The organism is Sorangium sp. So ce119 (genome assembly GCF_051524405.1).
Taxonomy (GTDB): Bacteria; Myxococcota_A; Polyangia; order Polyangiales; family Polyangiaceae; genus Sorangium; species Sorangium cellulosum_G.
This window is the reverse complement of sequence record NZ_CP150311.1, coordinates 115,344-173,014: the sequence shown is the minus strand read 5'-3', so window position 1 is coordinate 173,014 and position 57,671 is coordinate 115,344. Positions and strand designations below refer to the sequence as shown.

Genomic DNA, 57,671 nt, shown 5'->3' with positions numbered 1-57,671 from the left:
CAGCTCATTGGAGACATCGCGGAGGAAAGCGCCGAGCGCAGGGACGCGCTCGGCCCGCCAGAGGACCAGATCGACGATGGCTGATGACATGACACAATCGTCCTTTCAGGAGCAGGCAAGAGGTCGAGGGCGCAGGCCCTCGAGATCGTTCAGGCGAGGGAAGACCGCGCCGAGGAGCGGGCCGCGAGATCGCGCCCGCCCCCCGGCGCGGGTGTCCGCGACCTACTTTGCGACCGTGGCGAAGCGCCGGATCGTCAGCACCGGCGTGGCGAAGATCACGATCATGACGAGCACCGGAATGTTGAGCACGGGGGCGCCCATGTCGGCGGGGACGATGGTCTCTTCCAGGTCCTCGAGAAGAAAATCGCTGTTTTTCACGTTCGTATCTCCTTGATTGCGATGGTTCATTCGGCGGCTCCCAGGCCGCCACCGGCGCGCCCGGCTGACCGAGCCTCATCGCAACGGACGTGCCGCCCCTCCGTCCGAAGGGGCTCTTCGAGGAAAGCGGGCCACGCGCCGCGCGGAGCGGGCGTCCCGCAGGCGATCTCGCGCGCCGGGCCGGCGTGCGCGTGGCAAGCCTTGCCGTCATGGCAACGATTGCCAGCGATCATGCGGTAAGGATTGCCGTCGCGCGTCGAATGGCTGCGCCGGGGCGCTCCGAGGCGGCGTTACCGTGCTCTGTCGGGAAGAGGGCACTCGCGCCGCGCCGGAGCGCGACAGACGAGAGCTCCGCGGCGCGCTGCCCGCGGTGCCGCAGCGCGGGATCCTGGCGCGAGCCGGGCGATGACCGCCCTGGAGCGCTCCGGCGTCGACCTGGACCGCTCCGCGGCGGGTCTCAGGCGGAGTATTCGACCCAGAGCGACCGCGTCTGCCGCGAGGGCAGGTGGATGAGGCGCTCTCCGGTGTTGAGGGCGTCGCCGGGGCAGGTCCAGGGCTCGAGGCAGACGAAGTCCTTGCCTTGCAGGGTCCACACGACCCAGTGCGTGAACTCGGGCGAGCCGCGGACCGCGATGCGGAGCCCGGCCTCGCCCTCGATCGCGAGCGCGCTCTCGGTGGAGCCGTGATCGATCAGGTGGAGGTCGACCTCGGGCCGGGTGAGGTCGAAGCCGGAGAAGGGCACCTCCTGCTTCGTCGTGTTGTCGAACGCGCGCGTCGCCCGCGTCGCGATCGTGGCCCGGGCCTTGTCGGCCTGGGAGACGGCGAAGTAGGGGTGAAACCCGGCCCCGAACGGCATCGGCGGCGCGCCGTCGCCGGTCTCGTTGGTGATGCAGAGATCGATGCGGAGCGCCCTGCCGCGCAGCGTGTAGGTGAACTCGGCGCGGAAATCCCAGGGGTACTGCGCGCGCGTCGCCTCGCTCGAGCGGAGGACGAGGCGCGCGTAGGCGCCGCCCGACGCGAGCGTGCCGCTGTCGTCGAGCGACCACGGCAGGGTGCGGGCGAAGCCGTGCTGGCGCATCCGGCCCGCCGCGCCGGCGGTGGACCAGGCGTCGCCGGCGAGCTTGCCGGGCGAGGGGAAGAGCACCGGGTTGCCGCCGCGCACGTTGGCGGCGCGATCGTCGAACGTGGCGCGATCCAGGTAGAGCAGCTCGCGGCCGCCGACGGTCAGCCCGGTCAGGATACCGCCGCGGGCCGGGGCCAGCACCGCGCGGCTCGCGGCGTCGCTGTCGGCGAGCTCGACGGTGGGGATCGCGCCTTCGATTTGCTTCACGCTGAACATGACGCCTCCGGTCCTTTCATTTCCTCTGCAGCCACTCGAGCAACGCGACGAGCGCCGCGAGCGCCGCGATCGGCAGCGCGATCCACCCGAGCACGGTCGCCCAGCCCCGGCGCAGCGAGCGACCGCCGCGGTCCTCGCACGCGAGGCAGATCGCCCACACCCGCGCGCCGCCCTCGGTGAGCACGCAGCAGTCGCCGCACACGGGCGAACGGCAGCGCGCGCACGGCCCCGCCGCCTCGGCGCCGCAGCGCGCGCAGCGCGCGACGGGCCCGCCGCCGCCGTCGTGGAAGATCAGGCCGCCGGACACGGGGCTGCGCTCTCGGGCGGCGGCGGCGCCGCGGCGGGGGGGTGGACGGGCACGGGCGTCTGCTCCGCGCCGATTCTGCAGGCTCCTCGGGCCCGAGACAACCAGGAGCGCCGGGGGCCCGACAGGCCGGCGGTAGTATCGACGTCGACCCCGCCACCTGGTCCGAAGCAAATGCGTGGCCATGCCATGGCCCAGCCCTGGACCCGCGGGCGCTGAGCGCTCGGGCAGTACGTGCGAGGCGGCGCTGTGAGCTCGTCTCTGCCGGGAGTGCAACGATCGGGGCTTTCGCTATCCTTGAACCATGATCGTCGGTGAGGAGCTCGAGCAGCTCCGGCTGCTCCTCTGGAACAGGGAGGATCACGCAATCACGGAGGAGGAAGCCCTCGCGTTGTACGAGGCGAACCGACAGTGGGTCGACCGCGCCTCGATGAACGACCACGAGCGGCGGTTCTTCGATTATCTCGTCACCCGTTACGGCCGAGGCGTGTTTCATGGCTGAGCGACACGAGCATCGGCGGATCATCGACGTGCTCGCGTCCCTCGACGCAGGCCTTCTACGACAGGCCGAGTGCTGGTTTGCTGGTGGAACGGCGATATCGCTCCGCTGCGACGAGTTCCGGCTCTCGCGCGACGTGGACTTTCTCTGCGCCTCGCGTGAGGGATACAGGATGATGCGGCACCGCGTCTACGAGGCCGGTGTTCGCGGGCTCTTCACCTCCGATGTCACGGTTCGACGCGAGCTGCGCGCAGATCGCTACGGCATCCGCGTCGTGCTCGACGTGGCCGGCGCGCCGCTCAAGCTCGAGATCGTCAGCGAGGGCAGGATCGACCTCGCCGGAGTCGACGACCCAGCCTTGCCCGTCGCGCGGCTCACGGACGAGGATCTCGTCGCCGAGAAGCTCCTCGCCAACGAGGACCGTTTCCTCGACGACGCGGCGCTGGGACGTGACGTGATCGACCTCGTCTTGCTCGAGCACAGGCTCGGCGAGCTGCCGCAGGCGGCCTGGGACAAGGCGCGCGAGGCCTACGGGCCCTCGGTCGAGGACGCGTGGAACCGCGCGCTGCGGAGGTTACGCGACCGGCCCGAATGGCGCGCGCGAGCGCTCGAGGCGCTGAGCGTGACACCTGAGGCGAGGGCCGTGGTCGAGGCGAGGGTCGAGCGATGCAGTGACGAGCGATGAGCGGCCGAGATGACCCGCTCGGCTGGCATCCAGGACAGACAACGTCTACCTGAACCGAAGCCTGTCGGGCGCCTCGCCGCCTGGAGCGCCGATGGGCCGCGTCATCTCACGCGAGCCCCGCCTCGATCATGCCCAGCAGCATCTGCGCCTCGTGGCGCCGGGCCTCGGGCAGTCGGCCCTCGCGGTCGCACGCGGCGAGCAGCGCCTCGGCCGCCCGCCGCCCTTGCCGCGCCTGCGGCGCCAGCTCCTCGAGAGCGCCCGCCAGCTCCACGAGCAGCCGCAGCGAGGAGGCGTCGTCGCGCGCGCCGCGCAGGAACGGGACCCGCGGCTCCGGGCGCGCGCAGGTCTCGCGCACGAAGCGCTCGATCCAGCGCGACGTCGCCTCCATCTTCGCGAAATCGAGCTTCTCCGGCGTGTCCTCGGGCGTGTGGTAGACGCGCGATCTCCCGCACGTCAGGAACAGGAAAGGCACCTCGCGCTCCCAGAAGGCGAAGTAGTCGGAGAGCGGCGGGATCACCTCCGCGTCCGCCCGCCGCACGATCACGCCGGGCTCGGCGCGCGCGATCGCGTCGACGTGCGCCGCCGTCCCCGCGCTCCGCTCGGCCCCGAGCGCGATGAGCGACCGGCGCACCTCGTCGGGCGTGCCCTCCGGACCGAGCGCGTGGCCGACGAGGTCCATGCACACCATCATGTCGATGCGATCGAGCGGGACAGGCGAGCTCTTCGCGAAGTGCACCGAGCCCATCGTGCCCGCGAGGAAGTGAGGCGGCTCCTCGCCGTCGAACGCCGCGACGATCACGCCGCGGCCGGCCGGGCGCGCGGCCGCGAGCGCGCGGGCGACGTCGACGAGGATCGCGACCGCCGCGGCGTTGTCGTCCGCGCCCCAGAAGACCTGCTGTCCGAGGCTCCCGAGGTGATCGAAATGCGCGCCGACGAGGGTGTACCGGTCGGTATCCCCCTCCAGGGTGGCGAGGACGTTCGCGCCGGCGAGGCCCGGCACCGGCTGCTCGTACGGATCGAGCCCGGCGGCGCGCAGCGCCTCGACAACGACCGCCCGCGCGGCCGCGCCCTCCTTCGTCCCCGGGCGGCGCCCCGCGCACCGCGGCGAGCAGAGCTCCCCCACCACCGCTTGCATGTCCGGCATCGCGCCGAGCGTACCACGGCGATCCGCGCGACTGCGGCGATCGCGGGGATCGCGCGGCAGCGGCGCGCGCGCGGGATCGCGACCGAGGGGAGGTGAGGGAGCGCCCGCGCGCTCGCTCAGCGCAGGCCGGGGAGGCCCAGGCCGGGCAGCGAGTTCCCGATCGCCGCCATGAGCTGCTCGTGCGTGATCGTCCCCGCGAGGCGGAACGGCAGGTCCACGTTGAGCGTCTCGCCGCCGATCGCGACCGTGCCGTTCACCTGGTAGGGGACGCCGCGGCGCTGCGCCCCCAGCGCGGCGATGCTGGTGAGATCCTGCCACTTCACCGACAGCGGCACCTGGATCGGCGTCCACTGCTTCGCGGACAGCTTGAGCGGCGCGGGCACGGTCACCGTGCCGACGTCGTACTTGCCGTCGAGCACCACGTTCGCCTTCATCGAGCGCGTCGTGAGGTCGATGCCGTTCGGGTTGTACGCCTGGATCTGGACCCGGAGGTCGATGCCCTGGGCGGTGATGGCGGTCACCACGGCGGCCTCGGGCTTGAGCGTCGGCGGTTCGGGGCGCGAGCACGCGACAAGGGTGACGGCGGCGGCGAGGAGCAGCGATCGCACGGGACGACATGTGGCGCGGAATTCCATGGAGCTCAACGGAAATCGGGCGCAGCGCCGCGCGCGCGGCAGCCCGAGCAGCGCGCCCTTCCGCCGCCCGTCCCGCCGCCTTCCGCCCGCGCCTGGATCTCCTCGATCTGCTATGCCCGGCTCATGGGCATCCTCCCGCTCGCCGAGCGCCTCGCCAAGAGGGCGCTGAACAGATCCGGGGTGCAGAGCCGCTGGGTCGAGACGTCGGTCTGCAAGCTCCACCTCTACGATGCCGCGGGCACCGGCCCGCTCCCGACCGTGGTGCTGCTCCACGGCATCGGCTCCTCGGCGCTCCCGTACGCGCCGGTGCTGCAGCGCCTCCGGCGGCGCGCCCGCCGCGTCATCGCCGCCGAGGCGCCGGGGCACGGGTGGAGCGCGACGCCGGCGTCGGCGTTCACGCCGGAGTGCCTGAGCACCGCCATGAACGAGCTGCTCGACCGCGAGCTCGACGAGCCCGCCATCGTCGTCGGCAACTCGCTCGGCGGCGCGGTCGCCGTGAACTACGCGCTGAGCTCACCGGACCGCGTGCGCGCCCTGGCGCTCGCGTCGCCGGCCGGCGCCTGCATGGAGCAGGCCGAGCTCGCCGCGCTGCTCGGCACGTTCAAGCTGCGGTCGCGGGCCGACGCGCGCGCGTTCTTCGCGCGCCTCTACCACCGCGTCCCCTGGTTCACCCCCCTGGTGGCCGGCGACGTCATGCGGATGTTCGCGCGCGAGACCATCGTCTCCTTCACGAGCTCGACCCGGTGCGACCACGCCTTCACCCCCGAGCAGCTCGGCTCGCTCTCGATGCCGATCCTGCTCATCTGGGGCCGCTCGGACCGCCTGATGCCGAGCGCCAACCTCGAGTACTACCGGCGCCACCTCCCGCCGCACGCGGAGATCGAGGAGCCCGAGGGCGTCGGCCACTGCCCGCACGTCGACGACCCGCGCCGCTTCGCCGCGCGGATCGCCGCGTTCGCCGAGGGCGTGCTCGCGCGGGGGGCGGGCGCGGCGGCGCCGGCGGCCGCCGGCGCGCCGGCCGCGTCAGGCGTCGCCGGGGAGCGCGCCGTGCCGCTGGAGCAGGGCACGGGTCAGGCTGCGACGTAGCGGGATGATCCGCGATCAATCCCGCGTGATCGCGGCCGCCGACGGCGTCACCGCTGCCGGCATGCCCGCGGCCGGCGCCGCCTCGATCCCGCCCTCCGAGAAGTCGAGGTCGATCCCGACGATCCTCATCAGCCGCAGCGCGTTCGCGCTCGTGACCACGCCGGGCTTCAGCGTGTAGTCGAACGTCATCTTGTCATCGACCACGAGCTCCTCGAAGTGCATGTTGCGCACCCGGCCCGAGGTCTCCTGCTCCAGCACGGCGAGCCCCATGTCGTGGGACGACACAGCGCCGATCGCCCCCTGCTCCACGAGGTGGCGCACGACCGCCCTCGCCCCGATCTGGCGCTCCCGCGCGTTCGTGCCGTGGAGGATCTCGTCGAGCAGGAACAGCACCCGCTCGCCCGCGTTCACCCCGTCGACCACGCGCTTCAGGCGGGTCAGCTCGGCGTAGAAGTGCGAGACGCCGTGCTCGAGCGAGTCCTTGATCCGCATGCTCGTCCGGACGCGGACCGGCGACAGCGCCAGCGACGACGCGCAGACCGGCGCGCCCGCGAGGGCGAGCGCGGCGTTCACGCCGATCGCGCGGAGGAGCGTGCTCTTGCCCGACATGTTCGAGCCCGTCACGAGCAGCGCCGCGCCCGCGCCCTCCAGCGAGACGTCGTTCGTCACCCGGCGGTCGCGGGGCAGGAGCGGGTGCCCGAGGCGCGTCGCCGTGAAGCGGGGCTCGCCGTCCCGCACCTCGGGGTACGCGTAGTCGGGGTTCTCGTGCGCGAACGTCGCGAGGCTCGCGAGCGCCTCGACCTGCCCGAGCGTCCGCATCCACGCCTTCACGTGCCGGCCCGCGCGCAGCTTCCACCGCTCCAGGGCGAGCGCGCACCACACGTCCCAGAGCAGGAAGATGTCGGCGATCAGGTGGATGAGCCCGCTGTGGCGCAGGTCCGCGTAGCCCACCCGGGTCTCGAGCGCCGTCATCTCCCGCGAGGCGAGCACGCCCGAGGGCCCCGCGAGCGTCGCCTTGAGCTCGTTCAGCAGCGCCGACGAGAACGCCTGCTGCTCGACGCGCGCGAGCAGCGGCCGGTACCGCGCGAACGGCGCCTCGCGCGACGACGCCGCGGCGATGATCGGCGCGATCGCCGGCCGCAGCATCGTCAGCACGAGGAACTGGGCGCCGAGCGGCAGGAGCCAGGCGTGGCGCAGCAGGCCGAGCTCGGCCGCAGGGAGGAGCCGCGGCGCCGCGAGCAGCGCGAGCGTCAGCGGCACGAGCACCTTCGCCGCCGTCACGAGCGCGCCCACCGGGATGCCGCCGGCGCGGGCCCCGTCGCCGATCAGCCCCGAGGGCGCCTCGGCCCACGCGATGAGCGGGGCGGCCTCGCGCCCGCGCGCCCCCGCCTGCATGCCCACCACGGCGAGGTCCTCGCGGAACGCGCCGAGGCCGGCGAGCTCGCGCACCGCCTCCTGCCGCGCCGCCACCTCGGGCGCCGGGGCGGGCTCTGTGAGCCAGGCAGCGAGCGTGGCCTCCCCCTCGCCGGTCTGGGCCACGTCGAGGAGCTGGAACAGCGACGCCTGCCCGAACACGTCGAGATCGCCCGCGTAGTCGTGGTCCGGCGCGGCGAAGCGGTCGCCCCGCTCCGGGAAATCGGCGAAATCGCCGGCCACGCGCCGCTTGCCGCGCACATAGAGCCCGATGCGCTGCTCGACCTCCGTCATCCGGGTGACGAGGCGCGCGTGCGCCACGAGCAGCCCGAGGAACACCGCGGTCACCGCCCCGGCGACGTACGTGACCCACGGCGGCACGCCCCCGAAGAGCGCGTACCCCCCGGACACGGCCGCGGCCACGAACGAGACCCCGCGCAGGAGCGAGAACGTCCTCGACCGGCGCTCGAGCGCGCCGGCCTCGGCGCGCAGGACCGACAGGCGGTCGTCGTAGGCGGACAGGACGCGTTGCGCGACGGAGGTGGGGGGCGGCTCCACGGGGCGCTGTCCATAGGCCACCCCCGGCCGTGCTTCCAGCGGGAGGGGCGGCTCCTCACACGATGGTCACGAAAGCCTGGAGGCGTCCTGCCCGGCTGCTCGTACAATGGCGCCATGGACCAGAACCTGCTGGAGCGCCTCAAGGCGTACACCGTCGTCGTCGCGGACACCGGCGACATCAACTCGATCGAGAAGTTTCGCCCGCAAGACGCGACGACCAACCCGTCGCTCATCACCGCGGCGGCCCAGATGTCCGAGTACACCGACATCGTGGGCGGCGCGCTCGCGTGGGCCCAGAAAGAGGCGGCCCGCGGGGGCGAGCCGGGCGACGCGGTGAGCCTCGCCTTCGACCGGCTCGCCGTCGACTTCGGCCTGCGCATCCTCAAGATCATCCCCGGCCGCGTCTCGACCGAGGTCGACGCGCGCCTCTCCTACGACACCCAGGCGACCATCGAGAAGGGCCGCCGCATCATCCGCCTCTACGAGGAGGCCGGCGTCTCGCGCGAGCGCGTGCTCATCAAGATCGCCTCGACCTGGGAGGGCATCCGCGCGGCGGAGGTCCTCGAGAAGGAGGGCATCCACTGCAACCTGACGCTGCTCTTCGGGCTGCACCAGGCGATCGCGTGCGCCGAGGCGGGCGTGACGCTCATCTCGCCGTTCGTCGGGCGCATCCTCGACTGGTACCTCAAGGACACGGGCCGCACGAGCTACGCGCCGGCCGAGGACCCGGGCGTCGTCTCGGTCACGAAGATCTACAACTACTACAAGAAGCACGGCTACAAGACCGAGGTCATGGGCGCGAGCTTCCGCAACATCGACGAGATCAAGGAGCTCGCCGGCTGCGACCTCCTGACGATCTCGCCGAAGCTGCTCGCCGAGCTCTCCGCCGCGCGCGGCGAGCTGCCGAGGAAGCTCGACCCCGCGGCCGCGCGCGCCATGAACATCGAGAAGATCACGATGGATGAGGCGACGTTCCGCGCGATGCACACCGCCGACCGGATGGCGAACGACAAGCTCAGCGAGGGCATCGACGGCTTCGCCAAGGCGCTCGCCGCGCTCGAGGTCCTGCTCCGCGAGCGCCTCCAGAAGACGGCCGCGTCCTGAGGTCGGGCGAGGCGCGCGCGGGCGCGGGGCCCGCCCAGGCCCGGCGGAGACGGGCCCGACGCCCCGTCCCGCGCGCCGCGCCCGCGCCTCGCCGCAGACGCGCCGCGGTGGAGACGCGAGACGCTGGAGATGGAAGAAGGCGGAGGGCTCGCTTGCGTGCGGCCCTTGCCGTCTTCTAGGATTCCTGAACCTGGATTGCTCTCGGGGCCGCATCGGGCCGCGCGCGACGGCGAGCGCGGCCCGATGAGGTTCTCTATCCCGGTCGCCGGTGGAGCTGTCCCCGGCGCAGGTCATCGAGGAGGCGGCGCTTGAGGCTCACGTCACAGGAGTACTGGGAGAACCACTGGAAGGGCTACGTCGACGCCGACGACCTGGGCGGCGGCTGCGAGATCTACGACGACGTCGCGCCCTTCCTGCCGCGCGGCGAGGGTTTGTCGTTCCTCGAGATCGGGTGCGCGCCGGGCCGCATCCTCGCCGACTTCTGCGGGCGCCACGGGTACACGGCGTACGGCCTCGATTACGCCTGCGACCCGTCGATCGTCGAGCACGAGCTCACGAAGCGCGGCATCCGCGTCGGCAGGATCGAGAAGGGGGACTTCTTCTCCTGGAAACCCGCGGAAAAATTCGATATTGTTGCTTCCTTCGGGTTCATCGAGCACTTCGAGGACGCGGCATCGGTGATGGATCGGCACTTCGAGCTGGTGAAGCCGGGAGGCACCGTGGTCGTGGGGATGCCGAACTTCGCCGGCGGGCAGAAGGCGCTCCACTGGCTGTTCGACCGCAAGAACCTGAACGGTCACAACACCCGCATCATGAACCTGCCGTTCCTCGAGGCCGCCGCCCGCCGCCACGGCGCCGAGATCGTCCAGGCGCGCTACACGGGCGGCCACTTCGATTTCTGGCTGGACGACGAGGCGCCGCTCCTGGCGCGGCGTGTCGCCCGGAAGCTCGTCGCGGCCACCAAGGTGCTCGCGCGCCGCGTCGTCCCCGGCGAGACGAACCCCTGGTTTTCCCCCTTCCTCTTCGCCATCTACAGGGCACCGGCGCCGGCCGTGAGCGCGTCGGACGCCTGACCTCCCCGATGACCGAGCCCACCGAACCCGTCGTTTCCCCGCCGGCTGTCCTGGACGCGGAGGCCGACCGTCGCTTCCGCGAATGCGCGCAGCGCCACGGCTGGGATCCGGATGACGCGTGGGTGGGGGGGTACGTCGACTGGGAGTGGCGGCACAGCCGCCACGCGTTCGACGACCTCTTCACGTCGGTCCGCGGCAAGAAGGTGCTCGAGTTCGGCTGCCACCTGGGCGGGACGGCGGTCGTCCTCGCCGCCCTGGGCGCGGACGTGACCGCGATCGACGTCGACCCCCAGTACGTCGAGCTGACCCAGCTGAACGCCGAGCGCCACGGATGCGCGGACAAGGTGCGCGTCCTGCACGTCCCCGACACGACCGCGATGCCGTTCACGGACGGAGAGTTCGAGCTCGTCTCGTGCAACAGCGTGCTCGAGTACGTCCCGCCCGGGACCCTCGGCGCCGTCCAGCGCGAGATCGACCGGGTGCTCCAGCAGTGGGGGTTCATCGTCATCCTGGGCACGAGCAACCGCCTCTGGCCGGTCGAGCAGCACAGCGGCCGCGTGCTCATGAACTACGTGCCTCGCCCGCTGCGCCCGCTCTTCCCGGGCAGGTCGATCTACAGCGTGTTTCCCTGGCAGCTCCGGCGGGGGTTCGGCGATTATGCGGACATATCGCAGCAGGATCGGGGCCGGCTCATCGTGGACCTCAAGGCCAAGATGGGCATGTCCCGCCCGAAGCTGATGGCCTTCTCCGGGGCGAACCGGGTGCTCGGCCCGCTCGGGATGCACGTGGGCTACGTGGCGCCGACGATCACGATGGTTCTTCAGAAGCGCGGTGAGGGAGGTACAGGCGATGGCTGACGGGAGGACGCGGGTATACATTACCGTGGACGTGGAGTGCGCCGAAGAGCGCATCACGGGCGACAACGTCTCTCCCGCGATGGGCTACGACCTCCGCATCTGGGGCCGCTTCGTCAACCAGCGCGACCCCCTCGGCATCGAGCTCATCATGCGCGAGCTCGAGGCGTACGGGCAGCGCGGGACGTTCTTCGTCGAGGCGATCGGCTCGTACAGCTTCGGGATGGAAGGGCTCACGAACGTGTGCCAGGCGCTCCACGGCCGCGGCCACGACGTGCAGCTCCACGTCCACCCGGTGCAGCGGCGCGCGGACTGGCACTCCCGGGGCGAGCCCCGCGTCTCGGACGACATCGCCGACTACCCGGTCGAGGAGCAGACGCGGCTGCTCCTCGAGGGGCGCGACCTGCTCGTGCGCGCGGGCGTCCCGGCGGGCGAGCTGCTCGGCTACCGCGCCGGCAACTTCGGCGCGAACAACGACACCTGGCGCGCGATGAAGCTCGCGGGGCTCGTGCTGAGCAGCAACTACAACCCCTGCTACTTCACCAAGAACTGCAAGATGCAGTATCCCGGCGCGCGGCTCGGCCTGTTCGAGACGCCCGAGCGCGGGGTGTACGAGCTGCCGGTCACGAACTTCATCGAGCCGACGAAGCGCTTCAGGCACCTCCAGATCACGGCGGTGACGCTCGACGAGATCAAGCATTGTCTCCTGCGCTATCGCGCGCTCGGGGTGAAGGAGGTCACGCTGGTGACCCACTCCTTCGAGTTCTACTTCCTCGACTCGGCGGCGGAGCGCCGCGGCTACCCGAACCGGCTCAACGTGGAGCGGCTCCGCGGGCTTTGCCGCTTCCTCAAGGAGAACTCGCGGGATTTCGAGGTCGACACCGTGGGCGCGCTCGCGCGCCGGCTCGCCGACGCGGCGCCCGAGGCGGACGAGGGCGCGCCGCCCTCCCTGCAGTTCCCCCAGTCGAACGCCATCCACCACGCCCGCCGCGTCGTCGAGCAGGCGTACAAGCGCGTCGCCCAGCGGTTCAACTTCGGCTGACGCGGCCGCGCGGCGGCCGCGCGGCGGCGCGGTGGCCAGTCCGGCGCCGGTCCGGCGTTGGTGCGCCCTGGATCGCCCCGCCGGTGCTAAGTAGCGCGCATGCGGCTCATCGGACAGATCCACGTTTCGCTCAAGGGCAGCATCATCCAGCGCAACCCCACCGTCTGGGAGCGGCTGAAGCGCGGCTTCGGCGCCACGGTGGACCTCGACACCGATCGCATGCGCGTCGAGCTCGAGGCCACGGCCGTGGTCGACCAGGTGCGGCGGGCGCTCGGCCAGCTCCGGGTCGGCAACGCCCTCTCGCTGGTCATCGACGATACCGTCATCTTCCAGGACACCGACGGCAAGCCGGACGATCTCCCCGATCTCGTGCTCGCGCTCTCCGAGCACTCCGCCGTGTTCGGGCGCGGCTTTCAGGAGCTCCGGTTCGCCGCCGAGCACGAAGAGGCGGGGCTGCACCTCGTCATCGAGACGCGGGCGCGCACCGAGCACGCGGACGAGGAGCCGACGGGGATCATCTCCGTCGGCGGCCGCGTGAGGGACCTCGAGCCGCGAGCCGGCGAGTCGGCGGACGATTACCGCCGCCGCGTCGAGCCGCTCGCGAAGGATCCGGCGCTGTTCGAGACGGCGCGGATGCAGTTCGAGTCGTTCGTCGGGCGGCTCGAGGGCGCCCTCAAGGCGGCGATGCCGGAGGCGAGCGTGGTGCAGCACCACGCCGACGCGCGCGTCGTGCACGCGCCTCAGGGCGACGGCGCGGCCGCGCCGCAGCCTTCAAGTCCCACGCATCCGGCCTATGACCCGTTCCTTGTCTATTATCCACCGAGCCCGCTCGGGATGATGCTGGACGTGATGCTCATCTCGTCGTTCATGCACATGATGATGCCGCCTCACGTGGTCTTCGTGAGCCCCGCGGGCATGCCGCTCGGCACGGCGCAGGAGGCCGCGGCGGATCCTGGCCTCTTGAACGACAGCGATCGCGGCGGCGACGCCGATGACGCGGGCGGCGCGGACGACGGGGGAGACGACGGCGATCCGTGGGGCGATGACGGCGGCGGCGTCGATGACGGCGGCGGGTTCGACGGCGATCTCGGCGACTTCGGCGACTGAGCGGCGCGGCGCTCCGGGATCGAGGCGCCGCGGGCGCCGGCGAGCGTGCTCATCCTTGATGGACGACGAATGGCAATCATGGTACGGCCTATTACGGCCGTGGCCCGCGCTTGCGTGGAGTTCCTCTCGCTGGCGTGCTGAAGGTCGCGCGCGCCGAAACCGGAGCAGGAGAGCGCATGAACAAGAGCGAGGCGGCGCTGGGCAAGCAGCCGCAGGTGGCGGGCGGGGGAGATCCGGAGATCGCCCGTGAGGTCCGCGCCATCATTGCAGAGCGATGCGGAATGAGCGTCGATGCCGTGACTCCCGACCTGTCGCTCGAGAGCGGCCTCGGCGTGGATTCGCTGGCGCTCATCGAGGTCAACGTCGCGCTGGAGGAGCGATTCCAGATCGTGGCGCCCGATTTCGCGGCGCCCGATCAAGCGCATATCAGCACGGTGGGCGACGTGATCGCCTTCGTGGAGGCGCAGCTCGCGGCGCGGGGCGGCCGGGGAGGGGCGCCGTGATCGCCCCGCGCACGCGCGCCGAGCGCGAGGCCGCCGCCCGGACGCCCGAGGAGCAGCGGGAGCACGAGCGGCGGGAGGTGGCCGCCCATTACCAGAACGACCCGGAGATATTCTCCCTGGTCCTCGACAGCCGCCTGGCCTACGCGACGGGCATCTTCCTCGATCCCGGCGAGAGCCTCGAGGCGGCGCAGGCGCGCAAATACGACTGGGTCCGTCGCGAGCTCGACATCCAGCCCGGCGAGCGCGTCCTCGACGTGGGGTGCGGCTGGGGCTCGAACCTCATCTATCTCGCCGAGCACACCGGCGGCAGCTTCCGCGGCGTCACGCTGAGCGACAAGCAGCGGCAGGAGGCGCTCCGCCGCGCCGACAGGGCGGGCGTCGCCGGGCGGGTCCGCATCGATCTCGCGCACATCGAGGACGTCGACCTCGAGCCCGAGTCGCTCGACGCCGTGCTCTTCGTGGGCAGCATCGTCCACATGCACAACCGCGAGCGGATCCACCAGAAGATCGCCGCCGCGCTGCGCCCGGGCGGCCGCCTGCTCATCTCGGACTGCTACTTCCCGGCGCGCGCCCGCGGCGACCGGGAGAGCGCCGCCACGCAGTACATCTTCGTCCAGGCGCTCGGCTACTGCCGCCTCATCTCGCTCGCCGAGGAGCTCGGGCTCATCGAGCAGGCCGGCCTCGACGTCCGGCGGGTCGAGGATCTCACGAGCTCGTACGTGCACACCGTCGCCCGGTGGATCGACAACGTGCGCGCGAACCGCGCCCGGATCGACGCCCGCGCGCCCGGCTTCTCGCGGCTGCTCCAGACGTACATGACCGTGGGCCGGCTCTCCTTCGCGCGCCGCACCGCGCTCGAGTACATGATCGTGGCGACGAAGAGCGGCGGCCGCGAGCGCCTCGGCGTCGCGCCCTCGCCCGAGCCGGGGCGCGCGCCGTGAGCCGCGGGCCCTCTGCGCGGACGGTCGCGGGCCTGCTCCGGGCGCGCGCCGAGGCCGCGCCGGAACGGTTCGGGTTCTACCACAAGCAGCAGGGCGAGTTCGTCGGCTGGTCGTGGGCGGAGTACTGGCGGCGGGCGTGCGCGGCGGCGTCGGGCCTCATCGAGGCGGGGGTGCGCCCGGGCGACCGCGTGCTGCTGCTCGTGACGGACGTCGAGGTGGCGGTGCCGTGCCTCTTCGGCGTCTGGGTGCTCGGCGCGGTGCCGATCCAGGTCGGGGTGCCCTACCGGCTCATGGACGTCGCGGCGTTCCTCGGCGAGCTCCGGCGGACGGCCGCGCGGGTCGGCGCGCGCGCGCTCGTCGTCTCGTCCGCGCTCCTCGGCTTCGCGCAGGGCGAGGGCGGGGCGGACGACGTCCTGCAGCTCGCGGCCGAGCCGCTGCTCGACGCGCCCGTCGCGGGCTCGCTGCCGGATCCCGAGGGCGCGCCCGGCCCGGCGCTGATCCAGCTCACGAGCGGGAGCACCGGGCACCCGCGCGGCGTGGTCATCCCGCACGAGCGGCTGATGCTGCACCTCGACGCGATGAGCCAGCGGCTCCCGGTGCGCGGCGAGGGCGCGGGGGGCGTCTCGTGGCTGCCGCTCCACCACGACATGGGGCTGGTCGGCGGGCTGCTCTTCCCGCTCTTCAACGACTTTCCCGTGCACATGCTCTCGCCGCTCGAGTTCCGGACGCGGCCGTTCTCGTGGCTCGCGGAGATGTCGAGCATCCGGGGCGCCATCTCGCTGGGGCCGCCGAGCGCCTACTCCATCTGCATCGGGCTCGCCCGCCGCGCCGTCGAGGCGGGGCTCGACCTCGGCGCGTGGCGGTGCGCGATGATCGGCGCCGAGCCGATCTCCCCCGCCTTGCTCCGCCGCTTCGGCGAGGCGTTCGCGCCGTGCGGCTTCCGCGTCGAGGCGTTCTTCCCCGTCTACGGGCTGGCCGAGGCGACGGTCGCCGTGACCTTCCCCGACCTGCTCGCCCCGCCGCGCGTGCTCACGGTGGACCGCGGCCTGCTCGAGCGCGAGGGCCGCGTCGAGGAGGCCGCGCCGGGGCCCCTCTCGCTGGAACTCGTCGGCGTCGGCAGGCCGATCCCGCGCACGGAGCTCCGGATCGTGGACGCCGGGCGCGCCCCCGTGCCCGAGCGCACGGTGGGGGAGATCGAGGTGCGCTCGGAGACGGTGATGGAGGGGTATTTCAACGAGCCCGAGGCGACGGCCGAGGCGCTGTCCGACGGGTGGCTGCGCACGGGCGATCTCGGGTTCGTCGACCGCGGGACGCTGTTCGTCACCGGCCGGAAGAAGGAGGTGATCATCAAGGGCGGACACACGATGATCCCCGCGGTGATCGAGGAGATCGCGTCCCGGGTCGACGGCATCCGGGCCGGGTGCGTCGTCGCGGTCGGGGTGTACGTCGAGGAGCGCCAGACCGAGTCGGTCTACGTGGTCGCCGAGACGCGGGCCGAGGCCTCGGAGCTCGCCGGGCTCGCGGAGCGCGTGAGGGAGGCGCTGCGGGCGAGCGGGGTCACCGTGGACCAGGTCGTCCTGGTCCCGCCGGGAGAGCTGCCCAAGACGACGAGCGGGAAGCTGCGACGGCGCGAGGTGGCGGAGCGGGTGCGGGCGATGCGCTGAAGGACGCCTGCGCACCAGCCCTTGAGGGGTGGCGTGGCGGTCTGGCGCTTGTCCGTCCGGGAGCGGGCTTTTTCGTTCTCCTCAACGATGGACAGACTCGCCGTGATCCGGCCGATTTCGCGGGCGTCGCAGGGCTGCGCGCGATAAATCCCGGAATCGCTCTCCGGAGCACAACCGAACGGGAACGTCCATGTTGAGTCGCCCGAGAGACCACAGGTCCACCTGTCCCGCCCCGCTCTCGCCCGAGGCGCGCGCATGGGAGCTGGAGCAGATCCGGGCGCTCGGCCTCGAGGACGACGACTGGAGCTCGGACGACCAGTGCCCCTTCTGTGCGGGGCGGCCCCTGTCCGTGGAGAGCCAGCGAGAGCACGGGTGAGCGGCGCGGCGAGCGCGCGCTCGACAGGCGCCCTGCGCTTCGCGGCGGGAAGGGCGGGTCCCCGGGGCGAGCGCCCCGGGACCCGCGCGCGGATCACTCGGCGATCTTCGACTTCACCCACTTGCCCGAGTCGGTGAGGTCGTTGTCGGTCCAGTTGCCCGCGGGGTTCGACCTGGGCTTGAGGGCGGAGCACGCCTCGTTCTTGTCGCCCAGCGACCAGTTGGCCCAGCTGATGTCGTGCGAGTCCAGGAAGTTGAGCCAGGTCTGCGACTCGCCGAGATCGAGCGTGCCGTTGCCGTCGGCCGAGCAGGTGCCCCACTCGGTCACGAAGAGCGCCAGCCCCTTGTCGATGGCGCGCTGGGCCTTGTCGCGCAGGGAGCCCTTGTGCGTGCTGGCGTAGAAGTGCAGGGTGTACGCCACGTTCGGATCGCGGAGGGGGTTGTCCGCGGCGATGTCCACGTCCTGCGACCAGTTGGGCGATCCGACGATGATGAGGTTGTTGGCGCCCTGGCCGCGGATCTCGGCGATCACCGCCTCGGCGTACGTCTTCACGTTGGACCAGCTGTTCGTGTTGAGCGGCTCGTTGAAGACCTCGAAGATCACGTTGGGCACGTTCTTGTAGGTCTGCGCCACCTCGCGGAAGTAGCTCTTCGAGAGCTCCAGGTGATCCTGCGCGTTGTGATCGTGCCAGTCGAGGATCACGTAGAGGCCCTTCGCGATCGCCGCGTCGGCGACGGTCTTCGCCTTGGCCTTCTGGCCGCCCTGGTCCTCGAGGTACCCGCCCTCGTTCTCGATGCCCATCGCGGCGCGGATGACGGTGGCTTTCCAGTTGTCCGCGACCGAGTTGACGACATCGGCGTTGTAGTAGTTGCTCCACTGGCTCCAGAACAGGCTCATGCCCTTGAGCTGGACCGGCGAGCCGTGCTCACCGACGATGTTGCCGTTCATGACCCGGAGCTGCCCGTGCCGCTCCACCGGCGTCCCGTCCGTGGGCACCATCCCGGAGCTCGTGCTCGTCGTCGTCGTCATGTTCCCGGTCCCCGTCGTGGTGGTCGAGCTCGCCGAGGTCGCCGTGGTCGTCGTCGTCGTCGCCGTGGTCCCCGTGGTGGTCGAGCTCGCCGAGGTCCCCGTCGTCGCCGAGGTCCCCGTCGTCGCCCCGCCGCCGCCCGCGCCGCCCGCGCCGTCGTCCGTCGACGAGTCACCGCAGCCGATCATCATGGCTGCCTGCAACGCAACCACCGCCAGGCCGAGTGACCACGTCGACCTGCCAAGCACACCTCCAAGCGAAACGCTCTTCATCATGTCCTCCAAGGGAAGTTCCGGATGGCGCGGCATTAAAAGGGCAGTCCGGCGCCATGGCAAGCCCTCTGCGTCAGCATAGTCAAGAGACTGAATTTACTCTGAAAATGTAGTCCGGCACACCGTGCGATACGAGATGTCTCTCGACGATAGGCGGCCGTCGGCCACCGTCGCGGCGCGAGGCGGAGCCTTCGCGGGCGCCGATCTGGCCGAGCTGTGGTGTGCAAGCAATTGAAATTTTTCCGCAAGACGCGTGCCAGCCCTCGCGCGCTGCGAGCGGGCGCTTGCTGCGCTGCGTCTGTGCCCTGCGCGTGGCGTCTGGACCGCATGGATCCACGCAGACTACGGTGTTCCCCTTGGTGGTCGGGTGACCACCCTGGTCAACGGCGCATCCATCACCTCTTCTCCCGCGCGCCGTCGCGGGCGCGGTCATCTGGGCACAGGCACAGGCGGCGGCTCGTCGTCCGGCGTGATGCACGCCGACAGATCGAACAGCATGAAGAGCAGCGCCTTCTCCTGCGCCGTCAGCTCGTGGAGCTTCCCGTCGCGACCCTCGCACCCGATCGGGAACGGCGCCCCGGCCAGGTCGGTCGCCGCCACGTGGATGTCCGTGTACACGAACCGGCCGCACTGCTCTTCTTCCGGCGACCCGATCGGCGTGTTGAACGTGAAGTACTTGACCCCCGCGTCCGCCTTGAAAGCCTCATCGGCCTCGTTGAAGAGCCACCGCGTCGCGATCTCCTCGTTCACCGAGTTGACCCAGTGCTGCGGATCCTGGATGTCGATCTGCCCCGGGCTCTTCGACGCGTCCACGGTGACGAGCCAGTCCCGGAGCGCCTCGCCCTTCGGGAACGTCGTGTCCACCAGCACGTGGAGCCCGTCCTCGGGATCGCTCTTTTCCTCCCAGTCTGCCGTCTCAGGAAATCGTCCCGGCCCGCGCCGGAGCCAGGTGTTGTGCCAGTGCGACGCGAACACGCGCCCCCCGGCGGAGGCGTAGTCGAACATCGCTCGCAGCGCCGCCTCCGGCTTGTCGTCCTTGAACTCGGACCCCTCGCACGACAGGATCACCATGTCGTATTGCCTCAGGTTGTCGAGCGAGCCCCAGAACTGCCGCGCCGTCGAGAAATAGGCCCCGTCGTTCAGCGCGTCGCGGTACCGGCTCGTCGCGGTGTCGCCCTCGATGGAGCGCCCCCTGAACAGGTTCACCCGCCCGTCGCCCGTCTCCGGCGTGAACTCCGACGCGTCGATGCCCATCTTGTAGAGCAGGCACTCCAGCGCATCCGAGCCCCCCGTCGTCAGCGCGATCTTCGGGAGATGCCCCTCCGCCTTGCTCCGCGGCAGCCGGATGTCCCCGTCCTCGGTCGGGTTGTCGACGCACGCCTCCACCCGCGGAAGCGTGATCCGGCGCCGCCATTTGCCGAGCTGGACGACGAGCGGGATGTCCTCGCCGACCGGCACGTTCTCCAGCACGAACCGCCCGCTGGTGTCCGTCAGCGCGGTCGCGATCGGATCCCCGGAGAGCGTCACGCCGCACCTGTCGCAGCTCGCTCCGTCGGTGATCGGATCAAGCTCCGTGTTCGGGACATAGACGATCACGTTGAACAGCGGGAGTCGGCCCCCGGGCTCGTACACCGTGCCGCTCACGGTGGTCTTGCGACCGCCCTCGCAGGCGATCTGCTGGCATTCGAGCCCCTCGCACCCGGTCCCGACCCCTGATCCGCCGGTCTCCGGATAAAGAGGCATCCCCCCGAGTCCGCTCCCCGCGCCCTGCCCGGCCCCGCCAGCGCCGGGGCCGGCGCCGGCGCCGGCGCCGGACGTATTTCCGAGCGTCCCGCCGGAATCGCCGCAAGAGCATCCGGCGATGATGGCCGGCGCCATGGCAGCGGCCGCCAGGAGCCATCCTGCGCTGCTATGCAATCTCCCCATTCGAGCCTCCAGGCGCGGAGGGGCGAGTCTGCCCTGTTCCGCCCATTCCCAGGGTAATCGAGGCGAGGGGGAGCCGGGAAGGGATAACCCTGCAAGGCTGCGAGCAGGAACACGATTTGCCGTCTCACCTCCTGTGAACGCGGCTCTCCCCTTCAGCCTCACCGCCGCCCGGGCGAACCGCCGCGCCGCGCGTGTCGCGCGCTGCTCGGGTGTCGGCGGATCCCGCGCAGGCCGGGCCGTGCGCGGACAGGCGACAACCGCCCCCGCCGCGTCCGGCGACTCGGCCATGAAACGCGACCGCCGCGCCGCGCCGCGCCGCCGCCAGCGCGGGCGGCGCGGGCGGCGAACAGCGCGCGATGTGGGAATCGCTCTCACTCAGCCGCGTTCCGTCATGGCGAGACGCGCTCTGGCAGAGTAGGATGCGGCGCCTTGCAATCGGTCATTCCTGCTCCGTCTCTTCCTCGCCCCCGCCTGCTCGACATCACCTGGCCCATCTTCAGCGAGCACCTGCTGCACATGCTCGTCGGGGTGTTCGGCGTGTGGCTGGTCAGCCGCCTGTCGGACGAGGCCGCCGCCGCGTACGGGCTGTCCAACCAGATCATGTTGACCTTCATGATCACCTTCCGCTTCGTCAGCGTCGGCGCGAGCGTGGTGGTCACTCAGTACCTCGGCGCGCGCGATCGCGCCGGCGCCGAGCACGTCGCGCGGGCGTCGCTGGCCGCCAACGTCTGGCTGGGCATCGCGAGCTGCGCCGTCATCGCCATCGGCGCGCGGCCCCTGCTCGAGCTGATGCGCCTGCCGCCGTCCCTGTTCCCAATCGCGCAGCCCTACCTGATGGCCGTCGGCGTGATGCTGGCGTTCGACGCGGTGAACTTCTCGATGGGCTCGGTGCTGCGCGCGCACACCCATACCCGCGACACGCTGCGCCTCATCGTCATCATGTACGTCGTGCAGCTCGCGCTCAGCCTGCCGCTCATGTTCGGCTTCGCCGGGTGGCCGGGGCTCGGCATGAACGGGCTCGCGCTCGCCGCCATCATCGGGCGCATCCTCTCGTTCTGGATGCACCGGCAGATGTGGATCACGCGCCTCGGCATCCGCCCGACCCTCGACGATTTCTGGCGCATTCGCCCCGATCGCCTCCGCGAGATGCTGCACATCGGCCTCCCGGGGGCCGGCGAGAACGTGGTCTATCGGATCAGCTTCATGATGATCCTCGCCATGGTCGCCGACATGGGGAAGACGGCGCTCACCACCCATACGTACACGATGCAGATCGTGCACTTCCTGCTCCTCTTCGCCATGGCGGTCGGCTTCGGGACCGAGATCGTGGTCGGGCACCGCATCGGCGCGGGCGAGCTGCACGGCGCCGATCGGCAGGTGCGCGGCGGCCTCGCCATCGGGCTCTGCGTGTGCGTGACCGTGGTGCTCGCCACGGCGCTGGTCGGCCCCCGCCTGCTCGGCCTGTTCACGAGCGATCCGGAGGTGATCGCCACCGGCTCCACGCTGCTCTGGCTCAACCTCCTCGTCGAGCCGGGCCGCACGATCAACCTGGTCGTCATCAACGGCCTACGCGCCGCCGGCGACGCGCGCTTTCCGGTCGGATTCGGCGTCTTCTCGATGTTCGCCGTGGCCGTCGGCCTCTCCTGGCTGCTCGGCGTCCGCCTCGGCTGGGGCCTCGCCGGCGTCTGGGTGGCCTACGCCGCGGACGAGTGGGTGCGCGGCATCGCCATGTCCGTGCGCTGGCACCTCCGCGGCTGGGTGCCCCACGCGCGGCGCACCCTCCGCCGCGTGCGGATGCACAGCCGCCCCACGTGATCGCTTCCCGCCAACTCCACTCCTCACCTGTCTCAGCGTTCGAGGTGGCATGTCGCTTGCTGCAACCTCGCGCGAAGGAGACACGCCATGGCTCGAGACGAGCGCACGAAGGAAGCACGAGCGGCGGAAAGCCCGGCCGCCGGCCCGCCTGGCTACGGTGGAATTTCCGAGGGCACCGTGGGTGACCCGGGCGGAGCGGGGCAGAATGGATCACCGGCGGGCCAGAAGGCGCCGCCGCAGCGCGACGCCGGCGCCCCGGGAGGGCGCGATCAGGCGGCGCGCGGCGAGGACGTCGACGAGGGCGACGCGGATGCGGTCGACACGCCGCGCGGGGGCGGGTCGAGCAACGAGGCGATCCCCGGCGTGCTCGACGAGAGCAAGCCGCTGAACCTGGAGTCGAGCGCCGAGCACAAGAGCAGCTGGCCCGACGAGGGCGCGACCGGCGAGGCGGGCGCCGGCTGACGGGCGCAGGGCTGCCAGGAGAGCTCGCCAGGCGCCCGGAACACGCGAGATCTGGAGCGGCCTGGCAGAAGGCGTGAGGCCGACAAGGCAGGAGACAGGCACCTAGGCTGGCGGGGTGCTCACCTTCTCGGCCACGGCCATGCAGAGCGCGGCCACGCCGCGCCTCGGCACCGTGACGAGCTTGTCGCGGAACGCGGCGCGCTGGTCGGTGTAGAGCTTCGAGACCTTGTGCGAGAGGATCGTCGAGCTCCAGACCGCGACGACGTCGGCCCAGCGGAGATCGGCGTCGGCCTTGGTCGCGTTGCGGTGGCCCTCCCCGTCGACGATGCGGATGTCGACCTCGCCCGCGAGGAGCTGGCGCAGGTCCTCGGCCGTGCCCGGCCCCCCGCCGACAACGAGCAGCCGCCGGAGCCCGCGCGCGTGGAACGCCCCGATCATCGCGAGCGCCGCCCGCTTGTTCGCAGAGCTGCCGCACATGTCGCAAACTGCATCGGCGCCCGCCTCGACGAGGCGCACGCCGGGCTTCGGGGGGAGCTTCGCGCACGCGGCGCAGCGACGCTCGACCGGCTCCGGCTCGGGCGCCGGCGGCGGCGCCCGGCCGAGCGCCTGCTGCGCCCGCCCCGCGATGTCCGCGGGGAGGAAGTCCGCGGGGTGCTGGAGGTTCGCCGCGGGCGCGTTCTCCGCGAGCCAGACGAGCAGCTCCGTTTCCGAAACGTTCAGGGATCTTGCGAGGTTGCGCACACGGACGGGTCGCGCCATTGCGAGGCGACTGTGACATGTGCGGGGCGGTGGCGCCCTGTCCGATCGCCGCGGCCGCCTGGAACTCGCCGCGGTCCGGTGTGGCGCGGCGCTGCTCAGTCGAGGGCGGCGGCGCGGCGCAGCCCGTGCCGCTGGAGGAGGCGGTGGAGGTACATGCGGTCGAGCCCCGCCTTGCGGGCGGCGCGGCTCACGTTGCCGTTCGACCACTCGAGCAGGGCGGCGAGGTAGTCCCGCTCGAACCTGTCGATGATGGCGTCCTTCGCCTCCTTGAAGGGCATCTCGATGTTGGCGGCGGCCGGCGCGGCCGGCGCCGCCGGCGCCGCCGCCGCGGCGGGCGCTGCGCTGCGCTCGTCCTGCGCGGTCGCCCCCATGGCGGCGCCGTCGCCGAGCACCACGCGGCGCTCGACGTAGTTCCGGAGCTCCCGCACGTTGCCGGGCCAGTCGTGACGCTTCATCTCCTCGATCACCTCGGGGGGGAAGAGGGACATCTTGTCGATGGCGCCGAGCTCGTTGAGGAAGCACTGCACGAGCAGGAGGATGTCCTCCTTGCGCTCCCGGAGCGGCGGGACGCGCACGGTGAGCACCGAGAGGCGGTAATACAGGTCCTCGCGGAACCTGCCGCTGTTCACCTCGCGCTCGAGGCGCCGGTTGGTGGCGGCGATGACGCGGATATCGACCTTGCGCACGCGGCCCTCGCCGAGCCGGCGCACCTCGCGCGAGGCGAGGGCGCGGAGGAGCTTCGGCTGCATCTCCAGCGGCAGCTCGCCGATCTCGTCGAGGAAGACGGTGCCGCCGTCGGCCTCCTCGAAGGCGCCGGCGCGGTCGCGCGAGGCGCCGGTGAACGAGCCGCGCACGTGGCCGAACAGCTCGCTCTCGATGAGGCTCGGCGAGATGGCGCCGCAGTCGACGATGACGAGCGGCTTGTGGGCGCGCGCGCTGCGCTGGACGAGCTCGGTGGCGATGACCTCCTTCCCGGTGCCGTTCTCGCCCTCGATGAGCACGTCGGGCGCGCTCTTCGCGACGCGCTCGAGCATGGGGAAGAGGCGCCGCATCGGGACCGACAGCCCCTGGAGCGCCCCGAAGCTCGGCGCGCGCGCGAGCTCGGTCTCGGCGACGGCGTCGGCGTCGCGGATGCGCACCACCGACTCGCCGAGCTCGATGCGGCACTCCGGCAGGACGGCGTCGGCGTCCCGCACGCGGACGCCCGCGATGTAGGTCCCGTTGCGCGACCCGACGTCGGTGAGCCGGAAGGTCGATCGGACGCGCTCGAGGATGCAGTGGAAGCGCGACACGGCGCGGTCCGCGAGCACGAGATCGTTGCTCGGGTGGGAGCCGACGCGGATGAAGTCGCCGTCGAGGACCATCGACCGGCTCGCGGGCTTGCCCGCCTCGCGCTCGACGCAGAGCTCGAGGCGGGGGACCGCCACCACCTCGGCCTTCGTGCTGGGCTCCGTGACGGCGTTGACGCCGGGGAGGTCGGCGTCGTCGGGCGTGGCGGGGGGGCGCGGCATGCGCGCCATCTTACCTGACGTCGGAGACCGCTGTTGTGCCAAGTGGCCTGTGGTCGGCTCAGGACGGGGCGTCGCCGGCTGCTACCTTGAGCCACACCACGGTCGCCCCCCACCCGCCGCGCGAGGCCGGGGCGTCGCGGAAGCCGTCCACGGCCGGGTGGCGCGAGAGGACGCTCTGGACGATGCGGCGCTGCACGCCCTTGCCGCGGCCGTGGATGATCCGCACCTCGCGGAACCCGCGCTGCTGCGCCTCGTGGAGGTACTCCTCGACCACCGAGGCGACGTCGCGCGGGGCGAACGTGTGCAGGTCGATCGCGTCCTCGATCGGCATGACCACGATGTCGTCCCCGCCGGCCGCTCCGGGCGGCTCGGGCTCCGGCGGCTCCGCATCGTCGGCGGTGTCGGGGGACGCGGGCGCGCGCGGCGAGGGCGCGCCAGCGAGCCAGGCGAGGAGTCGGCGGAGCATCCGCGCGGTGTAGCCGAGCCCGCGCCGGCCGCCACCGGACGCCGACGCCGCCGCTCCGGCCGGCGCCTCCGCTCATAGAACACATTGCACATATGTCACAGGTGGCTTATGATGGATGTGTCATGTCACTCCGCGGCGCCATCCTGGGCTTCCTGTCGCTCGAGGCGACGAGCGGCTACACGCTGAAACAGCGCTTCGACGGCTCGGTGCGGTCGTTCTGGTCCGTGACCCAGAGCCAGATTTACCGGGAGCTGCACGCGCTGGAGCGCGAGGGGCTCGTCGAGGCGACGACGATGCCGGGGGACGGCAAGCCCGACCGGAAGGTGTACTCGCTCACGGAGCCCGGCCGCGCGGCGCTCAAGGCGTGGCTCGAGGAGCCGCTCGAGCCGCTCATGCTGCGGCATCCGCTCTTGCTCAAGCTGGTGTTCGCGGCGCAGGTGCCCCCGAAGAGGCTCGACGACATCCTGGCGAGGTACGCCCGGGAGATCGAGGCGACGAAGATCGATTACGAGGGGAGGCTGGGTGACGAGCGCATCTTCACGCTCGCGCGCTCTGCGCGAGAGCGCGACCTGTGGCGCCTGAGCATCGAGCACGGGCTCGCGTGGTGCGACGCGGAGCTCCGCTGGATCGAGCGCGCCCGCGGCGAGCTGTCGGGGGAAAGAGGAGGACAGAAGAAATGGAACCGAAAGGCAAAGTGATCGTCGTGACGGGCGCTTCATCCGGTATCGGGCTCGCGAGCGCGAGGGCGCTCGCCCGCGAGGGGGCGCGCGTGGTCCTCGCCGCGCGGTCGATGGCCGCGCTGTCGAGGGAGTCCGACCGCATCGTCCGTGAGGGAGGGAGCGCCGTGGCCGTCGAGATGGACGTCACGTCCGACGCCTCGGTCGGGGCGGCTGTGGCGTCGATCCTGGAGCGGCTCGGGCGCATCGATGTCGTCATCAACAACGCCGGCAACGGCGGCAGATTGTCTCTCTGGGAGTCGACGGACGGGGCGTTCACGCGCGCGATGTTCGACGTTCACGTGTTCGGGATGGAGCGCGTCACGCGGGCTGTCCTGCCGGCGATGCTGGCGCAGGGCTCTGGCACGGTCGTCAACATCGCCTCGACGGTGGCGTGGGTGCCCATGCCGTCCGCCGCGGCGTACTGCGCGGCCAAGGCTGCGGTCGTCGCCTTCTCCGAGTCGCTGCGCGGCGAGCTCGAGGGGCGCGGCGTCCGGGTCACCGTCTTTGCGCCCCCGCATACGAGCACCGCCGCCGGCGACGACTGGCCTCTCGAGGGGCCACAGGTCTTCGCGCCCGAGTGGGTGGCCGAGCAGCTCGTCGAGACGCTCCGCCGGGATCGGCGCAGCTTCCTCGCGGGCGCGTCCAACCGCAGCCTGCTCGTGCTCCAGCGGATCGCGCCCGGCCTCGCGTCGCGCATCATGAAGGACATCGGGCTGCGCGCCGGGGCGAAGAGCGCCGGCCGGATGCGCGGAGCCGACGAGGCGGCGATGCGCCCGTCGACCCGACCCTGACACGGGGCGACGGCGCCCTGGATCTCCCGCGCTGCGATCAGGCCTCGTCCAGCTCTGTCGGTCCGCTCGCGGGCAAGCTCAGCCTGAATGTCGCGCCGCCGCCGGGAGGAGAGTTCACGGTCAACGTGGCCCCGTGGGCGGCGGCGATCCTGCTGGCCAGGTAGAGCCCGAGGCCGACGCCCGACGCGCTCCCGCCGGTGACGAACCGGTCGAAGATCCTGGGCAGGAGCTCCGGCGGCACGCCGGCTCCGTGGTCGACGACGTCGATGTGGACGTACTCTTCCCCGGCGATCAGCTCGCTGGTGAGCTTGATGAGGACCCACTTCCCCGCGGGCGAGTGCTTGAGCGCGTTGCTGACGAGGTTCTCCAGCGCCTGCCGGAGGCGAGCCCTGTCGGCCACGATGTGGAGCTCCGCCGGGCCCTCGACGCGGACGTCGACGCTCGGCGTCCCGAGCGTCTGGGCGGTGTCCCTCGCCAGCGCCGCCAGATCGATGGATGCGGGCGCGATCTCGAAGAGCCCCTGCTCGAGGCGCCCGACGTCCAGCAGATCCGAGACGAGCTGGCCGAGCCGCTCGATCGAGTAGGTCGCCCGGTCGAGGTCGCGCAGATCGTCGGCCCGGCTGTCGAGCTCCGCGCGCCGGTGGAGCAGCTCGAGGCGGCTCATGAGCGGCGCCAGGTAGTTTCGCAGGTCGTGCGCCAGCACGGTGATCAGCTCCTCGGCGGCCTGGCGCCGGCCCTGGGCGAGCGCGGCCGAGGTGACCTGCTCGACCAGCTCCGCCCGGTGCGTCAGGGCGCCGATCCAGTGCGAGACCGCGCCGAGGAAGCGGCGATCGTCGTCGGAGAAGAACTCCGGCTTCGCGGACTGGGCGGAGACGACCCCGCGCCGCTCGCCGTCGACGACGAGGGCGACCGCGATGTGCGACCGGACGCCGAGCTCGTTCACCACGCCGGGCAGCTCGCCGGGCACCTGGTCCGCGTGCCCTGTGATGTGGGGATCGCCGGTCTTGAAGACGTCGGCGATCGAGCCGCCGTTGGCGACCGGGTGGACGTCGAGGCCGAGCGACCGCTGCAGCCGGCCGAGCGGCGTGTTGCTCGTGCCCAGGGCGCGCAGCGTCTTTCTGCCGGGGTCGAAGAGGAAGATGTCGATCTTGTCGGCGTCGAGCGCGCTGGCGAGAAGCTCACTTGCCTGGTTGAGCGACTGTCTCAGGTCGGCTGCCGGGAGCTCGAGCAGGCGCTCGAGGGTCGCCATCAACCTACCTTCCTTCGGGGAGGCTTCCATTCCGGACATGGTGCTTACTTTCTCGATGGCCGGCTCGATTGCGCGTCCATCGCCGACGAAGGTGTGAGTCGGGGCGAGCGATTCCCTTGTCATGACGAAGCTGTCGTTCGATGGCCAGACCTGGACGGCGCTGGTTCGTCGTCCCGGCGCGAAGCAGCCTACGCCCGAGGGGTATCGGCCACATGCGGCGCGTCGTCAAGCTCACTCCGGCCGCGCGCAGGGCGCCGCGCCGGTCCGGACGCCGCGCCGGGAGCATGAGGCGCCGGGGCCGCGCACATCCACCTCTGCGCGTACCGCTCGGCGGGCGACGCGGCGGCCCGGATGCGGGCAGCCTCAGCCGCGAGGGCGCGCGCCGTGCCTCCTCCGTAACGCGGCGTGAGACGTGCGGAAGCTCGCGGAAGAAGAGCTCGCGATCGCGAGCGCCGAGGAGGTCAGTTGGCCGGCCGGGCGACTCCAGCGGACTCGGCGCCTGGGCTGCAGCGGGCGCCGCGTCTGCTATCCTGACGTATGGGACTGCGCGAGTACTGGCGTAAACGCGACTTCTCCGTCACGCCCGAGCCGCGGGGAGAAGAGGTCGCCGCCGCGCCCGCCGACGCCGAGGAGCGGACCTACATCATCCAGAAGCACGCCGCCTCGCACCTGCATTACGACTTCCGTCTCGAGCTCGAGGGGGTGCTCAAGAGCTGGTCAGTGCCCAAGGGGCCGAGCCTCGACCCCGAGGTCAAGCGGCTGGCCATGCATACGGAGGATCACCCGCTCGACTACGGCGATTTCGAGGGGATCATCCCGAGAGGGCAGTACGGGGGCGGGACAGTGCTCCTGTGGGACCGGGGCACGTGGGTCCCGGTCGACAACCCCCACAAGGGGTATCACGCCGGAAAGCTGAAGTTCCTCCTGCGGGGCGAGAAGCTCCGCGGCGGCTTCACGCTCGTGAGGACGCGCGGGCGGTACGATGACGACGAGGGGCGGAGCTGGCTGCTCATCAAGGAGAACGACGCGGAGGCGCGCCCCGCGGAGGACTACAGCATCGTGGACGCCCGCCCCGAGAGCGTGGCCACCGGGAGGCAGCTCGACGAGATCGCCGCGGCGAAGGACCGGGTGTGGCAGTCGAATCGTACGGAGAAGAGCGCGGAGAAGGCGGCGAAGAAGAGCGCGGAGAAGGCTGCGGAGAAGCAGGCGTCGCCCGGGCGCCGCGCGCGGGGCGGGTCGGCGCGCGCCGCGGGGCGGGTGGAGGGCGCGCGCGAGGCGGCGATGCCGGAGAAGGTGCGGCCGCAGATGCCGAAGCGCCTGCCCGCGGGCAAGGCGAAGGGCAAGGCGAGCGGCGCGCCGGACGGCGAGGGGTGGCTGCACGAGATCCAGGTCGACGGCCTCCGGATCATGGCCCGGGTCGAGGACGGGCGCGTCCGGCTCGTGGACGAGAGAGGGAAGGACGTCGAGGGGCGGTTCGAGCACATCGCCGCGGCGATCGCGGGGCTCGGGTTGAAGAGCGCGCTGCTGGACGGCGAGGTCGCGGCACTCCGGCGCGACGGCACGACGGCCCCGCCGCCGTCGAGCGCCAGGGCGGCTTCCCGGGAGGGCGAGGTCGTCTACTTCGTCTTCGATCTCCTGTACCTCGAGGGCCGCGACCTCATGGCGTCGCCGCTCTCGGCGAGGAAGCAGGCCTTGAAGCGGCTGCTCGGCTCCTCGGGCGCGGCCGCGCTGCGCTACGCCGACCACGTCGAGGGATCGTGGGAGGAGGTCCTCCAGAAGGGGTGTCAGCTCGCGCTCAAGGGGATCGTGTCGAAGCGCGTCGACGCGCCCTATACGCCCGGCCGCGGCCCGGGGTGGGTCGTCGCGTCGTGCGGCGGCGCGGCGGGGCGGGCGCCGGGGAAGCCCGAGAAGCCCGAGAAGAAGGCGAAGACGAAGGCGGCGCGCGGCGCGGGCGCGCGCGCCGCGCCCGGGAAGGCGCCGAGGGCGCGCGCGGCCGCGGCGGAGGGCGCGGACGACGGAGAGGGCGACTCGGTGCTGGGCGTGCGCCTGTCGCACCCGGACAAGGTGCTGTATCCGGAGCAGGGGATCACCAAGCGGGAGCTCGCGCGCTATTACGCGTCGATCGCCGGGCGCATGGTGCCGCACGTGAAGGACCGGCCGCTCACGCTGGTGCGCTGTCCGGAGGGCGCGGAGCGCGAGTGCATCTACATGAAGCACGCGAAGGTGTGGGGGCCGTCGGCGCTCCGCCGCGTGACGATCCAGGAGAAGACGAAGGCGGGCGAGTACCTCGTGGCGGACTCGGCCGAGGCGCTGGTGTCGCTCGCGCAGATGGGTATCCTCGAGATCCACACGTGGAACTCGACGGTATCGAAGCTCGAGCTGCCGGATCGCGTGGTGTTCGATCTCGACCCGGATCCCTCGGTGTCGCTGGAGCGCGTGATCGCCGCGGCCCTCCTGCTCAGGCAGCGGCTCGACGAGCTCGGCCTCGAGAGCTTCGTGAAGACGACGGGCGGCAAGGGGTTCCACATCGTGGTGCCGCTCGCGCCGGTGAGCGGCTGGGACGAGTGCCTGGCGTTCACGAAGGCGCTGGCGGGCGACATCGCGCGGCGCGACCCGAAGGGGTACACGATCGCGGTCTCGAAGGCGCAGCGGAAGGGGAAGATATTCATCGACTACCTGCGCAACACGCGGGGCGCGACGTCGGTGGCCGCGTACTCGACGCGCGCGCGGCCGGGGGCGCCGGTGTCGGCGCCGCTCTCCTGGGACGAGCTCGGGCCGGAGGTGCGCCCGGATCAGTTCACGATCAGGAACCTGCCCGAGCGCCTGGGCTCGCTGAAGGCGGACCCCTGGGCGCGCTACGGGAAGGTGCGACAGAAGATCACGCCCGCGATGCTGCGGGCGCTCGGGATCCGGGCCTAGGCGGGCGAGCGGGCGGTCCGCGCCGCCGCGCCTTCCGCCTCGACGCGCGGCGCTGCGCGGTGTCACGCTTGCCGCCCGGGCTGCTCGACACCACAAGCCCGCCAACTGAATGGCTTCAGAACGCAAGACCCACCGAGGCCTGACCGTCGTCGGGCTGATCCTGTCCCTCGCCATGGCCGCCCTCGAGTCGACCGTGGTCGCCACCGCGATGCCCACCGTGATCGGCGATCTCGGCGGCATTCAGCAGTACGCCTGGGTCACGACCGCCTACCTGCTCACCTCGTCGGTGCTGGTCCCGATCTGCGGCAAGCTGTCCGACATCTACGGCCGCAAGCCGGTCATGCTGTTCGGCATCGCCGTCTTCCTGATCGGCTCGATCGCGAGCGGCGCCGCGCGCTCGATGCCGCAGCTCATCGCCTTCCGCGCGCTCCAGGGGGCCGGCGCCGGGGCCATGCAGCCGATGGCGATGACCATCTCGGGCGACATCTTCGACCTCAACGAGCGCGCGCGGATCCAGGGCGTCTTCGGGGCCGCGTGGGGGCTGTTCGGCATCATCGGCCCGATGGTGGGCGGGCTCATCGTGCACTACTTCTCGTGGCGCTGGGTCTTCTACATCAACATCCCGTTCGGCCTCGCGTCCGCGGCGCTCGTGGCGACCGCGTTCCACGAGCGCGTCGAGAGGCGGCGCCACGAGCTCGACTTCCTCGGCGCGGGGCTCCTGTCCGCCGGCGTCGTCGCGCTGCTCCTCGCCACGGGGCGGCTCGGCGCGGGGACGACGCTGATCGCCGCGGTCGCCTCGGCGGCGCTGTTCGCCGCGTTCTTCGCGGTCGAGCGCCGGGCGCCCGAGCCGATGATCCCGCTGCCGCTCTTCCGGCGCCCCGTGATGTTCATCTCCAACGTGGCCGGCGCGATCCTCGGCGGCGCGATGATGGGCACGATCACGTTCGTGCCGCTCTTCGTGCAGGGCGTGCTCCGCGGCTCGCCCACCGACGCCGGCAGCGCCATCGCCCCGATGCTGATCGGCTGGCCGGTGGCGAGCGCGATCGGCGGGCGGCTCATCCCCCGGGTCGGGTTCCGCCCGCTCATCTGGGCGGGCCTCAGCCTCACGGCGCTGGCGGGCCTCGCCCTCGCGATCGGCGGGGCGCACGACACGCCGCTGATGCTCCGCGCGACCACGCTGGTCTTCGGCGTGGGCATGGGGCTGTCCAACGTCGCGCTGCTCATCGCGGTGCAGAGCAGCGTCGCGTGGGAGCAGCGCGGGATCGCGACCGCGAGCACGATGTTCTCCCGCCTGCTCGGCGGCGTGGTGGCGGTGGGCATCATGGGCGGCGTCCTGACGGCGCAGCTCGCCAAGGACCCGTCGATCCCCGCGGACGCCGCGAGCCGGCTCCTGACCGCGGAGGGGGCGCGCGGGCTCGATCCGTCGATCGTGCAGCACCTCGGCGAGGCGCTCACGTCGGGGCTCACCACGGTGTTCTGGATCATCGCGGCCATGGGCGTGGTCGGGTTCATCGCCGCGCTGTGGTTTCCGCGTGTGCCCCTCCAGGCCGGGGACGACAAGGTCGTGGCGCCGCCGAGCGAGGCCGGCATCGGGTGAGATCGCGGGCCACCTCCGCGGCGTCCTGCAGTTGTCGACGGGGGTGAATCCGGGCCATGGTTCCGGGGCGTGAGCGGATATCGATGAGCTGGCGTTTCCACGGGAGCGCCGCGGCGTGGGGCCTCTGGCTCGCGCTCGGCGGCGCGGGGTGCGGGGATCAGCGCTTCGTCATCGGCATGTTCGCGCCCGGGCAGGGCGGGGGCGGGGCGGCCAGCGCGCCGGAGCGGCCGACGTTCGAGCCGCCGGCGGCGATGACCGAGCTCAACTCCGATTCCAGGGAGGAAGACCCGACCCTCACGGACGATCTGCTCGAGATCTATTTCATGTCCGATCGCGGGGGGAGCCGGGACATCTGGACGTCGCGGCGGGCAGGGGTGGGCTCGCCCTGGGACGCGCCGCGCGCCGTGGAGAGCATCAACCTGGCCGAGAGCATCGAGGACACCCCCTGCGTCTCCGGGGATGGGCTCCGGATCTGGTTCTACAGCGGGCGCGAGCCGGAGGGCATCTGGCTCGCCGAGCGCGCCAGCCGGGACGACCCGTGGGGAACGCCAGCGCACGTGGGCACCCTCGCCGTCGAGGGCGCCACGGTGATGGGCCCTCACGTCGATCCCCCAGGGCTCCTGGTCGTGGCCGGCGTCACGCCCGCGGACGCGGAGACGTACCTCGCGATCGCATCGCGTGAAGGCCCGGAGGACGACTGGACCGCGCTCGTCCCGCTCGCCGGGCTGGACGGCCCAGGCGACGAGGGCGCCCCGTTCCTGTTCGACGACGGCAAGCAGATCCTGTTCCGGTCGAGCCGCGCGGGAGGGGGAGACCTGTTCTGGGCACGGCGGGCAAGCGCCGAAGCGGCGTTCGAGGAGGCAGCGCCGCTCGAGGAGCCGGTGAGCCTCCCCGGGGAGCGCGACACCGATCCGCACCTCTCACCGGACGGCTCCGTCCTGTATTTCGCATCGACGCGGACCGGCGTCGCCGACCTCTACGAGGCCCGCCGCGCCGCGCCTTGATCGGACTCCCGATCTCGCGCGGCGCGGAGAGCGACGTAGATCCCGCGCGCGGCGCCGGACGAGGCGGCGGCAAGACACCTCCCGGAAGCTCACGACGCGTGGATCTGCGGCATCCTGTGTTGATGTAAAAGTCTTTCCGGGCGCGAACGCTCCGAACCTCGCGCGAAATTCGAGCGACCCATGATTGATCGCGGGCGCTCCGGTCCACGTGGGAAAGCGGGACCAAGAGATCTCCAGGAGGTTCGATGCATCCTCTGCTTTGCCGGTCGTGGCGACGGTGCGGGTCTGTGCGTACATGGGGCCTCCTGATCGGCGTCGTCGCGTCGCTCGCGGGTTGCGGCGAGGAGACGCCTGGAGCGGGCCCCGGCGCCGGCGGGCAGGGCGGCGGCACGACCGGTGCCACCAGCACGAGCGCGTCCTCCACCGCGGGCACCGGCGGCGCCGTGAGCAGCGCGGAGGCGACGACCGGCACGGGTGGCGCCGGCGGCGAGGGAGGGAGCGGCGGCGCCGGAGGGAGCGGCGCCGGGGGCAGCGGCGCTGGTGGCGAGGGAGCGAGCGGCGGCGCGGGCGGGGGCGGCGACCGGTGCGCGGAGGCGCTCCACGACCCATCGAGCCCGCCCGGGGCGCTGCGGTTGTCCGGCGACCTCGGGACCCACGACCCGTCGGTCATCCAGGCCGGCGACCGCTATTACCTCTTCCAGACGGGCGACCGGCTCCCGATGAAGACGTCCTCGGACCTCCTCGACTGGCAGTCTGCCGGTCGGGTGTTCAACGCGCGGCCCGCCTGGCTCGCGGAGCGGGTGCCGGGCGTGACCGACCTGTGGGCGCCCGATATCTCCCGCTTCGGGGACGCTTACCACCTCTACTATTCTGCCTCCACGTTCGGCAGCAATCGCTCGTGCATCGGGCACGCGACGAAGGCCTCGCTCGACTCGGCAGAGCCCTGGACGGACCGCGGCGCCGCCATCTGCTCGAACACCGGCGCGACGCGGGACGAATGGAACGCCATCGATCCGAACGTCGCGCTCGATGAGGAGGGCACGCCGTGGCTCGTGTTCGGGAGCTTCTGGACAGGTATCAAGATGGTGAAGCTCACCGCGTCGGGGGAGCGGGCCGACGGGGAGCTCCACGCCCTCGCCTCGCGCCCCGACGCCAGCGGCGCGCTCGAGGCGCCCTTCATCGTCCGGCGCTGCGGCTACTATTACCTGTTCGTCTCGTTCGACTCCTGCTGTCGCGGGGTCGACAGCACCTACAATGTCGTCGTCGGCCGCGCGACGAGCATCACCGGCCCGTACGTCGACAGGGAGGGCAAGGCGATGACGTCCGGCGGCGGAACCCTCCTCGTCGAGGGGAGCTCCCGGTGGCGAGGGCCCGGGCACAACGCGGTCCTGTTCGCCAAGGACCGGGCCTACAACATCTATCACGCGTACGACGCCGAAGCGAACGGCGCCCCCACGCTGCGCATCTCGGATCTCGCGTGGGACAGCGGCGGCTGGCCGATCTCCGGAGGGCCGTGACAGGCGATCCGGCGGGGCGTCTTGACCAGGACTTCTGCCCTCGTGCATCGTCGCTGACGTGCGAAAGCCCGCGACCGACCTCCCGCCGCCGGTGGAGGGAGCGCCTGCGAGGGCGGACGAGCTTCTCGGGCTCGCTCGGGCCGCGGCGGCGCGCGATCCTGCGGCCATCCGCACCCTCATCACCGAGCTCGGCGGGGCCATGCTCCGGACGGTGAGGAAGGTGCTCGGCCCGCATCACCCCGACGTCGAGGACGTCACGCAGGAGGCCGTCCTCGCGCTGCTCCAGGCGCTGCCGTCCTTCCGCGCGGAGTGCACCGTCGTCCATTTCGCGAACCGCGTCGCCCTCATGACCGCGCTCGGCGCGCGCCGGCGCCTCCGCGTGCGCGCGCGCTACGACGAGCCGGACGCGCCGGTCGAGGCGGCCGCGGACGAGAGCGGCCCGTCGCCGTTCGCCCACGTGGTCTCGACCCGGCGGCGCGAGATGGTGCTGGAGGTGCTCGACAGGATGCCGGAGGCGACCGCCGAGGCGCTCGCCCTTCATTTCGTGCTCGGCCACACGGTCGACGAGATCGCGGGGCTCGCCGGCGTCTCTCCGAACACCGTCTGGAGCCGGCTCCGCCTCGGCAAGGAGGCGCTGCGGCGCGCGCTCGCCAACAACGCGAAGCTGGCCGAGCTCTTCCGGGGGAGGGAACCATGAACGTGGACTGCCGGAGCGAGCTCCTCACGCGCGTGCGCCGCGGCGTCGCGACGGAGCCGGACCGGCGCGCCTTCGACGCCCACCTGGGCGCGTGCGCGTCGTGCCGGATGAGCTGGGTGCTCGCGCAGGACTTCGACGCCGTGGGCGCGGCGGAGCCCGGCGACGCGGAGCTCCTCGCGCGCATCGCGAGCGTCGCGATCGGCAGGGCCGGGGGCGGAGGCGCGCCGGACGACGTGCCGCGCACGGACAGGCCCGTGTGGCCCGTGGGCGACACGCCGGCGCTGCGGGAGGGCGCGCCGGTGTGGCCGGAGAGCGCGCTGGCGCTGCGGGAGGGCGCGCCGGCGCTGCGGGAGGGCGCGCCGGTGTGGCCGGAGAGCGCGCCCGTGCGACCCGACAACGACGTCCGGCGCGGCGATGACGTCGCCCCGCCCGGGAGCGGCATGGCCGGGCGGTACAAGGCGGGCTGGCGGCGGAGCGCCTGGCTCTACGCGGCGGCCGCGGTGCTCCTCTGCGGGGTGGCCGCCGCGGCCACCGCGCTGGTGGAGCGCCCGGCGCCGGGCCCGAGCGCCCGCCGGGTGGAGCCGTCGCTGCGCGCGGTGGTGTCCCGTGCGCGCCCGCCGGCGCCTTCCGCGGCCGCGCCGTCCGAGGCCGCGCCTCCCGCGCCGGACGGCGCGCCGGCGCCCGGCGGAGCGGCGCTGCCGGAGCTCGCGGCGCCCGCTCCGCGGCCGCCCGAGGCCGCGCGCGGGCCAGGCGCGGAGGCCGCGCGCGGGCCAGGCGCGGCCGCGTCCTCGACCGCCGCCTCGACCGCGGAGCAGCTCTTCCGGGAGGCCAACGACGCGCGGCGCGCCGGCAGCACCCAGCGCGCCATCGAGCTCTACCGCGCGCTCCAGAAGCGCTTCGCGGGGTCGCCCGAGGCCACCCTCTCCCTCGTATCGCTGGGCGGCCTCCTCCTCAACGGCGGCTCGGCCGCCGCGGCGCTCGCGCAGTTCGACAGGTACCTCGGCGTGGCCGGCGCGCGCCCGCTGGCGGTCGAGGCCCTCTACGGCCGCGGGCGCGCCTTGCGGGCGCTCGGGCGCTCCGGCGACGAGGCGCAGACCTGGCGGCGCCTGCTCCGCGAGCACCCGAGCTCGCCGTACGCCGAGCACGCGCGCCGCCGCCTCGCCGAGCTGGGCGGGTGATCGCGACGCGCGCGCCCCTCTGGGTCGGCCTCGCCGCCGCGGTCGCGCTCTCCGCGGCGCGCGCGCGGGCCGACGGCGCCCGCGCCGCCCCGGCGGCGGCCGCGCCGACCGGCGCCGTCGCCGCGGCGCCGTCGTCCGCGTCGCCCGGCGCTCCGGTCGTGGAGGTCGTGCTCACGGGCGCCGAGGGCGACCTCGGCGCGATCCGGACGGCGCTCGAATCCCAGGCGCTCTCGGCCTTCACCCTTCGCTTCCGGGCCGCGCCGCGCTTCGACGCCACGGCGCTCTTCGCGACGCGCGCCGTCTCCGGCGTGGCCCTCTCGTGCTGGATCGACCTGAGCGACCCGCGCCGGGCCGCCCTCTACTTCACCGATCCCGTGGCCGATCGCTTCCTCGTGCGCTCGATCGAGCTCTCGGGCCGCTTCGACGAGCTCGATCGCGAGTCCGTGGCGCAGGTCGTGGAGCTCTCGCTCCGGTCGCTGCGCGAGGACGCGCGCTCCTCGCTCGACCGGGCGCAGGCCCGCGCGCTCCTCCTTCGCCAGGCGCCGGCCCCCGAGCCGCCCCCCGACGCCGCGGCCCCCGCCGTCCCGGCCGCGACGCGCCGCGCGCTGGAGCTCGGCGCCTTCTACGGCGTCGCTGCGCACTCGGCCGAGGTCGGCCTCACGCACGGCCCCGGCGTGCGCGTCGCGCTCGGCCGGAGCTGGGGGCGGCACCGGCTCGCCCTCGACGCGCGCTTCCAGTACCAGTTCGAGCGCCGCTACGAGGAGCCGCGCATCGGCCTCGATCTCCGCACGATCACGCTGCGCGCCGACGCCTCGTGGCTCCACGCCCTCGCCCCGGGCGCGACGCCGCTCGAGCTCGGCGCGCGGCTCGGCGCGGGCGTCGACCGCGTGGACGCCACCCCCCGGCCGGGCAGCGACGGCGCTCCCGGCTTCGTCCCTGCCGCGGCGAGCGCCTCGAACGCGCTCGTGCTCGCGGCCGGCCTCGTGGCCAGGCTCCCGCTCGGCCGGGACCTCTGGATGTTCGCCGAGCTCTTCGCCGAGCTCGACCCCGCGCGCGTCCGCTACGACCTCTCGCTCGAGCAGGGGACCGAGACCGTCCTCTCGCGCTACCGGCTCCGGCCCGGCGTGCTCCTCGGCATCGAGCTCTGACGCCCGCGCGCCTCACCCCTCGAGGACAGGAATATGGAGAGGTTCACAGGGAGGCGGGGAGGCGGGGAGGCGAGAGCCGGGATCGGTTGTTCAAAACAGCAGTCTCAGCGACGGGCTGCTTCGGATCGGGTCGATGCGGAGCGAACGAGGGCCCCCATCTCTCGCATCTCACCCTTGTTCTCTCTCTCGCCTCCCCGCCTCCCCGCCTCCCTGTGTACTCTCTCTTTCTCTGTCTCCCGCCCAACAAGCCGCTGCTGCCGGCGGCGTCGCGTGCCGCGGCAGACCGGCAGCCCGTTGGGGGGCGAAGCGGCCTGTCGGTCGCACCGTGGCCCGTTCGTTCATGCGGTAGTTCTACACCCAGCGCTCTGGCGCTCTGCTGCGCGATCGCGCTCGCCAGAGCGTTTTTCCACCGGCTGACGTATCGCTCCGCCGCGCCTCGTGCGACGTCGGGGAGAGGAGAGACACGATGTTTCGCGCACCCTTCCTTCTGTCTGACAGATCTTCGATTCCGTTGCGCGCGCTGCTCTCGGCGGTCCTCGTGGCCGCATGCAGCGCCGACGACGGCGCTGCCGGGGCGGCGGGCCACGGCGCCGGCGCAGCGGAGGGCGCCAGCGTCACGGGCGCGGGCGGCGACACGGGCGCCAGCGTCACGGGCACCGGCGGCGACACGGGCGCCAGCGTCACGGGCACCGGCGGCGACACGGGCGCCAGCGTCACGGGCACCGGCGGCGCGGGCGAGGGCGGCGCCGGCGGCGGCGCGGCCGGAGGACCGACGGGCGCCGCTGGCGGCTCGGGCGGCGGCGGCAGCGCCGAGCTGCCCGACGTCGCGGTGTACATCGCCGGCGACTCGACGGTGCAGACGTACGTGAACAGCCCCATTCACCAGGCGGGCTGGGGTCAGTTTCTGGGAGAGTTCTTCGACGCGCGGGTGCGCATCGAGAACCGGGCCATCGGCGGCCGGACCGCGCGCCGCTTCATCGACGAGGACCGCCTGGCCGACATCCTCGACGACATCCAGAGCGGGGATTACCTGCTCGTCCAGTTCGGCACCAACGACAGCAACAGGAACGCGACGTACGAGCACGACGGCGCGGCGATTCCTTACTACCTGGACCCGGCGACGGACTTCAAATCGTACCTCACCGAGTACATCGAGGGCGCGCAGGCGCACGACGCGATCCCGGTGCTGGTCACCGCGCCCCCGCGGCGCTCCTGCACCGGGGACAGCCACGAGTTCGGCAACGGCCTGGCCGCGCATTCGCAGGCGATGCGGGAGCTCGGAGGCGAGCTGGACGTGCCCGTCATCGATCTCAACGAGATGACGCTCGCCCACCTGCGCTCGATCGGCTGCGTGGCGGCGGGCGAGGACTTCTTCCTCATCCGGGCGGACGGCTCGGTCGACGGCACCCATTTCCAGGAGACCGGCGCCCGCGTCATGGCGGGCTTCGTGGCCGACGGCACCGCGGACGCCGGCCTGCTGCTCGCGCAGTACCGGAAGTGAGGGCGCCCGGGGGGGATGCCCTCCTGCGCTGGCGGGCGGGCCGCGCCGCGGCCTCGCGCGGGGCGACCTGCCCGCCTTGCGCGGCCTGCGTCACCGCACGTGGATGTCCGGCCTCGGGGGCGCCGCCATCCCGCCGCCGATGTGGAAGCTCGGGTGGGGCGGCTGGTTGTATGCGGTCTGCTCCGAGGTGATCTGCATGCGGTACTGCGGATCGTGCATGAGCGTGTAGATCCGCCGCGTCGTCACGTTCGTCGTCGTGTAGATCCGCAGCGCCGAGCTGTCGGACTCGCGCCACACGATCTCCTCGCGCCAGTCGCCGAGCAGGTCGGCCGTGAGCGCCGGCGTCGACTTGGTCCCGTTGTTCGAGGCGCACTGGCTGCAGCTCAGCAGCGAGCTGCCGCCGTACTTCGTGATCGACGTCTTGTCCTGCAGCTCGCGCAGCTCGTCCGCGTCCCACCAGATCAGGAAGTTGGCCGACGCGGGCTGGGCCCCGACGCGCGCTCCGGTGGTGGTGGACAGCAGCCCTCCCGTGGAGTTGGTCCACATCTCGGCGCCCGGGCTGCTCGCGAGCACGTCGGCCGCCACGCCGCGCCCGGTGTCGGCCCCGGTGACCGGCCCCTGCCAGAGGACGGCGCAGGTGTTCGCGTCGTGGATATCGTAGGTCGGCTTGCTGCCGTCCTCGTGGGGCATGAACACCTCGAGCCCCGGGCGCGACAGGACGAAGTCGCTCACGTGCAGCGCGTCGCCGTGCCCGAAGTTGGTCGAGCACTTCCGGGTTCCGTTGCTGTCGATCGTGGAGGCCCCGTAGATCACCTCCTGGGCGCCGTCGCCGTCGACGTCCGCCACCGCCATGGAGTGGGCGCCCTGCCCCGTGTACGCGGTGTTCGCGTTGCTGTCGGCCTTCCATATCTGGGTGAGGCTGCCGTCGCGGAACCCCCAGGCGGTGATCGTGGCGCGCGTGTAGTAGCCGCGGGCCATCAGGATCGCCGGCCTGCCGCTCGCGTCCTGGCCTCTCCCGAGGTCGCTCACGAACCCTGCGCTCGCGAGGAACCGATCGACGCGGTTGCCGTAGTTGTCTCCCCACGAGGACACGGTCCCTCGCGCCACGTCGAAGGCGACGGTGGCGAGCTCCGCGCCGTTGCTCCCGCCGAACACGGTCAGGTACTCGGGCCCGCTGAGCACGTAGCCCGCGGCGTTCCGGTGGTCTGCCGCGTCGTCGTCGGAGGCCGCCGGGCCCTTGCTCAGGGCTGCGCCCGTCCCGTCCCGCGTGCCCGGAGCGGTCTTCACCGCGACCTCCGCGCTCCCGTTGCCGTCGAAGTCGTAGACGACGAACTGCGTGTAGTGCGCGCCGGCCCGGATGTTCCTCCCGAGGTCGATGCGCCAGAGCCTGCGCCCGTCGAGCTCGTAGGCGTCGAGGACCACGGGCCCGGTGCAGCCGGCCTGGGAGTTGTCCTTGGCGTTCGAGGGATCCCACTTGAGGACGATCTCGTACTGTCCGTCGCCGTCGAGGTCTCCGGCGCTGGCGTCATTGGCCTCGTACGAGTACCTCTCTCCCGCGTTGTCGCATTTCGCGGGTGTCGTCCCGCCTGCGGGCGCCGAGAGGGGGATGCGCAGGTAGTTCTGGCCCCAGGTGGCCGCGGCGGGCGAGGCCGCCTGGGCGACGCCGCCCACGACCGCCCTGATCGTGTAGGTCGACGAGGTCGTGCCGGAGGCGTCGAGGTAATTCGTGCTGTTGGTGACGTTCGCGATGCGGCTCCCGTTGCGGTACACGTCGTACGAGATCGCGCTCGGGTTCGCGGGGTCGTACTCGTAACCGAACATCCTCCAGCCAACGTAGACGCCGCCCGCCACCTTGACGGCGACCACCCCGCGATCGAGGTCCTCCATCTGGAAGTGCCCGCTCGGGGCGGCGCCGCCGCTGCCGCCCGCGCCGCCGCTGCCGCCAGCGCCGCCGGAGCCCCCCGCGCCGCTGCTGCTGCTGCTGCTGCTGGCGCCGCCGCTACCGCCCGCACCACTGCTGCTGGAGCTGCTGCTGGCGCTGGAGCTGCTGCTGGAGCTGCTGCTGCTGCTGGCGCTGCTGCTGGCGCTGGAGCTGCTGCTGCCCGAGCCGCCCGCTGTCACGCTGGCGAGCGCAGGGCGCTGCGAGGGGCCGCTCGCGTTGGCGCAGAACCCGAACTTCGTCGAGGCACCACGGGCCAGGGCCGCGTTGTGGGCGGCGGGGGTGGCGATGAGCTGCGATCCGCTCGTGGTCGTGCTGGCGTTCCAGGCGTTCGTCACGGAGGAGCCGTTCATGGTGAGGACCACGCGCCACGTCGCGGTGTCGGCCGGCCCCGTGTTCTCGATCGTCACATCGGCGCAGTACCCGTTCCCCCAGTCCGACGCATACGCCAGCGTCGCGGTCAGCCCGTCGCCCGTCAGCGGCTGATCCCAGTCTTCTTGTTGCTCGAGCTCTCCTTGAGGCTCGTGAGCGTCCTCCAGGACGCACGCGCCGAGGAGCACGAGGGCGGTGGCCGTTGCTGCCGACAAGCAAGCTCGCATGGAAAGATCCTTTCAAGGCACGCGGCGCACGAGGCGATCCGCGAGAAGAAAACCAGGTCCCCAAAGCCAGCGGCTCCTCGGCCGCCTGTTCCCGGCGACGGAGGATCCGTCAATGACCTTCAAGATGCCCGGGCAGCCCGGAACCAATCACCAGAATTCCAGAAGGCTGTGCGCTTCTCGGTAGATCGGAGTTTTTGCTGCGCACGAGAACGCGTGATCCTCGCGATGACCGCGGGTGTTCATGAGACCCACGCCACCACCGATGTCCCGACATCCCCTGGACGTCGAGCGGCCGTGCTCGCCCACCGGCATCCGTGGCGCTGCCTGGTCTGCTCCGGAGCCGTGGATTCCTCCCGGAGAGCCGGACCGGGCGGCGGGCAGCCCACGGTTGAGGTGACCTGGAGGCGCGAGCCACCCACAAGAAATCCACAGCATGTGGACAAATGTCCAGTGGGTGCCCCTGCGAGCGCCGCCGGCGCGCCTGGCTGCCGGCGTCCTGCGCGACGCCTGACGTCAGCGGGGGCTCGACCTGCTCCTGCACCCGCGATCCGCGCCGGGGGTCAGGTCGTCGGCGGGCGGATCTGCTTGCGGATCTTCTTGATGAAGGTTTGCGTGCACTTGCCGTGGCTGCCCTCGTGCTCGATGATCTCGCGCGTCAGCTTCGCCTTCGTCTCGTTGGAGACGGTCGCGCTGGCCTTCACCTCGTTCGCGAGCTGGCCACCTTCGAGGGTCGCGGGCCACGTCTGCTTCTCGACGACGGCGGCCACGTTCGTCGGGCGGTGGTGCGAGGCCTTCGTCTTGGTGACGTCGCGGAGGCCTCCCTCGTCGGACCGCCGCCCGGAGCCGTGACAGCTCGGGCACGTGGTCGTGTTTCCAAACGAGTTGGCGATGCGACCGTCGCCGCCGCAGATCCCGCACGTCTCTACCATCCGTGGGGTGTACTGTATTTCCCCCACGCGTGCAGGATTTCTCTCGCGCGCCTCGCGCCTCGCGCCTTCGGGTGCCAGGCGAAGCGTCGCGTCGGCACGGCGGACGCGGCGCACGGGGCCGGGCGCCCGCCGAGCGGGCGAGGAAGCCAGCCGCGGCTACAGGCGCTCGGCGTTGCATGACGGGGCGCGCCGACCCGGCGTGAGCTGGCCGTCCTCCTGGCAGAGGTCGAGGCACGAACTGCGGCAGCCGCTCGGATTGTTCGGCACGAACTTCACCGTCACCGACCTCGCGCCCATCATCGTGACGAAGCAGGCGTTGCCGAGGACGCTGTCGCAGCCGGTGAACGCGACGTCGTGGCCCGCCGACGAGGCCAGGAGGAACACCTCGCTGCGCGTCGGGAACGCGGCCGAGCAGAGCGAGGTGCAATCGATGTCGAGCGGGGTGCTCACCGCGCGGCCCGCGCCGCCGCCGGGAGCGCGGACCACGCTCGTCCGAGCACCGCGCTACAGGCCGCCCTTCTCACACGGGATCTCGTACTTGTCGGTCATCATCAGGGCCCACTCGCCAGGGCCGACGAACTCATTGCCGACGAACTCCTGGCGCAGCACCGACGGGTCCTGGGTGCACTTGCCGTCTTGTTTCTTGTAGATCACGGTGGCGTTCGCCACGCGGCCCGTCACGATCCCGCTGTTCTCGTTGCGCTCGATCCGCCACTCGTCGTCGGAGAAGATCACCTTGGCGGCCGTGATGGTCCCCTTGGACTTCATCTTGTCCACGAGCTGCTGCGCGAGCGCCTCGTCGTGAATCTTGCCGGGCGCGGGGATCGGGGGAGCTTCCTTCTTCTCCTTCTGCGCTTCCTGCGCTTCCCGCGCCTTGGCTTCGTCGGAAGCGGCCACGGCGGTGAGCAGCGAGAAGCACCCCGTCGAGGAGAGGGCGACGGACATGAGAACGATGGCAGAGCTTGCGTGCTGGAGTGCGCGTTCGGATTTCATCTGGAGATCTCCTGACGGAGTGGTGGGTTGCGTCGACGAGGGCCGCCTGCGCCTCCCGTGGAGCTCGGAGGAACGCGCTCGGTCAGGGGTAATGGTCCCGCTGTGCGCTGCTGTTGACGGCTCGCCCACAATGCGTGTCACGGTTTCAGCTACCTGAAAGATCGTCAAGAAAAATCGCGGCCGAGCGCACCCGCGGGACGCGCGGCGTGTGTGGTCTTCCTGCCGGTGCGCCTCAGCGGCGCCCGCGATCCATCTCCCGGAGGGCGAGCTTCGCGATCGCCCGCAGGGTGTCGAACACCCCGCGCCCGCGCGACGCGGCGGCCTCGAACTCGGGCGCTCCGGTCGGGTTGAGGAGCCCGCGGAGCTCCGCGACATCGGCGATCCCGTCGAGATCCCGCTTGTTGTACTGGATCACGAACGGCAGCCGCCCGGGCGAGCGGCCCTCCTCGGCGAGGTTGTCCCACAGGTCGGCCATCGACTCGACGTTCGCGTCGAGCCGGGCGCGCTGCGAGTCCGCCACGAACACGACCCCATCCATCCCCTTCAAGATCAGCTTCCGGCTCGCTCGATAGAAGATCTGCCCCGGCACGGTATAGAGCTGGAGGCGCGTCCGGAAGCCGGACAGCCCCCCGAGATCGAGCGGCAGGAAATCGAAGAACAGCGTGCGATCGCTCTCGGTCTTCAGCGAGATGAGCCGCCCCTTGGCGCTCGGCACCGTCCGATCGTAGACGTGTTGAAGGTTCGTCGTCTTCCCGCCGAGCCCGGGCCCGTAATAGACGATCTTGCAGTAGATCTCCCGGCTCGCATAGTTGATGAACGCCATCGGCGTGCTCCTCCAGAGTCGACGTTCGAGGGGAGGCGAGGCCGTCCCCACATTGGAAACGAAGGCGATCAGCCGCTGTCGCATCGAAGGCGAAGGCAGCGGCCGACGACCGCATGGGAAGGGAAGGCGACGGCCGGCCCTCGCGACGAAGGAATCCGGCGGTCGGCCCCCGCTCTGGGGGGGAGGGCGGCGGCCGCTCCCCCTCTCGAATGCCGCCTCGAGCGCGGCGCGCGCCGCCTTGCCCGGGCGCCCGGCTCGCCGGGGCGCCCGGGCGCCAGCGCTCCGCGTCACGTCACGTCACGTCACGCGCCGCAGGCCGCGAGCCGCGGTGTCGCCGCCGGCGCGGCGCCGACCGCCGCGCCGGCGGCGCTCAGCAGGACGCGTCGGCGATCGCGTGAAGGGCCGCCACGAACCCTTCGAGCGAGGCGTCGCGCGCGTCGCTGTGCTTCACCAGCCGCTCGTTCACCGCGATGAGCTCCGCGACGTCCGGGCTCGCGCCCTGGAAGCGCCGGAGCTCGTGGACGGCGCGGCTCACCCGCGAGGGCGGGTCGAGGCACGCGAGCGCCGAGAGCGCCGCCATCGCGCCCGCCTGGCGGCCCGCCGCGAGCGCTTCCCGCGCCATCCCGAGCAAGACCTGCGCGAAGGCGACCTGGATCGCCTCCAGGAAGCCGCGGGAGATCTCCTTGCCGCCCTGGCCGGCCTCGCTCCACGCGAGCGTCACGAGCTCGCCTATCTCGGAGAAGGCGCGCCTCGACATCAGCGTGGAGAGCGTCTCCAGCCCGTGCCTGTCCCAGGCAGCCCGCGTCGTGAGCTGGCGCGCGAGCCACGAGAGCACCCCATACGCGTCGCCCCCCGCCCGGATCGACCCGAGCGCGATATCCATCAACGCCGCCCTGGCCACGCCGTGCGCTTCGAGCCAGCCGAGCAGGTTGGCCCGCTCTCCTGCCCTCGGCGTCCGCCGCGTCTTCTCGAGGATCGCCTCCCGCAGCGCCGCGGGGAAGTGTCGGATATCGACGCTCCAGTCCTCGTCCGACCCGCGCGCGCGCTCCATCGCCAGGGCGGCCAGCGCGTCGTCGTCGAGCGACAGCGCCCCCGCCCGCCGCGCCGCGAGGATCTTCGCGATCGGCATGTCGCGCAGCGCCGGGCGCTCCGCGTCCAGCCCGTCGAGCTCGTCCCCGTCGAGCAGCGGCGCCGGCCCCCGGTAGGCCCCCGGCGAGAGCACGAACCCGGATTCCCATTGCACAGGCTCGCGCCGGCAGCGCGCGAGCACGCGCTCGTAGATCGCCTCAGGGACCTTCCCGCGCACGAGATCCGCGAGCTCTATCCACTCCTCCTCGTCGAGCTCGAGGCGCGGCACGCTCAGCACCTCGTGCTGGAAGTGCGCTGGATCCCGGATCGCGAGCCGCGCGAGCTGCTGGATCACCGGCCCGCTGAAGCCGCTCTCGCAGCGCGCCCTCCAGCGCAGGAGATCGGATGTCCCGAGCTCCTCGATGTGCTCGGACAAGAAGGCATGATCGTCCGGCTCGAGCGCCGGCTGGCGAAGCACATGAAAGAACGCGACGGGACGGGCGCGGCCCCGGTGCGCGCGCACCAGGGCGTCGATTTCCGCCTTTCGCATGGCGCGACCTCATCATCCCGAGCCGTGAGAGCTCAGGGAGCTCCTTGGGTCTATCGTCGCCTGGCGCGTGCGCGGCCCGTCATGACTCGGCGGTCGGTGGAATGACGGATCCTGTTCCTGACCGGTGCGACGAGGATAGCGCGAGCGGTCCTCCTGTCAAGCGGACAAGGCGGGAGGGGCCTTGAAGCGGGTCAACCCGCGATGAACCGCAACGGCAAGGCGACCGGGGGGCGCGCGGTGCAGGTCGAACCGCCGAGGGAGACGTCCCGGGTGGTCAGCCGGGGGACGGAGTGGGCTCGAACCACGGGGGCGTGCGAGAGCACCCCGGCGGCCATGCGGCGACCGCCCGGGTTTCGCGGCCCTCGGGCGAGGCGGCGCGCCGCGCTGACCGGTGAGAACGACCGGGTACTCGGTCATCTTGGACGAGCAAAGCCCGGGAGGCGGCCGACCTCTCGGGCTTCGATCGTTCGCGCTGTCAGCGTTCGGCGCTGGGTGGCGCGGTCCGCCTCACTTGACGAACACGAGCAGCTTCTTGATGCCGTTGACGTCGAAGACCTTCACGCCGACGACGTCGCTCACGTCGACGTCGTTGTTGCTGAGGACGTCGCCGATCTTGATCCCGTTGGCGACGTCGACGTCCTTCAGCACGTTCTGCAGGTTGAGGAGCTGAAGGTTCAGGATGAGGTTGTTCAGCGTGTTGTCCACGATATCGATATCGGCGTCGTTGAGGACGTCCTGGAGGTAGACGATCTTGATGTGCTCGGCGTTGATGACCTCATCGTTCAGGTCCAGGGTGTCCGTGAGCTGGGCGGCGACGGCCACGAGCCCGGAGGCCACCGTTGTGTAGTCCGGGGCGTCGGCCTTCACCGGAGCCTCCCACGACGCAAGTGCGGGGGCCGAGAGGCTGAGGGCAACGAGGGCAGCGCCAACACCGGAGAGAACGCGAGACTTGAGCGACTTCATTTTCGTTTTGTCCTCGAACTTGGGGGTTTCAGTCAGATTTGTTTGCTTCGAACACTGAACGCCGGTCAACAGCCTGCCACCAATCCATCCAACCGATCGTGTGCTCGGGCGGCTCGGGTCGTCCGATGCGCGCGTCCGTATCGATCGATCTCGACCTGGGGTCGCCATCCGACGCTCTCGCGCCGGCTTCGAACAGCACGGTTGTGCCGAGCGGGCCTCACTGAAGAAGCCCTCCCGCGCGGCGCGCGATGCGTAGCGGCATACGCGCCATCTCCGATGCTTATTTATATCTGGTGTTGCTCCGGCGCTCACGCGCTCTGTCGAAGACCGTTTCGTCTTCGCATCGGTGCTTATTCACGGATGGTGCCAAGCACAGAGTCGCGGCCGACGTCGGGAGTCTGTGAAGAAGTATAGCTCTATTGTCGATTTTGCCGTCGATGGGTGTGGCCGGGACGACAGGCGCGCCTCACTGCATGGGCACACTGAGACAATAGGCTACGCGAGGTGGATGAGCTCTCGGCGTAGTGCGATTGAAGATTGTCTGTCTTGATGGGCATGATAACATGAAAGGTTTTGCCGGCAAGGGCGTGTGCGTCGCGTCATACGATTCTGGTGAACGACGGTCGTTTAATGCCAATCCAGTGAACGGCGGTCGTTTCACGCCATGGCCACACCGGAGGGTAGGCGGCGGACTCATCGGTTGGTGATGTCTCCGTACGACCCTGAAGAGCAGGGCGCGCGTGACGATCGTCCGTCACGACGCGGCCCTCGCGCGCGAGGTGCGCGTGAGAGGCGGGGGCTCAGCCCTCAACCGGAGCGGCGGGGAGCGTAGGTGAGCTCAGGCGGGTAGCTGGAAGATCGGGGGTCTCCAGCGCGAAGAGCACGTCCTCGTAGCGGGGGCGGCCCGCATCGCGCCGGGATCGACCTGGCAGACCGGGGCCGCGCGCCGGAGCTCGGCGTCATGGGGCGCGGGGTCGCGCGGACGCGGGCGCCAGCTCCTCTTGAACGAGCAAAGCCCAGGAGGCGGCCGACCTCCCGGGCTTCGTTCTCTCTGCTGTCAGCGCTCGGCGCTGGGTGGCGCGGTCCGCCTCACTTGACGAACACGAGCAGCTTCTTGATGCCGTTGACGTCGAAGACCTTCACGCCGACGACGTCGCTCACGTCGACGTCGTTGTTGCTGAGGACGTCGCCGATCTTGATCCCGTTGGCGACGTCGACGTCCTTCAGCACGTTCTGCAGGTTGAGGAGCTGAAGGTTCAGGATGAGGTTGTTCAGCGTGTTGTCCACGATATCGATATCGGCGTCGTTGAGGACGTCCTGGAGGTAGACGATCTTGATGTGCTCGGCGTTGATGACCTCATCGTTCAGGTCCAGGGTGTCCGTGAGCTGGGCGGCGACGGCCACGAGCCCGGAGGCCACCGTTGTGTAGTCCGGGGCGTCGGCCTTCACCGGAGTCTCCCACGACGCAAGTGCGGGGGCCGAGAGGCTGAGGGCAACGAGGGCAGCGCCAACACCGGAGAGAACGCGAGACTTGAGCGACTTCATTTTCGTTTTGTCCTCGAACTTGGGGGTTTCAGTCAGATTTGTTTGCTTCGAACACTGAACGCCGGTCAACAGCCTGCCACCAATCCATCCAACCGATCGTGTGCTCGGGCGGCTCGGGTCGTCCGATGCGCGCGTCCGTATCGATCGATCTCGACCTGGGGTCGCCATCCGACGCTCTCGCGCCGGCTTCGAACAGCACGGTTGTGCCGAGCGAGCCTCACTGAAGAAGCCCTCCCGCGCGGCGCGCGATGCGTAGCGGCATGCGCGCCATCCCCGATGCTTATTTATGTCTGGTGTTGCTCCGGCGCTCACGCGCTCTGTCGAAGACCGTTTCGTCTTCGCATCGGTGCTTATTCACGGATGGTGCCAAGCACAGAGTCGCGGTCGACGTCAGGAATCTGTGAAGAAGTTTAGCTCTACTGTCGATTCTGCCGTCTAGCACTATGGCCGGGACGGCAGGCGCGCCTCACTGCATGGGCACACTGAGACAATAGGCTACGCGAGGTAGACAAGCTATCGGCGTAGTGCGATTGAAGATTGTCTGTCTCGATAGGCATGATAACATGAAAGGTTTTGCTGGCAAGGGGGCACGCGTCGCGTCATGCGATTCTGGTGAACGACGGTCGTTTAAGACACGTCAGTGAACGGCGGTCGTTTCACGTCATGGCCCGTCCCTCCCCCGGCGGGCTCATCGGTAAATGTCCATGCACGACGCGGGTTTCGCCGCGCAACGGACGCCGTCACGGCGCGCCAACGCCATCGCGATCGGCGGCCCTCGGCGGCGCTCGTCTCTCGATCTGCCAGGGACCTGTCCACGTCGCGGGGCAGCATGGGTCTCCGCGGGAGTCTGCCGCATGCTGGAGCATGCATTTGCATGCTCCGGCATGCAGGGGCGTCCCGAGGCACGCTGGTGCATGTTCCAGCATGCAGGAGCACCCTGAGGCACGGTGGTGCATGCTCCAGCATGCAGGGGTGTCCCGAGGCACGCTGGTGCATGCTCCAGCATGCAGGGGCGTCCCGAGGCACGCTGGTGCCTGCTCCGGCATGCGGACCTGGCAGCGGAGCACCGGCGGTCGCTGGTGCGGCTCGGTCCTCTCGCACCGCTGACCCGGGGAGCCGCGTGCTCGGCGCGGGTGGGGGCCCGCCCTCGCCAAGCGGCGAAAGGGTCTGAGGGTAGCGCGGCGCGCGGCGGCACCGCGAGAGCCACCTTCGTCGATATCGTGCTGTGGCAGCGAACCCGTAGCGCTGCTCTCCACTTGGTTCACGCAGGCACGCGGTCACGAGAGCTGTTTGGCAGGAGACAAAGTGGAACGGTGAACGAGCGCGGCAGACGAGGTGGCGGGCAGATCTCGTGGGGCGGCCCTCGAACCAGCTCGCGTGGAGGCCTCGTCTCGCGCTGGCCGTATGACGTCGTGGGGTGCACCGCGAGAGGTGCCGTCCGCGTCGATCCAGCGGCGCGGGCGCGCCGCCGGATGGCGCGGCAGCGCCAGCGGAGCGACGCCCGACTGAGAGCGTCCACCCCCGTGGAAGCGCGGTCGGAACCGTGCTGCGCATTCGTCCACGGCCGTCCGCGGTCGTCCAGGATGTCGAGACGAGCGCACATCCACTTGCGTCATCCCGCAATCGATTGCGCGCTGATTCCCGTCGTGCCAACTCAACTGGACGCGGCGCGCCCGGCCTCTCGGCTGAAAAGGCGGCGCGAAAGCAGGTGTTGTTGGCGACGCAGAACGTGGGAGGGGAAACGTGCAGCGCTGGCGTACATGTTGCCATTCATCGCGACGGACGCCCACGCTGAATAAGCCTCCGGCGCTGCCGGGGCGACGCCGTGGAATCCTTTGTTCTTGATGAAAGCAAGGTTGGAAGAGCCATGAACGAACAACGACGCGCGTTCGACCGCAGGCAGTTCTTGCAAGGAATGACCCAGTTCGCCATGGTGGCAGCCACGGCGCCGGCGCTCGGCAGCTCGGATGCCTGGAGAGGCGTCGACTGCACCACGCTCACCGCGGGGCGGCCCGAGGACGTGGGCATGAGCTCGGATCGGCTGGAGGACGTCTTCGCGCGGATCCAGCGCCGGGTGAGCGATGGACTCTTCCCCGGCGCCACGGCGCTGGTCGCGCGCCATGGAGTCGTCGTGGGTCATCGGGCGTTCGGCACCAAGGTCGCCGGCGCCGATGAGCCGGTGACGCTCGACACGATCTTCGACCTGCAGTCGATGACCAAGGTGCTGTCGACGGCGGCGGCGGCGCTCGCGCTCGTCCAGGAGGGCGTGATCGCGCTGAACGCTCCGGTCGCCAGGTACCTGCCGGAGTTCGCCGCCAACGGCAAGGGGGCCATCACCGTCCACGACATGCTCCGGTATTCGGCCGGTCTGCCGGTGGACAACCAGTTCCTGGACGTCGCGGACGAGGAGACGGTCTGGCACCTCATGGCCGAGACGCCGCTCGAGTATACGCCGGGGACGTCGGTGCTCTACAGCGACCTCACCTACCGCCTCCTCGGACGGATGATCGAGGCCGCCGCGGGGCAAGATCTCGATACCGTCGTGGGCACACGCATCTGGGGGCCCCTCGGCATGAACGACACGATGTACAACCCGCCCCCGGCGCTCCACGAGCGCGTCGCGGCCACGGCGTACTCCGACCTCCGGGGTCACATGTGCCGGGGCGAGGTGCAGGACGAGCAGGACTGGGCGCTGGGCGGCGTCACCGGCTGCGATGGCGTCTTCTCCACGGCGAGGGACATCGCCGTCTTCTGCCAGATGATCTTGAACGGCGGCGCTTACGGCGGCGCCGAGATCCTGCGGCCGGACCTGGTCCGCCGCATGAAGCGGAACAACACGCCCCAGGTGACGGAGGCGGCGACCGACACCTCGCCCATCGAGAACCTCCTCCTGACCCCGAAGGGCCTCGGCTGGGAGCTCTGGACGAGGCGGTTCTCCAACGGCGGCATGCGCCTGTCGCCGCGCTCGTACGGCAAGGCGGGCGGCGCGGGCACGTTCATGTGGGTCGATCCGGACCACGAGATCATCGGCGTCCTCCTGACGAACCACGGCCTGCCGCAGCCGTTCGACGGGCTCCACTGGAGCCGGATGCTCGACACCGTCGGCTGCGCCGAGTTCTTCGACGGCATCATCAACGCCGTGCACCACTGACCTCCTCGCCCGCGCCGCCCGGCGCGGCGTCGCCCGGTCGCTCGCGACAGCCCGGCCTGCCTGCGCCCCGGAGGGGACGGCGCGGGCGCGCCCCGCCCCTCAGCCAGGATCGAGCGCGTAGACCGCCGTGGTCGTCTTGCGCCCCGTGAGGTTGCGCTCGCCGAGCGCGCGCAGGGGGAAGGCGTCGCCGGCGAGGAGCCTCGTCGCCTCGGAGACGAGCACCTGGTTCGGCGCCGCGATGGCCTCGAGCCGCGAGGCGACGTTCACCACGTCGCCGATCACCGTGTACTCCATCCGCTTGTCGGAGCCGATGTTGCCGACGATCGCCTCTCCGGAGTTCACGCCGACGCCGAGGCGGATCTCGATATCGTATCGCTCGCGCCACTCCTCGTTCGCCGTCTCGAGGAAGCGCATCATGTCCTCGGCGGCGGCGAGCGCGCGGCGCGCGTGATCTTCTTGCGGGAGCGGGGCGCCCCACACCGCCATGACGCAGTCGCCGATGAACTTGTCGACCGTGCCCCCGTGCCGGAACACGATCTCGGTGAGCATCGAGAAGAGCTCGTTCAGGAGGGCGACCATGCGCTCGGCGTCGCGCGACTCGGCGAGCGGCGTGAAGCCGACGACATCGGCGAACAGCACCGAGACGGCCGCCCGCTTGCCGCCGAGGGCGAGCGGGTGCTCGCCGCGGACGATCGCGTCGACGACGGCCCTGTCCATGAACCGGCCGAGGTCGCCGCGGAGCTTCGCCTCGCGCGCGATGTCGGCCTCGCCCTGCTCGAGGTCCGCCGCCATGCGCCGGAGCGAGGTGGTGAGCTCGCCGATCTCGTCGCGCCGGGCGGGCTGCGCGTCGCCGAGCGCGATCTCGCGCCAGCGCCGGGCGCCGATGAGCCGCGCCTGCGCGACGAGGCGCAGGATCGGGCGCGTCACGTGCCGGGCGGCGAAGGCCGCGAGGGCGATCGCGAGCAGCAGCGCGCCCGCGGCGACGGCGGCGCCGCGGCGCCGCATCTCGTCGAGCGCCGCGAAGGCCACCGGCTCCGGGCGCCAGATCGCGACCGCCCAGCCGAGGTCGGGCAGCGTCTCGATGGCGCCGATCATCCGCTGGCCACCCTCGTCGTGCGGGGCGAGCACGCTGATCCTCTCGGTCCAGACGGCGCCCGGGGGGAGCTTGCCCCAGAGCGGCAAGGCGGAGACGTCGCTGCCCGGCGCCGCGCCCGGGACCCCGAACGCCGCGATCGCCCGGCGATCGTGCCCCGCGATGAGCAGGCGCACGTCGCGGCCGCCGAAGCGGCGCTGGGCGATCGCGGCCAGGTCGCGCTCGAGCGCGTCGAGCCCCACCGGCGCGACCACGTAGCCGGCCGGCCCGCGCGGGGAAGGCGGCGCCGCGCCGCCGGCCGCCGCGCCGCCGGCCGACGCGCCGCCGGTCGCGCCTGCCGCGTCGGCTGCGCCCGCCGCGCCCGCGGCCTCGCCCGGGGACCGCACGCGGGCCACCAGCAGGCCCTGGGCCGGACCGACCACGCCGAAGCCGACGCCGTGCTCGTCGGCGAGCCTGCGCAGCGCCGGCGGCGCCGCGGGCACGTCCGCGCCGGTCGACGCCTTGCGGATCACGGTGCTGATCCCCGCGTCGGGCACCTCGAGCCGCACCGCGTCGATCAGCGCGCGCGTCGCGACCAGGGCGCGCACCGACGCGACAGCGTCGTCGTCCCGGATCGCCCCGCCCGCCGCGTGGCCGAAGATGGCCGCCGCCGCGACCGCGTCGCTCTCCACATCCCGGACGAGCTGGATCGAGGCCGAGGCCACCTCGGAGAGGATCGCCGCCTGCAGGCTCTCCTCGGACGTGCGCACGGCGCGCTGGTTGACGTCGGCGAGCAGCGCCACGGCGGCGGCCACGGGGACGAGCGCGATCGCCGTGAAGAGCGCGATCGCCTTCGTCTTGAGCGAGAGCGCCCTCACGCCGGGGCCTCGGCGCGCGTCCGGCGCGTCACTCAAGGGGCCCGTCCTTCCAGCCGGCCGCGCCCTCGTCCGTGCGCTTGCGGATCTGGAACTCCACCCGGCGGTTACTGGCCCGGCCCTCGCGCGTGCGGTTGTCGGCGATCGGGCGGCGCGCGCCGAAGCCGCGCGCCTCGAGGCGGCGGGCGTCGATGCCGTGCGCGGTCAGCCACGCGACCACGGCGAGCGCGCGGCGCTGCGAGAGCCTCAGGTTCGCCTGATCCGCGCCCTGGTTGTCCGTGTGGCCGTCCACCGCGACCCGGGCGATCTCGGGGTGCTCCTCCAGGACCGCCGCGACCTCGGACAGCAGCTCGAAGCTCTCCGGCTCGATCTCGGCCCTGCCGGTCGGGAACTGGACCTGCTGCAGGATGACGATCTGCGAGCCCTCGATGCGCACCGCGAAGGGGCAGCCGTGCGTCGCGCGATCCTCGCTCGGCTTGCCGCGCTCGTAGGGGCAGGCGTCCGCCGCGTTAGGGATGCCGTCGCCGTCCGTGTCCGCGGGGCAGCCGTGTTTGGACGTGGGTCGGGACCCCGCGTTCGCGGGTCCCTCGGGCGTGGGTCGGGACCCCGCGTTCGCGGGTCCTTCGGACGTGGGTCGGGACGCCGCGTTCGCGGGTCCCTCCGGCGCGGCTCCCACCTCGTCCGCGGCCGCGCTGCTCACCCCCGGCACGTCCGGGCAGCGATCGTCGACGTCGTAGATGCCGTCGTCGTCCCGGTCCGGCGGGCAGCCGCGCCGGAAGGCCGGCCGCGCCCCCGGCGCCGCGGCCGGCGGGCGCGCCTCGCCGATGACCCGGGGGCACGCGTCCTCCGCGTCCGGGACCGAGTCCCCGTCGAGGTCGGCGACGAGCGCCGCCGCCCGCGCCGCGCCGCCGCGATCGCCGCCCGGCCCCGCCGGCGCGGCCGCGGTGGCCGCCGGCGCCGCAGCGGGCGCTGGCAGGACGTCCGCGGCGATGCCGAGCGCCGCGAAGAACCGCGCCTTGGGCGTGCCGGGCAGCCTGCCGAAGCCGGGGCCGGCGCCCGCGTCGACCGTGAGCGGGCCGAGCGACCACCGCGCCGTGAGCAGGAGCTCCGCGCCCGCGCGGCCGGGGACCTCGATCGCCACGCCCTCCGCGCCCGCGCGGCCGGGGACCTCGACCGCCCGCGCGTCGCCGGCGGCCGCCCAGACCGAGAGCTCCGACCCGAGCTGCAGCGGGCCTTTGCGGACGCCCACGCCCGCGGCCAGGAAGACCTCGCTGCCGGTCAGGCTGTCCCCCGAGGCCTGCTGGAACCGGCCCCCCGCCGAGGCCGCCCAGCGGAACCCCGGGTGCTCCGCCCCCACGATCACCCGCGGCGCGTAGCGCACGGCGCCCGCGCCGGAGAACGCCGCCTCGTCGCCTGTCGGCAGCCAGACCGAGAGCCCGAGCGCCGCCGCCGGCCGGAGCCCCTCCTGCGGCAGCAGCGCCACCCGTCCGCCCACCTGGAGATCGGCCACCGCGATGCCGCCGGCGGGCGCCCGGACGCGGATGTCGCCGATCGCGGGCGGCGCGCCGCCCTGATCCAGCACGAACGGCGCGTCGAGGTCGAGCTTGACCCGGCGCAGGAGCTCGACGCTCGCGAGCGCATGGAGGATGGCCTGCCGGTCCACCCACGTTGCCGCCCCGTCGCCAGGCTCTGTCCCGCGCACGCTGAGCGGTTGATGAGAATACGAGAGCAGAAGTCCGACCGCCGGCCGGAGCTCGCCCGACACACCGGCAGAAGGGACAGTGGAGAGCCCGTCGCCCGCGGGCGCGGGAGCGAGCCTGTCGAGCGCGGTGGCCTCCTGCGCCGCCGCCGGCCTGGAAAACGAGGCGGCGACGAGCAGCGGGGAGGCCAGGAGGGGCGCGATGACGCGCGCCGACCAATACGCCATCGGTCTGCTCGTATCCCATTGCCTGGTCCCTTGCAACGCCGATCTCGATCCGGTAGCGTGCCGCCGGCGTGGCATCGTCAAATGGCCTGTCCGTCGCTATCGCGGTGCTCCTCGGCTGCGCCAGCCACGTTGGTTACGTCGGCGCGGCGAGCGGCAGAGAGCCGACGCCCGGATATCCAGAGGCGGTCATCCAGTGGGGTGTGCAGCGCGGAGAGACCTGCGATGACATCGCGAAGGTCCTCTACGGCTCGTCCAGCCATGTTGGTTTGATCCAGCGATATAACCGCGTCGCGTGCGGCCCGGGCGCGACGCTCGCCGAGGGGCTCACGCTCGTCCTCCCCGCCGAGGTGACGTCGATCCCGGACGCGAAGATCCGCGCGATGCGCCCTGACGTGCGCGCGCGCCCGGCGGGCGGCGCCTGGTCGCCCGCGGCTCCGGGGATGCCCCTGCTCGCGAACTCGAGCGTCAACACGCTGGACGAGGGGCGCGCAGATATCGAGTTTGTGGATCGGACTCGGGTGCTGCTCGCGCCGAATACGCTCGTCGTCATCCACGGTACGGCGAGCCGGACGCGGGTATCGACGACGGCGCCTTCGGCCGTCGAGCTCTCGGACGGCGAGGTGAAGGCGGCGCTCGCCGCGCTGCGCGGCCAGACGGTCGATGTCGCGAGCGGGGGCGGCCGGGTGAGCGCGTCGTCGCGCGACACCGTGGTGCAGCGGCGCGGGGAGCGGACGACGGTCGCGGTGTTCGACGGCAAGGCGGACGTCACCTCGGGCGGCCTCTCGGTCGTGGTCCCGAAGGACCATGGCACCCGGTTCGTGGGCAGGGCGCCGCCCGCGCGCCCGCGCCCGCTGCCGCCGCGGCCGGAGTGGACGGAGCCGACGTCCGCGGATCTCGCGCCGATCGCGCTCGCCCCGGCCGGGCTCGGCGTCCTGTCGGCGTCCTGGAAGCCGGCGCCGCAGGCGGCCGGCTACCGGGTCGAGGTCGCGCGCGACCCGGAGTTCAACGACCTCGTCGTCCGCGAGGAGGTGAAGCCGGACGTCGTGTCGTTCCGCGCGGAGAAGATGCCGGCCGGCGCCTATTTCCTCCGGGTCCGGGTCATCGATCGCGAGGAGTACCTGGGCGTCGGGGCGGTGCGCCGGTTCCACCTCGTCGCCGCGCGCGCCGCCGGCGGCGTCGCCCTGTCGGCGGGGGAGATCACCGCGAACCCGTACGGGATCGTCGAGCTCACGCCGTCGCCTGCGCTCGAGCTGGCGATCGACGGGGGGGCGTTCGGACCGGTCCCCGAGCGCATCGACCTGCTCCAGCGCGCCCCGCGCGAACTCCGGCTGCGCGAGCGCGGCGGCGCCGCGTCCGGCCCGGTGACGTCGCTCCCGGTCCGGTACACGACGGTGGGCGCGGCGATCCAGGCCTCGCGCGCGGCGGACGGGGCCGCGCTCGATGCGCAGGTCGAGCTCGCGGGCCTCGAGGGGATCGACGTCGCGCAGCGCGTGGCGCCGCGGATCATCGCCCACCTGCCGGGCGGGGTGCGCTCGGCCGCGCTCACGGGCGGCGAGCGCGGGGGCGCGCTGACCGCGCGGATCCCGCTGCCCCCGGAGGCGACGCGCTCCGGCGAGCCGCTGCGCGTCCGGCTCGACGTCGCCGACGGCCGCGGCGGGGTGCTCGGCACGCGCGAGGTCGATGTGCCTGCCGCGAATGCCGCGTCGCCGGGGGCCACGGCGCCGGCGCCCCCGGCCCTGCCGGTGCTGGGCGCGTACGTCCCGATGCTGCCGGTGTCCGCGGTGGCGGACGTGCTCTGGCTCGGGCCGACGCCGCCCGCCGTCGTGGCCGCGGGCGCGGTCGCGTCGCGCGCCGGGGATGGCTGGGTCGCCGCGGGCCAGGTGCGCGCGAGCGGCGCGATCGGGCCGCTGGGGCTCGACGTCGCGCTCCGCTCGAGCCCGGCCGGCGACGGCGAGGCGGCGGGCAGCGCCGGCT

49 protein-coding genes (2 of these 49 cut by a window edge) are annotated in these 57,671 nt (G+C 71.9%); 26 read left to right on the top strand and 23 right to left on the bottom strand.

The genetic code is table 11. From position 1 onward, the window contains the following. From WME76_RS44965 to WME76_RS44950, 4 genes are all read right to left on the bottom strand, one after another. Nucleotides 1–90 carry the 5' portion of a HEAT repeat domain-containing protein gene (locus WME76_RS44965; protein ID WP_437962367.1) on the bottom strand. It extends 786 nt beyond the left edge of the window, so the window shows 90 of its 876 coding nt (coding positions 1–90); the start codon lies at nt 88–90; its stop codon lies beyond the left edge, outside the window. Nucleotides 91–222: 132 nt separating this feature from the next. Further along, complete coding sequence (locus WME76_RS44960; RefSeq protein WP_437289527.1) at nt 223–378, bottom strand: hypothetical protein; 156 nt, start codon at nt 376–378, stop codon at nt 223–225. Between the two features lie 457 nt (nt 379–835). Beyond that, a complete protein-coding gene (locus WME76_RS44955) occupies nt 836–1,717 on the bottom strand; it encodes a galactose mutarotase (RefSeq protein WP_437962366.1) in 882 nt (293 codons plus the stop codon). Nucleotides 1,718–1,733: 16 nt separating this feature from the next. After that, nucleotides 1,734–2,024, bottom strand: coding sequence for a hypothetical protein (locus WME76_RS44950; protein ID WP_437289529.1), 291 nt, complete (start codon nt 2,022–2,024; stop codon nt 1,734–1,736). Nucleotides 2,025–2,325: 301 nt separating this feature from the next. Between WME76_RS44950 and WME76_RS44945 the strand changes: the two genes are divergently transcribed. Continuing rightward, nucleotides 2,326–2,523: a hypothetical protein gene (locus WME76_RS44945; protein ID WP_061613684.1), complete on the top strand. Its 198-nt coding sequence runs from the start codon at nt 2,326–2,328 to the stop codon at nt 2,521–2,523. Beyond that, nucleotides 2,516–3,205, top strand: coding sequence for a nucleotidyl transferase AbiEii/AbiGii toxin family protein (locus tag WME76_RS44940; protein ID WP_437962365.1), 690 nt, complete (start codon nt 2,516–2,518; stop codon nt 3,203–3,205). The genes WME76_RS44945 and WME76_RS44940 overlap by 8 nt, the downstream gene beginning before the upstream one ends. Before the next feature lie 106 nt (nt 3,206–3,311). Here WME76_RS44940 and WME76_RS44935 read toward each other — a convergent pair whose 3' ends face one another. Further along, on the bottom strand, nt 3,312–4,349 hold the full coding sequence (locus WME76_RS44935; RefSeq protein ID WP_437962364.1) for a M28 family metallopeptidase: 1,038 nt from the start codon (nt 4,347–4,349) through the stop codon (nt 3,312–3,314). Nucleotides 4,350–4,465: 116 nt separating this feature from the next. Continuing rightward, entirely contained in the window at nt 4,466–4,957 is a 492-nt protein-coding gene (locus WME76_RS44930) for an LEA type 2 family protein (RefSeq protein WP_437962363.1), read from the bottom strand. A gap of 150 nt (nt 4,958–5,107) precedes the next feature. Between WME76_RS44930 and WME76_RS44925 the strand changes: the two genes are divergently transcribed. Continuing rightward, nucleotides 5,108–6,070, top strand: coding sequence for an alpha/beta fold hydrolase (locus WME76_RS44925; RefSeq protein ID WP_437962362.1), 963 nt, complete (start codon nt 5,108–5,110; stop codon nt 6,068–6,070). 15 nt (nt 6,071–6,085) lie between these two features. On the opposite strand, the gene WME76_RS44920 is transcribed toward WME76_RS44925, so the two are convergent. Continuing rightward, entirely contained in the window at nt 6,086–8,041 is a 1,956-nt protein-coding gene (locus WME76_RS44920; protein ID WP_437962361.1) for a MutS family DNA mismatch repair protein, read from the bottom strand. A gap of 114 nt (nt 8,042–8,155) precedes the next feature. Here WME76_RS44920 and WME76_RS44915 point away from each other — a divergent pair, with 114 nt between their 5' ends. From WME76_RS44915 to WME76_RS44875, 9 genes are all read left to right on the top strand, one after another. After that, nucleotides 8,156–9,145: a transaldolase gene (locus tag WME76_RS44915; protein ID WP_433934569.1), complete on the top strand. Its 990-nt coding sequence runs from the start codon at nt 8,156–8,158 to the stop codon at nt 9,143–9,145. A 308-nt stretch (nt 9,146–9,453) separates the two neighbouring features. Then, nucleotides 9,454–10,218 carry a class I SAM-dependent methyltransferase gene (locus WME76_RS44910; RefSeq protein ID WP_437962360.1) on the top strand — a complete coding sequence of 255 codons (765 nt, stop codon included), beginning with the start codon at nt 9,454–9,456 and terminating at the stop codon, nt 10,216–10,218. Between the two features lie 8 nt (nt 10,219–10,226). Beyond that, nucleotides 10,227–11,075, top strand: a complete 849-nt coding sequence (locus WME76_RS44905; RefSeq protein WP_437962359.1) for a class I SAM-dependent methyltransferase — start codon at nt 10,227–10,229, stop codon at nt 11,073–11,075. Continuing rightward, a complete protein-coding gene (locus WME76_RS44900) occupies nt 11,068–12,114 on the top strand; it encodes a polysaccharide deacetylase family protein (RefSeq protein WP_061615762.1) in 1,047 nt (348 codons plus the stop codon). Before WME76_RS44905 ends, WME76_RS44900 begins: the two co-directional genes overlap by 8 nt. Nucleotides 12,115–12,213: 99 nt before the next feature. Beyond that, entirely contained in the window at nt 12,214–13,221 is a 1,008-nt protein-coding gene (locus WME76_RS44895; RefSeq protein WP_437962358.1) for a hypothetical protein, read from the top strand. 134 nt (nt 13,222–13,355) lie between these two features. Beyond that, nucleotides 13,356–13,724: an acyl carrier protein gene (locus tag WME76_RS44890; protein ID WP_437962357.1), complete on the top strand. Its 369-nt coding sequence runs from the start codon at nt 13,356–13,358 to the stop codon at nt 13,722–13,724. Beyond that, on the top strand, nt 13,721–14,665 hold the full coding sequence (locus WME76_RS44885; protein ID WP_437962356.1) for an SAM-dependent methyltransferase: 945 nt from the start codon (nt 13,721–13,723) through the stop codon (nt 14,663–14,665). The genes WME76_RS44890 and WME76_RS44885 overlap by 4 nt, the downstream gene beginning before the upstream one ends. Further along, nucleotides 14,662–16,329, top strand: coding sequence for an AMP-binding protein (locus tag WME76_RS44880; protein ID WP_437962355.1), 1,668 nt, complete (start codon nt 14,662–14,664; stop codon nt 16,327–16,329). The genes WME76_RS44885 and WME76_RS44880 overlap by 4 nt, the downstream gene beginning before the upstream one ends. A gap of 190 nt (nt 16,330–16,519) precedes the next feature. After that, on the top strand, nt 16,520–16,705 hold the full coding sequence (locus tag WME76_RS44875; RefSeq protein ID WP_437289544.1) for a hypothetical protein: 186 nt from the start codon (nt 16,520–16,522) through the stop codon (nt 16,703–16,705). A gap of 93 nt (nt 16,706–16,798) precedes the next feature. Here the strand turns inward: WME76_RS44875 and WME76_RS44870 are convergent, their stop codons facing one another. Both WME76_RS44870 and WME76_RS44865 read right to left on the bottom strand, forming a co-directional pair. Next, the gene (locus WME76_RS44870; RefSeq protein WP_437962354.1) at nt 16,799–17,923 is read right to left on the bottom strand and encodes a glycoside hydrolase family 5 protein; all 1,125 of its coding nucleotides are present in this window, start codon (nt 17,921–17,923) and stop codon (nt 16,799–16,801) included. Nucleotides 17,924–18,433: 510 nt separating this feature from the next. Beyond that, nucleotides 18,434–19,930, bottom strand: coding sequence for a carboxypeptidase regulatory-like domain-containing protein (locus WME76_RS44865; protein WP_437962353.1), 1,497 nt, complete (start codon nt 19,928–19,930; stop codon nt 18,434–18,436). Between the two features lie 429 nt (nt 19,931–20,359). On the opposite strand from WME76_RS44865, the gene WME76_RS44860 reads away from it, so the two are divergent. Both WME76_RS44860 and WME76_RS44855 read left to right on the top strand, forming a co-directional pair. Then, the gene (locus WME76_RS44860; protein ID WP_437962352.1) at nt 20,360–21,745 is read left to right on the top strand and encodes an MATE family efflux transporter; all 1,386 of its coding nucleotides are present in this window, start codon (nt 20,360–20,362) and stop codon (nt 21,743–21,745) included. 87 nt (nt 21,746–21,832) lie between these two features. Beyond that, the gene (locus tag WME76_RS44855) at nt 21,833–22,207 is read left to right on the top strand and encodes a hypothetical protein (RefSeq protein ID WP_437962351.1); all 375 of its coding nucleotides are present in this window, start codon (nt 21,833–21,835) and stop codon (nt 22,205–22,207) included. A 102-nt stretch (nt 22,208–22,309) separates the two neighbouring features. Here WME76_RS44855 and WME76_RS44850 read toward each other — a convergent pair whose 3' ends face one another. The 3 genes from WME76_RS44850 to WME76_RS44840 all read right to left on the bottom strand — a co-directional run bounded on the left by WME76_RS44850 (nt 22,310) and on the right by WME76_RS44840 (nt 24,943). Next, the gene (locus WME76_RS44850) at nt 22,310–22,948 is read right to left on the bottom strand and encodes a hypothetical protein (protein ID WP_437962350.1); all 639 of its coding nucleotides are present in this window, start codon (nt 22,946–22,948) and stop codon (nt 22,310–22,312) included. A 113-nt stretch (nt 22,949–23,061) separates the two neighbouring features. Next, on the bottom strand, nt 23,062–24,477 hold the full coding sequence (locus tag WME76_RS44845; protein WP_437962349.1) for a sigma 54-interacting transcriptional regulator: 1,416 nt from the start codon (nt 24,475–24,477) through the stop codon (nt 23,062–23,064). A 58-nt stretch (nt 24,478–24,535) separates the two neighbouring features. Next, entirely contained in the window at nt 24,536–24,943 is a 408-nt protein-coding gene (locus tag WME76_RS44840) for a Smr/MutS family protein (RefSeq protein ID WP_437962348.1), read from the bottom strand. 122 nt (nt 24,944–25,065) lie between these two features. Between WME76_RS44840 and WME76_RS44835 the strand changes: the two genes are divergently transcribed. Together WME76_RS44835 and WME76_RS44830 are read left to right on the top strand one after the other, a co-directional pair. Further along, nucleotides 25,066–25,641, top strand: a complete 576-nt coding sequence (locus tag WME76_RS44835; protein ID WP_437962347.1) for a PadR family transcriptional regulator — start codon at nt 25,066–25,068, stop codon at nt 25,639–25,641. Beyond that, the gene (locus WME76_RS44830; RefSeq protein ID WP_437962346.1) at nt 25,620–26,453 is read left to right on the top strand and encodes an SDR family NAD(P)-dependent oxidoreductase; all 834 of its coding nucleotides are present in this window, start codon (nt 25,620–25,622) and stop codon (nt 26,451–26,453) included. Before WME76_RS44835 ends, WME76_RS44830 begins: the two co-directional genes overlap by 22 nt. A 37-nt stretch (nt 26,454–26,490) precedes the next feature. Here the strand turns inward: WME76_RS44830 and WME76_RS44825 are convergent, their stop codons facing one another. Beyond that, entirely contained in the window at nt 26,491–27,702 is a 1,212-nt protein-coding gene (locus WME76_RS44825) for a GAF domain-containing sensor histidine kinase (RefSeq protein ID WP_437962345.1), read from the bottom strand. A 537-nt stretch (nt 27,703–28,239) separates the two neighbouring features. Here WME76_RS44825 and ligD point away from each other — a divergent pair. The 8 genes from ligD (at nt 28,240) to WME76_RS44785 (ending at nt 39,263) form a co-directional block, all read left to right on the top strand. Next, entirely contained in the window at nt 28,240–30,621 is a 2,382-nt protein-coding gene (gene ligD / locus WME76_RS44820; RefSeq protein WP_437962344.1) for a non-homologous end-joining DNA ligase, read from the top strand. A gap of 109 nt (nt 30,622–30,730) precedes the next feature. Then, nucleotides 30,731–32,218 (top strand): MDR family MFS transporter, encoded by a 1,488-nt coding sequence (locus WME76_RS44815; RefSeq protein ID WP_437962343.1) that lies wholly within the window; start codon nt 30,731–30,733, stop codon nt 32,216–32,218. Nucleotides 32,219–32,301: 83 nt separating this feature from the next. Further along, complete coding sequence (locus WME76_RS44810; RefSeq protein WP_437962342.1) at nt 32,302–33,222, top strand: hypothetical protein; 921 nt, start codon at nt 32,302–32,304, stop codon at nt 33,220–33,222. A gap of 287 nt (nt 33,223–33,509) precedes the next feature. After that, a complete protein-coding gene (locus tag WME76_RS44805; protein WP_437962341.1) occupies nt 33,510–34,739 on the top strand; it encodes an arabinan endo-1,5-alpha-L-arabinosidase in 1,230 nt (409 codons plus the stop codon). 58 nt (nt 34,740–34,797) lie between these two features. After that, nucleotides 34,798–35,436 (top strand): RNA polymerase sigma factor, encoded by a 639-nt coding sequence (locus WME76_RS44800; RefSeq protein WP_437962340.1) that lies wholly within the window; start codon nt 34,798–34,800, stop codon nt 35,434–35,436. After that, on the top strand, nt 35,433–36,614 hold the full coding sequence (locus WME76_RS44795) for a tetratricopeptide repeat protein (RefSeq protein ID WP_437962339.1): 1,182 nt from the start codon (nt 35,433–35,435) through the stop codon (nt 36,612–36,614). The genes WME76_RS44800 and WME76_RS44795 overlap by 4 nt, the downstream gene beginning before the upstream one ends. Continuing rightward, nucleotides 36,611–37,762, top strand: a complete 1,152-nt coding sequence (locus tag WME76_RS44790; protein WP_437962338.1) for a hypothetical protein — start codon at nt 36,611–36,613, stop codon at nt 37,760–37,762. Before WME76_RS44795 ends, WME76_RS44790 begins: the two co-directional genes overlap by 4 nt. Before the next feature lie 511 nt (nt 37,763–38,273). After that, nucleotides 38,274–39,263, top strand: coding sequence for a rhamnogalacturonan acetylesterase (locus WME76_RS44785; RefSeq protein WP_437962337.1), 990 nt, complete (start codon nt 38,274–38,276; stop codon nt 39,261–39,263). Between the two features lie 90 nt (nt 39,264–39,353). Here WME76_RS44785 and WME76_RS44780 read toward each other — a convergent pair whose 3' ends face one another. From WME76_RS44780 to WME76_RS44745, 8 genes are all read right to left on the bottom strand, one after another. Next, nucleotides 39,354–41,801, bottom strand: a complete 2,448-nt coding sequence (locus tag WME76_RS44780) for a cellulose binding domain-containing protein (protein WP_437962336.1) — start codon at nt 41,799–41,801, stop codon at nt 39,354–39,356. Nucleotides 41,802–42,361: 560 nt separating this feature from the next. After that, entirely contained in the window at nt 42,362–42,730 is a 369-nt protein-coding gene (locus WME76_RS44775; RefSeq protein WP_437962335.1) for a molecular chaperone DnaJ, read from the bottom strand. Nucleotides 42,731–42,886: 156 nt separating this feature from the next. Beyond that, on the bottom strand, nt 42,887–43,216 hold the full coding sequence (locus WME76_RS44770; RefSeq protein ID WP_437962334.1) for a hypothetical protein: 330 nt from the start codon (nt 43,214–43,216) through the stop codon (nt 42,887–42,889). Nucleotides 43,217–43,234: 18 nt separating this feature from the next. Next, a complete protein-coding gene (locus WME76_RS44765) occupies nt 43,235–43,675 on the bottom strand; it encodes a hypothetical protein (protein WP_437962333.1) in 441 nt (146 codons plus the stop codon). A 280-nt stretch (nt 43,676–43,955) separates the two neighbouring features. Next, complete coding sequence (locus WME76_RS44760) at nt 43,956–44,546, bottom strand: GTP-binding protein (RefSeq protein ID WP_437962332.1); 591 nt, start codon at nt 44,544–44,546, stop codon at nt 43,956–43,958. A gap of 370 nt (nt 44,547–44,916) precedes the next feature. Beyond that, nucleotides 44,917–46,164 (bottom strand): hypothetical protein, encoded by a 1,248-nt coding sequence (locus WME76_RS44755; protein ID WP_437962331.1) that lies wholly within the window; start codon nt 46,162–46,164, stop codon nt 44,917–44,919. Nucleotides 46,165–46,671: 507 nt separating this feature from the next. Next, on the bottom strand, nt 46,672–47,031 hold the full coding sequence (locus tag WME76_RS44750; protein WP_437962330.1) for a hypothetical protein: 360 nt from the start codon (nt 47,029–47,031) through the stop codon (nt 46,672–46,674). Nucleotides 47,032–48,216: 1,185 nt separating this feature from the next. After that, on the bottom strand, nt 48,217–48,576 hold the full coding sequence (locus WME76_RS44745; RefSeq protein ID WP_437962330.1) for a hypothetical protein: 360 nt from the start codon (nt 48,574–48,576) through the stop codon (nt 48,217–48,219). A 1,963-nt stretch (nt 48,577–50,539) separates the two neighbouring features. Here WME76_RS44745 and WME76_RS44740 point away from each other — a divergent pair. Further along, nucleotides 50,540–51,823 (top strand): serine hydrolase domain-containing protein, encoded by a 1,284-nt coding sequence (locus WME76_RS44740; RefSeq protein ID WP_437962329.1) that lies wholly within the window; start codon nt 50,540–50,542, stop codon nt 51,821–51,823. Nucleotides 51,824–51,922: 99 nt separating this feature from the next. Here the strand turns inward: WME76_RS44740 and WME76_RS44735 are convergent, their stop codons facing one another. Both WME76_RS44735 and WME76_RS44730 read right to left on the bottom strand, forming a co-directional pair. After that, on the bottom strand, nt 51,923–53,809 hold the full coding sequence (locus WME76_RS44735) for an adenylate/guanylate cyclase domain-containing protein (protein ID WP_437962328.1): 1,887 nt from the start codon (nt 53,807–53,809) through the stop codon (nt 51,923–51,925). Then, nucleotides 53,802–55,697 (bottom strand): OmpA family protein, encoded by a 1,896-nt coding sequence (locus WME76_RS44730; protein ID WP_437962327.1) that lies wholly within the window; start codon nt 55,695–55,697, stop codon nt 53,802–53,804. The genes WME76_RS44735 and WME76_RS44730 overlap by 8 nt, the downstream gene beginning before the upstream one ends. A gap of 68 nt (nt 55,698–55,765) precedes the next feature. On the opposite strand from WME76_RS44730, the gene WME76_RS44725 reads away from it, so the two are divergent. Continuing rightward, nucleotides 55,766–57,671 carry the 5' portion of a FecR domain-containing protein gene (locus tag WME76_RS44725; protein WP_437962326.1) on the top strand. 527 nt of this gene lie beyond the right edge of the window, so 1,906 of the gene's 2,433 nt are visible here — the first part of the coding sequence; it begins with the start codon at nt 55,766–55,768; its stop codon lies beyond the right edge, outside the window.

Coding starts and splice junctions, on each gene's coding strand:
- WME76_RS44810 (WP_437962342.1), top strand. CDS start 32,302: ATGAGCTGGCGTTTCCACGGGAGCGCCGCGGCGTGGGGCCTCTGGCTC.
- WME76_RS44780 (WP_437962336.1), bottom strand. CDS start 41,801: ATGCGAGCTTGCTTGTCGGCAGCAACGGCCACCGCCCTCGTGCTCCTC.
- WME76_RS44765 (WP_437962333.1), bottom strand. CDS start 43,675: ATGTCCGTCGCCCTCTCCTCGACGGGGTGCTTCTCGCTGCTCACCGCC.
- WME76_RS44940 (WP_437962365.1), top strand. CDS start 2,516: ATGGCTGAGCGACACGAGCATCGGCGGATCATCGACGTGCTCGCGTCC.
- ligD (WP_437962344.1), top strand. CDS start 28,240: ATGGGACTGCGCGAGTACTGGCGTAAACGCGACTTCTCCGTCACGCCC.
- WME76_RS44775 (WP_437962335.1), bottom strand. CDS start 42,730: ATGGTAGAGACGTGCGGGATCTGCGGCGGCGACGGTCGCATCGCCAAC.
- WME76_RS44875 (WP_437289544.1), top strand. CDS start 16,520: ATGTTGAGTCGCCCGAGAGACCACAGGTCCACCTGTCCCGCCCCGCTC.
- WME76_RS44925 (WP_437962362.1), top strand. CDS start 5,108: ATGGGCATCCTCCCGCTCGCCGAGCGCCTCGCCAAGAGGGCGCTGAAC.
- WME76_RS44830 (WP_437962346.1), top strand. CDS start 25,620: ATGGAACCGAAAGGCAAAGTGATCGTCGTGACGGGCGCTTCATCCGGT.
- WME76_RS44935 (WP_437962364.1), bottom strand. CDS start 4,349: ATGCCGGACATGCAAGCGGTGGTGGGGGAGCTCTGCTCGCCGCGGTGC.
- WME76_RS44905 (WP_437962359.1), top strand. CDS start 10,227: ATGACCGAGCCCACCGAACCCGTCGTTTCCCCGCCGGCTGTCCTGGAC.
- WME76_RS44740 (WP_437962329.1), top strand. CDS start 50,540: ATGAACGAACAACGACGCGCGTTCGACCGCAGGCAGTTCTTGCAAGGA.
- WME76_RS44825 (WP_437962345.1), bottom strand. CDS start 27,702: ATGGCGACCCTCGAGCGCCTGCTCGAGCTCCCGGCAGCCGACCTGAGA.
- WME76_RS44855 (WP_437962351.1), top strand. CDS start 21,833: ATGGCTCGAGACGAGCGCACGAAGGAAGCACGAGCGGCGGAAAGCCCG.
- WME76_RS44895 (WP_437962358.1), top strand. CDS start 12,214: ATGCGGCTCATCGGACAGATCCACGTTTCGCTCAAGGGCAGCATCATC.
- WME76_RS44865 (WP_437962353.1), bottom strand. CDS start 19,930: ATGGGGAGATTGCATAGCAGCGCAGGATGGCTCCTGGCGGCCGCTGCC.
- WME76_RS44760 (WP_437962332.1), bottom strand. CDS start 44,546: ATGGCGTTCATCAACTATGCGAGCCGGGAGATCTACTGCAAGATCGTC.
- WME76_RS44900 (WP_061615762.1), top strand. CDS start 11,068: ATGGCTGACGGGAGGACGCGGGTATACATTACCGTGGACGTGGAGTGC.
- WME76_RS44795 (WP_437962339.1), top strand. CDS start 35,433: ATGAACGTGGACTGCCGGAGCGAGCTCCTCACGCGCGTGCGCCGCGGC.
- WME76_RS44755 (WP_437962331.1), bottom strand. CDS start 46,164: ATGCGAAAGGCGGAAATCGACGCCCTGGTGCGCGCGCACCGGGGCCGC.
- WME76_RS44870 (WP_437962354.1), bottom strand. CDS start 17,923: ATGATGATCGGCTGCGGTGACTCGTCGACGGACGACGGCGCGGGCGGC.
- WME76_RS44815 (WP_437962343.1), top strand. CDS start 30,731: ATGGCTTCAGAACGCAAGACCCACCGAGGCCTGACCGTCGTCGGGCTG.
- WME76_RS44730 (WP_437962327.1), bottom strand. CDS start 55,697: ATGGCGTATTGGTCGGCGCGCGTCATCGCGCCCCTCCTGGCCTCCCCG.
- WME76_RS44835 (WP_437962347.1), top strand. CDS start 25,066: ATGTCACTCCGCGGCGCCATCCTGGGCTTCCTGTCGCTCGAGGCGACG.
- WME76_RS44955 (WP_437962366.1), bottom strand. CDS start 1,717: ATGTTCAGCGTGAAGCAAATCGAAGGCGCGATCCCCACCGTCGAGCTC.
- WME76_RS44915 (WP_433934569.1), top strand. CDS start 8,156: ATGGACCAGAACCTGCTGGAGCGCCTCAAGGCGTACACCGTCGTCGTC.
- WME76_RS44840 (WP_437962348.1), bottom strand. CDS start 24,943: ATGCTCCGCCGACTCCTCGCCTGGCTCGCTGGCGCGCCCTCGCCGCGC.
- WME76_RS44945 (WP_061613684.1), top strand. CDS start 2,326: ATGATCGTCGGTGAGGAGCTCGAGCAGCTCCGGCTGCTCCTCTGGAAC.
- WME76_RS44845 (WP_437962349.1), bottom strand. CDS start 24,477: ATGCCGCGCCCCCCCGCCACGCCCGACGACGCCGACCTCCCCGGCGTC.